At 49.4% G+C, this 55,169-nt stretch carries 64 protein-coding genes and 3 tRNA genes (2 of these 67 cut by a window edge); 25 read left to right on the forward strand and 42 right to left on the reverse strand.

The genetic code is table 11. The features are described 5' to 3' along the window. Together tsf and rpsB are read right to left on the reverse strand one after the other, a co-directional pair. On the reverse strand, positions 1 to 609 hold the 5' portion of the coding sequence (tsf, locus tag AGRI_RS06930; protein ID WP_008984264.1) for a translation elongation factor Ts. Its footprint begins 264 nt before the window's first position; 609 of the gene's 873 nt are visible here — the first part of the coding sequence; it begins with the start codon at positions 607 to 609; the stop codon falls past the left edge of the window. A 105-nt stretch (positions 610 to 714) separates the two neighbouring features. After that, positions 715 to 1,443 carry a 30S ribosomal protein S2 gene (rpsB, locus tag AGRI_RS06935; RefSeq protein ID WP_008984265.1) on the reverse strand — a complete coding sequence of 243 codons (729 nt, stop codon included), beginning with the start codon at positions 1,441 to 1,443 and terminating at the stop codon, positions 715 to 717. A gap of 309 nt (positions 1,444 to 1,752) precedes the next feature. Between rpsB and map the strand changes: the two genes are divergently transcribed. Genes map through AGRI_RS06955 form a run of 4 tightly spaced genes read left to right on the forward strand, consistent with a single transcriptional unit; the run spans position 1,753 to position 6,243 of the window. Beyond that, a complete protein-coding gene (map, locus tag AGRI_RS06940) occupies positions 1,753 to 2,541 on the forward strand; it encodes a type I methionyl aminopeptidase (RefSeq protein ID WP_008984266.1) in 789 nt (262 codons plus the stop codon). A gap of 27 nt (positions 2,542 to 2,568) precedes the next feature. Continuing rightward, a complete protein-coding gene (glnD, locus tag AGRI_RS06945; RefSeq protein ID WP_008984267.1) occupies positions 2,569 to 5,193 on the forward strand; it encodes a [protein-PII] uridylyltransferase in 2,625 nt (874 codons plus the stop codon). Between the two features lie 7 nt (positions 5,194 to 5,200). Further along, positions 5,201 to 6,028, forward strand: a complete 828-nt coding sequence (gene dapD / locus AGRI_RS06950; protein ID WP_008984268.1) for a 2,3,4,5-tetrahydropyridine-2,6-dicarboxylate N-succinyltransferase — start codon at positions 5,201 to 5,203, stop codon at positions 6,026 to 6,028. A 5-nt stretch (positions 6,029 to 6,033) separates the two neighbouring features. Beyond that, positions 6,034 to 6,243, forward strand: coding sequence for a hypothetical protein (locus AGRI_RS06955; RefSeq protein ID WP_008984269.1), 210 nt, complete (start codon positions 6,034 to 6,036; stop codon positions 6,241 to 6,243). A gap of 46 nt (positions 6,244 to 6,289) precedes the next feature. Here AGRI_RS06955 and AGRI_RS06960 read toward each other — a convergent pair whose 3' ends face one another. After that, positions 6,290 to 6,991, reverse strand: a complete 702-nt coding sequence (locus AGRI_RS06960) for a hypothetical protein (protein ID WP_008984270.1) — start codon at positions 6,989 to 6,991, stop codon at positions 6,290 to 6,292. 150 nt (positions 6,992 to 7,141) lie between these two features. Between AGRI_RS06960 and cysZ the strand changes: the two genes are divergently transcribed. Further along, positions 7,142 to 7,900, forward strand: a complete 759-nt coding sequence (gene cysZ / locus AGRI_RS06965) for a sulfate transporter CysZ (RefSeq protein WP_008984271.1) — start codon at positions 7,142 to 7,144, stop codon at positions 7,898 to 7,900. 9 nt (positions 7,901 to 7,909) lie between these two features. On the opposite strand, the gene AGRI_RS06970 is transcribed toward cysZ, so the two are convergent. The 3 genes from AGRI_RS06970 to AGRI_RS06980 are packed head-to-tail and all read right to left on the reverse strand — an operon-like array spanning position 7,910 to position 9,459. After that, on the reverse strand, positions 7,910 to 8,350 hold the full coding sequence (locus tag AGRI_RS06970) for a flavodoxin (protein ID WP_008984272.1): 441 nt from the start codon (positions 8,348 to 8,350) through the stop codon (positions 7,910 to 7,912). A 6-nt stretch (positions 8,351 to 8,356) separates the two neighbouring features. After that, complete coding sequence (truC, locus tag AGRI_RS06975; RefSeq protein ID WP_008984273.1) at positions 8,357 to 9,157, reverse strand: tRNA pseudouridine(65) synthase TruC; 801 nt, start codon at positions 9,155 to 9,157, stop codon at positions 8,357 to 8,359. Further along, positions 9,139 to 9,459 (reverse strand): YqcC family protein, encoded by a 321-nt coding sequence (locus AGRI_RS06980; protein WP_008984274.1) that lies wholly within the window; start codon positions 9,457 to 9,459, stop codon positions 9,139 to 9,141. The genes truC and AGRI_RS06980 overlap by 19 nt, the downstream gene beginning before the upstream one ends. A gap of 129 nt (positions 9,460 to 9,588) precedes the next feature. On the opposite strand from AGRI_RS06980, the gene AGRI_RS06985 reads away from it, so the two are divergent. After that, positions 9,589 to 9,891, forward strand: coding sequence for a DUF3301 domain-containing protein (locus tag AGRI_RS06985; RefSeq protein WP_008984275.1), 303 nt, complete (start codon positions 9,589 to 9,591; stop codon positions 9,889 to 9,891). Between the two features lie 13 nt (positions 9,892 to 9,904). On the opposite strand, the gene AGRI_RS06990 is transcribed toward AGRI_RS06985, so the two are convergent. Both AGRI_RS06990 and AGRI_RS06995 read right to left on the reverse strand, forming a co-directional pair. Next, positions 9,905 to 10,243 (reverse strand): Mpo1-like protein, encoded by a 339-nt coding sequence (locus AGRI_RS06990; RefSeq protein WP_040291620.1) that lies wholly within the window; start codon positions 10,241 to 10,243, stop codon positions 9,905 to 9,907. Between the two features lie 13 nt (positions 10,244 to 10,256). Then, entirely contained in the window at positions 10,257 to 10,901 is a 645-nt protein-coding gene (locus AGRI_RS06995; RefSeq protein ID WP_008984277.1) for a GNAT family N-acetyltransferase, read from the reverse strand. A 125-nt stretch (positions 10,902 to 11,026) separates the two neighbouring features. On the opposite strand from AGRI_RS06995, the gene AGRI_RS07000 reads away from it, so the two are divergent. Continuing rightward, a complete protein-coding gene (locus AGRI_RS07000; RefSeq protein WP_008984278.1) occupies positions 11,027 to 11,254 on the forward strand; it encodes a DUF2789 domain-containing protein in 228 nt (75 codons plus the stop codon). A gap of 24 nt (positions 11,255 to 11,278) precedes the next feature. Here AGRI_RS07000 and AGRI_RS07005 read toward each other — a convergent pair whose 3' ends face one another. Beyond that, positions 11,279 to 11,653: a DUF3192 domain-containing protein gene (locus AGRI_RS07005; protein WP_008984279.1), complete on the reverse strand. Its 375-nt coding sequence runs from the start codon at positions 11,651 to 11,653 to the stop codon at positions 11,279 to 11,281. 175 nt (positions 11,654 to 11,828) lie between these two features. On the opposite strand from AGRI_RS07005, the gene AGRI_RS07010 reads away from it, so the two are divergent. Together AGRI_RS07010 and AGRI_RS07015 are read left to right on the forward strand one after the other, a co-directional pair. Then, positions 11,829 to 12,134 carry a hypothetical protein gene (locus tag AGRI_RS07010; RefSeq protein ID WP_008984280.1) on the forward strand — a complete coding sequence of 102 codons (306 nt, stop codon included), beginning with the start codon at positions 11,829 to 11,831 and terminating at the stop codon, positions 12,132 to 12,134. Next, positions 12,121 to 12,903: a DUF2310 family Zn-ribbon-containing protein gene (locus AGRI_RS07015; protein ID WP_008984281.1), complete on the forward strand. Its 783-nt coding sequence runs from the start codon at positions 12,121 to 12,123 to the stop codon at positions 12,901 to 12,903. The genes AGRI_RS07010 and AGRI_RS07015 overlap by 14 nt, the downstream gene beginning before the upstream one ends. Here AGRI_RS07015 and syd read toward each other — a convergent pair. Then, a complete protein-coding gene (gene syd / locus AGRI_RS07020; RefSeq protein ID WP_008984282.1) occupies positions 12,882 to 13,439 on the reverse strand; it encodes a SecY-interacting protein in 558 nt (185 codons plus the stop codon). The two genes, AGRI_RS07015 and syd, sit on opposite strands and share 22 nt — an antisense overlap. Positions 13,440 to 13,528: 89 nt before the next feature. Between syd and queF the strand changes: the two genes are divergently transcribed. The 8 genes from queF to AGRI_RS07065 all read left to right on the forward strand — a co-directional run bounded on the left by queF (position 13,529) and on the right by AGRI_RS07065 (position 22,018). Next, positions 13,529 to 14,368, forward strand: coding sequence for an NADPH-dependent 7-cyano-7-deazaguanine reductase QueF (gene queF, locus AGRI_RS07025; RefSeq protein ID WP_008984283.1), 840 nt, complete (start codon positions 13,529 to 13,531; stop codon positions 14,366 to 14,368). Between the two features lie 411 nt (positions 14,369 to 14,779). Further along, positions 14,780 to 16,324, forward strand: coding sequence for a sensor domain-containing diguanylate cyclase (locus AGRI_RS07035; RefSeq protein WP_008984285.1), 1,545 nt, complete (start codon positions 14,780 to 14,782; stop codon positions 16,322 to 16,324). A gap of 29 nt (positions 16,325 to 16,353) precedes the next feature. Next, positions 16,354 to 17,712, forward strand: coding sequence for a nucleotide 5'-monophosphate nucleosidase PpnN (gene ppnN / locus AGRI_RS07040; protein WP_008984286.1), 1,359 nt, complete (start codon positions 16,354 to 16,356; stop codon positions 17,710 to 17,712). Then, on the forward strand, positions 17,713 to 18,522 hold the full coding sequence (gene xni / locus AGRI_RS07045; RefSeq protein WP_008984287.1) for a flap endonuclease Xni: 810 nt from the start codon (positions 17,713 to 17,715) through the stop codon (positions 18,520 to 18,522). It begins immediately after the preceding gene. Beyond that, positions 18,519 to 18,926 (forward strand): DUF3192 domain-containing protein, encoded by a 408-nt coding sequence (locus AGRI_RS07050; RefSeq protein ID WP_008984288.1) that lies wholly within the window; start codon positions 18,519 to 18,521, stop codon positions 18,924 to 18,926. The genes xni and AGRI_RS07050 overlap by 4 nt, the downstream gene beginning before the upstream one ends. Next, positions 18,907 to 20,547, forward strand: a complete 1,641-nt coding sequence (locus AGRI_RS07055) for a hypothetical protein (RefSeq protein ID WP_008984289.1) — start codon at positions 18,907 to 18,909, stop codon at positions 20,545 to 20,547. Before AGRI_RS07050 ends, AGRI_RS07055 begins: the two co-directional genes overlap by 20 nt. 169 nt (positions 20,548 to 20,716) lie before the next feature. Further along, positions 20,717 to 21,724: an isocitrate dehydrogenase gene (locus tag AGRI_RS07060; RefSeq protein ID WP_008984290.1), complete on the forward strand. Its 1,008-nt coding sequence runs from the start codon at positions 20,717 to 20,719 to the stop codon at positions 21,722 to 21,724. Between the two features lie 69 nt (positions 21,725 to 21,793). Continuing rightward, entirely contained in the window at positions 21,794 to 22,018 is a 225-nt protein-coding gene (locus tag AGRI_RS07065; protein ID WP_008984291.1) for a VF530 family protein, read from the forward strand. A gap of 79 nt (positions 22,019 to 22,097) precedes the next feature. Here the strand turns inward: AGRI_RS07065 and AGRI_RS07070 are convergent, their stop codons facing one another. Then, the gene (locus AGRI_RS07070) at positions 22,098 to 23,144 is read right to left on the reverse strand and encodes a serine hydrolase domain-containing protein (RefSeq protein ID WP_008984292.1); all 1,047 of its coding nucleotides are present in this window, start codon (positions 23,142 to 23,144) and stop codon (positions 22,098 to 22,100) included. Positions 23,145 to 23,348: 204 nt separating this feature from the next. On the opposite strand from AGRI_RS07070, the gene AGRI_RS16365 reads away from it, so the two are divergent. Next, complete coding sequence (locus tag AGRI_RS16365; protein WP_008984293.1) at positions 23,349 to 23,495, forward strand: type II toxin-antitoxin system YafQ family toxin; 147 nt, start codon at positions 23,349 to 23,351, stop codon at positions 23,493 to 23,495. A 149-nt stretch (positions 23,496 to 23,644) separates the two neighbouring features. Here the strand turns inward: AGRI_RS16365 and AGRI_RS07075 are convergent, their stop codons facing one another. The 16 genes from AGRI_RS07075 to AGRI_RS07145 all read right to left on the reverse strand — a co-directional run bounded on the left by AGRI_RS07075 (position 23,645) and on the right by AGRI_RS07145 (position 33,144). Beyond that, positions 23,645 to 23,929, reverse strand: coding sequence for a type II toxin-antitoxin system RelE family toxin (locus AGRI_RS07075; RefSeq protein WP_008984294.1), 285 nt, complete (start codon positions 23,927 to 23,929; stop codon positions 23,645 to 23,647). Beyond that, positions 23,919 to 24,170, reverse strand: a complete 252-nt coding sequence (locus tag AGRI_RS07080; protein WP_008984295.1) for a type II toxin-antitoxin system Phd/YefM family antitoxin — start codon at positions 24,168 to 24,170, stop codon at positions 23,919 to 23,921. The genes AGRI_RS07075 and AGRI_RS07080 overlap by 11 nt, the downstream gene beginning before the upstream one ends. Before the next feature lie 150 nt (positions 24,171 to 24,320). Beyond that, positions 24,321 to 24,785, reverse strand: coding sequence for a GNAT family N-acetyltransferase (locus AGRI_RS07085; protein ID WP_008984296.1), 465 nt, complete (start codon positions 24,783 to 24,785; stop codon positions 24,321 to 24,323). Between the two features lie 86 nt (positions 24,786 to 24,871). Further along, positions 24,872 to 25,702 (reverse strand): alpha/beta hydrolase, encoded by an 831-nt coding sequence (locus AGRI_RS07090; protein WP_008984297.1) that lies wholly within the window; start codon positions 25,700 to 25,702, stop codon positions 24,872 to 24,874. 215 nt (positions 25,703 to 25,917) lie between these two features. Continuing rightward, positions 25,918 to 26,298, reverse strand: a complete 381-nt coding sequence (locus AGRI_RS07095; protein WP_008984298.1) for a hypothetical protein — start codon at positions 26,296 to 26,298, stop codon at positions 25,918 to 25,920. A 121-nt stretch (positions 26,299 to 26,419) separates the two neighbouring features. After that, complete coding sequence (locus AGRI_RS07100) at positions 26,420 to 26,809, reverse strand: hypothetical protein (protein ID WP_008984299.1); 390 nt, start codon at positions 26,807 to 26,809, stop codon at positions 26,420 to 26,422. Positions 26,810 to 26,932: 123 nt separating this feature from the next. Then, positions 26,933 to 27,196 (reverse strand): hypothetical protein, encoded by a 264-nt coding sequence (locus tag AGRI_RS07105; RefSeq protein WP_008984300.1) that lies wholly within the window; start codon positions 27,194 to 27,196, stop codon positions 26,933 to 26,935. A gap of 139 nt (positions 27,197 to 27,335) precedes the next feature. Next, on the reverse strand, positions 27,336 to 28,466 hold the full coding sequence (locus AGRI_RS07110; protein ID WP_008984301.1) for an alpha/beta hydrolase: 1,131 nt from the start codon (positions 28,464 to 28,466) through the stop codon (positions 27,336 to 27,338). Between the two features lie 190 nt (positions 28,467 to 28,656). Beyond that, a complete protein-coding gene (locus AGRI_RS07115; RefSeq protein WP_156808366.1) occupies positions 28,657 to 29,394 on the reverse strand; it encodes a hypothetical protein in 738 nt (245 codons plus the stop codon). Positions 29,395 to 29,657: 263 nt separating this feature from the next. Beyond that, complete coding sequence (locus AGRI_RS16620) at positions 29,658 to 30,311, reverse strand: homing endonuclease associated repeat-containing protein (RefSeq protein ID WP_008984303.1); 654 nt, start codon at positions 30,309 to 30,311, stop codon at positions 29,658 to 29,660. 77 nt (positions 30,312 to 30,388) lie between these two features. After that, entirely contained in the window at positions 30,389 to 30,841 is a 453-nt protein-coding gene (locus AGRI_RS07125; RefSeq protein WP_008984304.1) for a hypothetical protein, read from the reverse strand. 106 nt (positions 30,842 to 30,947) lie between these two features. Continuing rightward, positions 30,948 to 31,265 (reverse strand): hypothetical protein, encoded by a 318-nt coding sequence (locus AGRI_RS07130; RefSeq protein WP_008984305.1) that lies wholly within the window; start codon positions 31,263 to 31,265, stop codon positions 30,948 to 30,950. Positions 31,266 to 31,378: 113 nt separating this feature from the next. After that, entirely contained in the window at positions 31,379 to 31,678 is a 300-nt protein-coding gene (locus tag AGRI_RS07135; protein ID WP_008984306.1) for a hypothetical protein, read from the reverse strand. A 211-nt stretch (positions 31,679 to 31,889) separates the two neighbouring features. Continuing rightward, complete coding sequence (locus AGRI_RS16510) at positions 31,890 to 32,033, reverse strand: hypothetical protein (RefSeq protein ID WP_156411314.1); 144 nt, start codon at positions 32,031 to 32,033, stop codon at positions 31,890 to 31,892. Positions 32,034 to 32,152: 119 nt separating this feature from the next. Beyond that, positions 32,153 to 32,494, reverse strand: a complete 342-nt coding sequence (locus AGRI_RS07140) for a hypothetical protein (protein ID WP_008984307.1) — start codon at positions 32,492 to 32,494, stop codon at positions 32,153 to 32,155. Between the two features lie 104 nt (positions 32,495 to 32,598). Next, a complete protein-coding gene (locus AGRI_RS07145) occupies positions 32,599 to 33,144 on the reverse strand; it encodes a PIN domain-containing protein (RefSeq protein ID WP_008608324.1) in 546 nt (181 codons plus the stop codon). 253 nt (positions 33,145 to 33,397) lie between these two features. Here AGRI_RS07145 and AGRI_RS07150 point away from each other — a divergent pair, with 253 nt between their 5' ends. Then, complete coding sequence (locus AGRI_RS07150; protein ID WP_008984308.1) at positions 33,398 to 34,363, forward strand: integron integrase; 966 nt, start codon at positions 33,398 to 33,400, stop codon at positions 34,361 to 34,363. A gap of 364 nt (positions 34,364 to 34,727) precedes the next feature. Here AGRI_RS07150 and AGRI_RS07155 read toward each other — a convergent pair whose 3' ends face one another. The 8 genes from AGRI_RS07155 to AGRI_RS07190 all read right to left on the reverse strand — a co-directional run bounded on the left by AGRI_RS07155 (position 34,728) and on the right by AGRI_RS07190 (position 40,871). Beyond that, positions 34,728 to 35,294 (reverse strand): nucleoside deaminase, encoded by a 567-nt coding sequence (locus AGRI_RS07155; protein ID WP_008984309.1) that lies wholly within the window; start codon positions 35,292 to 35,294, stop codon positions 34,728 to 34,730. After that, a complete protein-coding gene (gpt, locus tag AGRI_RS07160) occupies positions 35,291 to 35,764 on the reverse strand; it encodes a xanthine phosphoribosyltransferase (protein ID WP_008607347.1) in 474 nt (157 codons plus the stop codon). Before gpt ends, AGRI_RS07155 begins: the two co-directional genes overlap by 4 nt. Positions 35,765 to 35,783: 19 nt before the next feature. After that, on the reverse strand, positions 35,784 to 36,485 hold the full coding sequence (gene deoD / locus AGRI_RS07165; protein ID WP_008984310.1) for a purine-nucleoside phosphorylase: 702 nt from the start codon (positions 36,483 to 36,485) through the stop codon (positions 35,784 to 35,786). 8 nt (positions 36,486 to 36,493) lie between these two features. Next, positions 36,494 to 37,705, reverse strand: coding sequence for a phosphopentomutase (locus AGRI_RS07170; RefSeq protein WP_008984311.1), 1,212 nt, complete (start codon positions 37,703 to 37,705; stop codon positions 36,494 to 36,496). Positions 37,706 to 37,858: 153 nt separating this feature from the next. Further along, positions 37,859 to 40,018, reverse strand: a complete 2,160-nt coding sequence (locus AGRI_RS07175; RefSeq protein ID WP_008984312.1) for a prolyl oligopeptidase family serine peptidase — start codon at positions 40,016 to 40,018, stop codon at positions 37,859 to 37,861. Between the two features lie 572 nt (positions 40,019 to 40,590). Further along, positions 40,591 to 40,666 (reverse strand) — tRNA-Phe (locus AGRI_RS07180). A gap of 9 nt (positions 40,667 to 40,675) precedes the next feature. Beyond that, positions 40,676 to 40,751, reverse strand: a tRNA-Thr gene (locus AGRI_RS07185). Positions 40,752 to 40,795: 44 nt separating this feature from the next. After that, positions 40,796 to 40,871 (reverse strand) — tRNA-Phe (locus tag AGRI_RS07190). A 205-nt stretch (positions 40,872 to 41,076) separates the two neighbouring features. Here AGRI_RS07190 and AGRI_RS07195 point away from each other — a divergent pair. Beyond that, entirely contained in the window at positions 41,077 to 43,842 is a 2,766-nt protein-coding gene (locus AGRI_RS07195; RefSeq protein WP_008984313.1) for a hybrid sensor histidine kinase/response regulator, read from the forward strand. Positions 43,843 to 43,921: 79 nt separating this feature from the next. On the opposite strand, the gene kdsA is transcribed toward AGRI_RS07195, so the two are convergent. The 6 genes from kdsA to hemA all read right to left on the reverse strand — a co-directional run bounded on the left by kdsA (position 43,922) and on the right by hemA (position 50,065). Next, complete coding sequence (kdsA, locus tag AGRI_RS07200; protein WP_008984314.1) at positions 43,922 to 44,770, reverse strand: 3-deoxy-8-phosphooctulonate synthase; 849 nt, start codon at positions 44,768 to 44,770, stop codon at positions 43,922 to 43,924. Between the two features lie 24 nt (positions 44,771 to 44,794). Further along, positions 44,795 to 45,172 carry a SirB2 family protein gene (locus AGRI_RS07205; protein ID WP_008984315.1) on the reverse strand — a complete coding sequence of 126 codons (378 nt, stop codon included), beginning with the start codon at positions 45,170 to 45,172 and terminating at the stop codon, positions 44,795 to 44,797. Positions 45,173 to 45,206: 34 nt separating this feature from the next. Continuing rightward, complete coding sequence (locus AGRI_RS07210; RefSeq protein ID WP_008984316.1) at positions 45,207 to 46,769, reverse strand: DUF3369 domain-containing protein; 1,563 nt, start codon at positions 46,767 to 46,769, stop codon at positions 45,207 to 45,209. 72 nt (positions 46,770 to 46,841) lie between these two features. Beyond that, positions 46,842 to 47,696: a peptide chain release factor N(5)-glutamine methyltransferase gene (gene prmC, locus AGRI_RS07215; protein WP_008984317.1), complete on the reverse strand. Its 855-nt coding sequence runs from the start codon at positions 47,694 to 47,696 to the stop codon at positions 46,842 to 46,844. Continuing rightward, positions 47,696 to 48,787: a peptide chain release factor 1 gene (gene prfA, locus AGRI_RS07220; RefSeq protein ID WP_008984318.1), complete on the reverse strand. Its 1,092-nt coding sequence runs from the start codon at positions 48,785 to 48,787 to the stop codon at positions 47,696 to 47,698. The genes prmC and prfA overlap by 1 nt, the downstream gene beginning before the upstream one ends. Positions 48,788 to 48,805: 18 nt before the next feature. Then, positions 48,806 to 50,065, reverse strand: a complete 1,260-nt coding sequence (gene hemA, locus AGRI_RS07225; RefSeq protein WP_040291627.1) for a glutamyl-tRNA reductase — start codon at positions 50,063 to 50,065, stop codon at positions 48,806 to 48,808. 81 nt (positions 50,066 to 50,146) lie between these two features. Here hemA and lolB point away from each other — a divergent pair, with 81 nt between their 5' ends. The 3 genes from lolB (at position 50,147) to AGRI_RS07240 (ending at position 52,657) form a co-directional block, all read left to right on the forward strand. After that, positions 50,147 to 50,755 (forward strand): lipoprotein insertase outer membrane protein LolB, encoded by a 609-nt coding sequence (gene lolB, locus AGRI_RS07230; protein WP_008984320.1) that lies wholly within the window; start codon positions 50,147 to 50,149, stop codon positions 50,753 to 50,755. Beyond that, positions 50,752 to 51,621, forward strand: coding sequence for a 4-(cytidine 5'-diphospho)-2-C-methyl-D-erythritol kinase (gene ispE / locus AGRI_RS07235; protein WP_008984321.1), 870 nt, complete (start codon positions 50,752 to 50,754; stop codon positions 51,619 to 51,621). The genes lolB and ispE overlap by 4 nt, the downstream gene beginning before the upstream one ends. 91 nt (positions 51,622 to 51,712) lie before the next feature. Then, positions 51,713 to 52,657, forward strand: a complete 945-nt coding sequence (locus tag AGRI_RS07240; RefSeq protein WP_008984322.1) for a ribose-phosphate pyrophosphokinase — start codon at positions 51,713 to 51,715, stop codon at positions 52,655 to 52,657. A gap of 44 nt (positions 52,658 to 52,701) precedes the next feature. On the opposite strand, the gene AGRI_RS07245 is transcribed toward AGRI_RS07240, so the two are convergent. Further along, positions 52,702 to 54,030, reverse strand: coding sequence for an IS4 family transposase (locus AGRI_RS07245; protein WP_008983000.1), 1,329 nt, complete (start codon positions 54,028 to 54,030; stop codon positions 52,702 to 52,704). Between the two features lie 233 nt (positions 54,031 to 54,263). Here AGRI_RS07245 and AGRI_RS07250 point away from each other — a divergent pair, with 233 nt between their 5' ends. Continuing rightward, positions 54,264 to 54,869 carry a 50S ribosomal protein L25/general stress protein Ctc gene (locus AGRI_RS07250; RefSeq protein ID WP_008984323.1) on the forward strand — a complete coding sequence of 202 codons (606 nt, stop codon included), beginning with the start codon at positions 54,264 to 54,266 and terminating at the stop codon, positions 54,867 to 54,869. Next, positions 54,869 to 55,169 carry the start of an aminoacyl-tRNA hydrolase gene (gene pth / locus AGRI_RS07255; protein WP_008984324.1) on the forward strand. It continues 302 nt past the right edge of the window, so only the first 301 of its 603 coding nucleotides appear in the window; its start codon is at positions 54,869 to 54,871; its stop codon lies off the right edge, out of view. Before AGRI_RS07250 ends, pth begins: the two co-directional genes overlap by 1 nt.

Below are 55,169 nucleotides of genomic sequence, written 5' to 3' on the forward strand. Positions count from 1 at the left end.
CTGGATTTGACGCTCACGCTCAACCACTTCAGCAGAGACATCTTCCGGGTTAACATAACCTGGATTGTTTGCTGCAACGTGCATTGCTACGTCTTTGGCGATATCTTCGTTACCACCTTCCAGCACGGCTAATACACCGATACGGCCAGAGTGGATGTACTGACCGATCACTGCGCCAGTTACTTTAGCGATACGACGTACGTTGATGTTTTCACCGATTTTGGCAACCAGAGTAGCACGGGTATCTTCAACCGAAGTACCATTCAGATCAGCCGCTAACAGCGCTTCAACGGTGTCGATGTTCTGAGCTTGCGCCAGATCAGCAACGCTGTTGGCGAAGGCCAGGAAGCTGGCGTCACGGGCTACGAAGTCAGTTTCGCAGTTAAATTCAATGGCCAGACCTACACCGTTAGCAACGCGGGTTAATACCACGCCTTCAGCAGCGATACGGCCGGCTTTCTTGGCAGCCTTGGCTAAGCCGCTTTTACGCATGGCGTCGATTGCCGCTTCGATGTCACCACTGGTCTCTTCTAACGCTTTTTTACAATCCATCATGCCAGCGCCAGTGCGCTCGCGTAATTCTTTAACTAATGCGGCAGTTACAGCCATGGGAGCTTCCTCGTAATTTAGTTCAGACAAACAGGGGCGAGACGCCCCTGTTGCAAAGTGATCCTGCAGTTCAGCCGAGCTTAAACCCGGCTGATGACAGAATAATTATTCTGCTTCAACGAAGGCTTCAGCTTCAGCCTGGACTTCGATGTTTTTGTCACGACCTTCCTGGATGGCTTGACCAACAGCGCCCAGATATAACTGGATAGCGCGGATGGCGTCGTCGTTGCCAGGGATTACGTAGTCAACACCTTTAGGATCTGAGTTAGTATCTACAATAGCTACTACCGGGATACCCAGGTTGTTGGCTTCTTTGATCGCGATATGCTCGTGGTCAGCGTCGATAACGAATAATACGTCCGGTAAGCCGCCCATCTCTTTGATACCGCCTAAGCTCTTTTCCAGCTTGTCCATCTCACGGGTACGGTCTAAAGCTTCTTTCTTGGTCAGCTTGTCGAAAGTACCGTCCTGGCTTTGTGCTTCCAGGTCTTTTAAACGCTTGATTGACTGACGAACAGTTTTCCAGTTAGTCAGCATACCACCTAACCAGCGGTGGTTTACGTAGAACTGGTCGGCTTTCACTGCGGCTTCTTTGATTGCTTCTGAAGCTGCACGCTTAGTGCCTACGAACAGGATTTTGCCTTTTTTGGCAGCGACTTGCTGAATGAACGCCAGCGCATCATTCATCATTGGAACAGTTTGCTCCAGGTTGATGATGTGAACGCGGTTACGGGCGCCGAAAATGAACGGCTTCATTTTTGGGTTCCAGTAACGGGTTTGGTGACCGAAGTGTACGCCCGCCTGGAGCATGTCGCGCATTGAAACTTTTGCCATGATAATTTTCCTGTAAAGGGGTTAGGCCTCCATGCATCCCATATGCCGACCCGACTCTCGTCAGGCACCCCGGAATATGTGTCGATGCATGTGTGTTATTTAATTTAGGGTTTGTGCAGCGTCGCTGCCGACAAAAACCTTTAACTTATAACCAGAAATTCTGTAAAGCTACAGCAAACTGATGCCAAGTTAGGGTACAATGCCGTTTGCGAAATTGCGGCGCGCTTTATACCATAACGCCGTTCAGAATACAATCGAATCAGTTAATTTGCAGCCGTTTGCCCCACAGCGAAACAGAGAGAATCACCGATGACAGCACCGATTAAAACCCCGGCCGAAATTGAAAAAATGCGCATTGCAGGTCGCCTGGCCGCTGAAGTGCTGGAAATGATTGAACCCTATGTCAAAGCCGGGGTCACCACCGACGAGCTGAATACGATCTGTCACGACTATATTGTCAATGTCCAACAAGCAGTACCGGCACCACTGAATTACCACGGCTTTCCCAAATCGATCTGTACCTCAGTGAACCATGTGATCTGTCACGGTATCCCTGGCGACAAGGTGCTAAAAGACGGCGATATTATTAATATCGATATCACCGTGATTAAAGATGGCTACCACGGTGATACCTCGAAGATGTTTGTGGTTGGCAAACCGAGCATTCTGGCTGAGCGCTTAATTCGTATCACTCAGGAAGCCATGTACCTGGGGATCAAAAAAGTCAAAGACGGCGCCCGTCTGGGTGATATCGGCTATGTGATCCAGCAACATGCCGAAAAACATAGTTACTCGGTGGTACGTGAATATTGTGGCCATGGTATCGGCGCCGTGTTCCATGAAGAACCGCAGGTATTGCACTATGGCAAGCCCGGCACCGGTGAGGTATTAAAAAGCGGCATGTGTTTAACCATCGAGCCAATGATTAATGCCGGTGCCCGCCACAGCAAGCTATTAAAAGATGGCTGGACAGTCGTCACCAAAGACCGCAGTTTATCTGCCCAGTTTGAGCATACCATCCTGGTTACCGATACCGGCTGTGAGATTTTAACGCTGCGCAGCGATGACAGCATTGAGCGGATTGTTACTGCTGAGTAAAACTCAGCTAATAAGAAGGAGTGTGCCGTGAGTCAGGTCTTAAGTTTTAACCGCCCCCTGCCCGAGCGGTACTCTCTGGATGCCTATAAAAAGCATTTCGCTGAGTTTCAGGAATTTCAGGCCCGCGCCTTTCATAGCCAACCGATCAATGCACTGGTCAAAGCCCGTGCCCGCTTTGTCGATGAAGTGCTGCTGCAACTCTGGCAATACTGCGACCTGAGTAAAGACAAAAGCATCAGCCTGCTGGCCGTTGGCGGCTATGGTCGCGGCGAATTACATCCTTACTCGGATATCGACCTGTTGCTGCTGGTTGAGCGTCGTCCAGACAGTCAGCAACAGGAAGCCATCGCCCGCTTTATTACCTTGCTGTGGGATCTGCGGCTGGAAGTCGGCCACAGTGTGCGCACACTAAAAGAAACGCTCAGCCTGGGTAAAGAAGACATTACCATTGCCACCAACTTGCTGGAAATGCGGTTGTTAACCGGTAATAAAACGCTGTTTGCCGAGCTGCAAAACGCTACGATGAACGAGAGTTTCTGGAATAGTCAGGCGTTCTTTCAGGCGAAACGGCATGAACAACAACAACGCCACGCCCAGTATCATGGCACCGCTTATAACCTCGAACCAAATCTGAAAGCTAACCCGGGTGGTTTGCGCGATATTCAAACCATCGGCTGGGTCGCTAAAAAGCATTTTAATACCCGTACCATGCGCGAACTGGTGGCTTATCAGTACCTGACGGAAGATGAGTATCAGGAATTGATGGAGTGTGAGGCTTATCTTTGGCAAATGCGTTTTGCACTGCATCTGGATGCCGGCCGTAACGAAAACCGGATCCTGTTTGATTATCAGCCGGCCGCCGCCGAGCGGCTGGGCTTTGGCGCCGATGGTAAGGCCTCGGTCGAGCGAATGATGAAGCGGTTTTTCCGCACTGTACAACGGGTTAGCGAACTAAACGAAATGCTGTTGCAGTACTTTGAAGGCAGCATTCTGAATTCGCAGCAAAAACTGAAAATCACCCAGCTGGATGATTACTTCGAATTACATGGCCATCTGATTAAAGCCAGCGACAATGCGGTCTTTGCTAAACGCGATAATTTGCTACGGCTGTTCTGGCATATTGCCAATAACTCCAATATTACCGGCGTCCATTCGACCACCATCCGACTGATTCGCCAGGTGCGGCGGCGCTTAATGGGTGATTTGCAGGATTATGAAGCCTGCCGCCAACTGTTTCTGAGCCTGATGCGCCATCCGCGCGGTATGGACAAAGCTATCACCCTGATGCACCGTTACGGGATCCTCGCGGCTTACCTGCCACAATGGCGCAATATTGAAGGCCAGATGCAGTTTGATTTGTTCCACGCCTATACGGTGGACGAGCACACGCATCGTTTACTTAAAAATCTGTACAAATACAGTCTGCCGGAGCATGACAGCGAATTTCCACTCTGCTCCGATATCGTGCGTAAAATGGAGAAGCCCGAGCTGCTCTATTTAGCCGGCATTTTCCATGATATTGCCAAAGGCCGCGGCGGCGATCACTCCGAGCTGGGTGCTATGGATGCGCGCGAATTTGCCAAGCTGCATAAGCTCAGTGACTTTGACAGCAAGCTGATTGCCTGGCTGGTCGATAATCATTTATTAATGTCAGTTACCGCGCAGCGCCGCGATATCCATGATCCGCAGGTGGTCGCCGAATTTGCCGAAAAGGTCCGCGATGAAACCCGGCTTAATTATCTGTATTGTCTGACGCTGGCCGATATCCGCGCGACCAATGATAATTTGTGGAATGACTGGAAAGGCTCGCTGTTACGTGAGTTGTTTTTAGCGACCCAAAAAGCTTTTCGCCGCGGTCTGGAAAAACCGATGGACTTGCGCGATCTGATCCGCGAAAACCAAGCCGAAGCCCTGCCGCTGCTGATTAAACAAAGCTTTATCGAAAGTGAAATCCAGCAGCTGTGGAGCCGGATCAAAGCCGATTATTTTGCCCGCTATAGCCCAAAACAAATTGTCTGGCATACCGAACATATTTTGCGGCATAAAGATCCGAACGAACCGCTGGTGCTGGTCAGTAAGGCGCCGATTAAAGGCGGCACTCAGGTGTTTGTTTATACCCGCGACCAGGCTGGGCTGTTTGCGCGGATGGTGGCGGCCTTAGACAGTAAAAAGGTTAATATTTACGACGCCCAGATTATGACCAATAAAGATGGCTTCGCCATGGATACCTTTGTCATTCTGGAGCAAAACGGTGAAGCAGTGACCTCACCCAGTCGCCAACAAAGTATTAAGAAGGCGCTGGAGCAGTTTATTGCCGGCAAGCCGGATTTATCACGGCAAAAACCGCGGCTATCTCGCCAGATGCGCCAGTTTAGTGTGCCACCCAAGGTGGTGTTTTTACCTGGCAATACCAAACACCGCACCATGCTGGAAATCGCCGCGCTGGATACGCCGGGCCTGCTTTGCGATCTTGGCCAGGTGTTTCAACAATGCGGGGTCAATATTCACGCCGCAAAAATTACTACTATCGGCGAGCGTGCCGAAGACTTTTTCTTAATATCCAACGCAGCAGATGATGCATTAACCGCCGAGCAGCAAAGCGAGTTAAAACGCAGCCTGATTGCACAACTCTCACAGCAAACAGAAGGTTAAGTAACGAATGTCTGATTTAAAAAGCCTTATTGAAACCGCATTTGAACAGCGTGCCGACATTACGCCGAAAACAGTCAGCGCCGAAGTGAAACAGGCGGTGGAGCAGGTGCTAAGCATGCTGGACAACGGCAGCGCCCGTGTCGCCGAGAAAATTGCCGGCGAGTGGGTGGTCCATCAATGGCTGAAAAAGGCAGTGTTACTGTCATTCCGGATCAACGATAACGAAGTAATGGACGGTGCCGAAAACCGCTTCTTCGACAAAGTACCGATGAAATATGCCGGCTACACCGATGCGCAGTTCCGCGCTGATGGCGTAAGAATTGTACCGCCAGCCGCAGTGCGTCGCGGCAGCTATATCGGTAAAAATGTGGTGGTAATGCCTTCATACGTCAATATTGGCGCCTATGTCGGCGAAGGTTCCATGGTTGATACCTGGGCCACCGTCGGTAGCTGTGCACAAATTGGTAAAAATGTGCATCTCTCTGGTGGTGTCGGTATCGGTGGCGTATTAGAGCCACTGCAGGCGAATCCAACCATTATCGAAGATAACTGCTTTATCGGTGCCCGCTCTGAAGTGGTTGAAGGCGTGATTGTGGAAGAAGGCGCTGTGCTGTCAATGGGCGTTTATATCAGCCAGAGCACACGGATTTATGATCGCGAAACCGGCGAAATCAGCTATGGCCGGGTACCCGCCGGCGCCGTAGTGGTCCCAGGTACTATTCCGGCTAAAGATGGCAGCCACAGCCTGTATGCCGCCATTATCGTGAAAAAGGTCGATGCGCAAACCCGCGCCAAAGTTGGCATTAACGCCCTGCTGCGTAGTATTGAAGAGTAAGTAACATGGCCAATTTATTAGCAGTACTTTGCCCGGCACTGTGGTTTACGCTGCAGCTGCTGTTATTACTGGCCGCGCTGATTTGCGCGGTGTTAATCGTCTTTCCGTCGAGCAGCGAGGATGCGGAAAAGCGTTTTGAGCAGCGGCTGGAATACACTATTTTCACCATCGGCATGACCGTGCTTTGGCTGTTAGTGTCCTTTGCTCCGCGCTAGTAACCATCGGCTACAGATCAGGCCGGCATTATTGCCGGCCTTATTTTTACTTCGCAGCCCGGCTCGGTACCGAAATAGCCCCTATTGCATCGCTGTAGCTGAATATCAGGCGCAAGCTGCCGTTATCCTCTGCAGTCTGATAATTACTAAAGATCGCTCTCACTCGCTGCGTTTTAATCGCAGCCTTAAAGAATTCTTCCAGCTGTTGCTCGCTCTCTCCGCTTAATTCCAATAAACAAAAACCACCGCCGCAATTAAAGTGTCGCAGCTCATTGCGATATTGGCTCTCTGCCAGTTGCTGATACAGCGTCTGTTCGATTTCGTCTTTTAACGTCAAATCCAACTGATGCTCAGGGCTTAATGCCTCAACATAGGGCTGCCAGTCAGCCTGCTGCAGCAATTCCTCTGCAAGTTCGTAAGGGATAGCACCTGTATGCTGCGCCTGAGTAATAAAATGCTGAACGCGATCACCGGGTGTTATTAGCTCATCACTTTGCTCTTGCGGGGTATTGGCGTGGTTATCCGCTGGTATAGGTTGGGTCTGCAGCAATTGACTGGTGGCAGCAGTGGCTAAAACACCGCGGCTTGTCGCTGTGCTGTTGGCGATCGACACAGTCGTCATCCCCACAGCTGACGTAACAGTACTTTCAGGCACGGCTTCCGTAACGTCGGGTTCAGCATCACCGTACCACCAAAGCCCCACCCCAATTAGTAAAGTGATAGTAATAAAAACCATTTTACGAGACATCTTATATCCTTATGCTGGTCCGGAGTCTGATACCGTACTGGCTTTTTGTTACATCGGCAACACCTTGTTACCTTTTGCCAGCCGCTCTGCCTGTTCTCTGTTTGGTCGTGAGCGTTATACTGGCATCAGTTCAACATACCGGGAGCAGAAATGGGCTATTTTTTAAAAGGCTTGCTGTTATTAAAGCAAAAAGGCTTAAAGCGTTTTGTGCTGATCCCACTGTTAATTAATATCGTGCTGTTTAGCGTCGCTTTTTATTGGCTATGGCAGTTGCTGCGGCAACTGATCGAGGCGGTACAAAGCGCGCTGCCGGCCTGGTTACATTGGCTGGAGTATTTGTTGATCCCGCTGGGCGTGATGTCGTTGCTGCTCAGCTTTGCCTATACTTTTACCATGTTGGCCAACTTTATCGCTGCGCCCTTTAATGGCCTGCTCAGCGAAAAAACCGAGGCCTTATTAACGGGTAACACGCTGCATAATGGCTGGCGCGACTTTATGCAGGATATCCCGCGTTTACTGGGGCGGGAATGGCAAAAGTTTGTTTATGTGATGCCGCGCTTGCTGGTGCTGTTTGTGCTGTGCTGGTTTATTCCAGTGGTGGGTGCGCTGCTGTGGTTTTTCTGCAGTGCCTGGTTTTACAGCCTGCAATATCTGGACTATCCCTATGATAATCATAAGGTACCCTTAATTGCCCTGCGCCAGAATATGCGGCAGCAGCCAGTGCTGAGTTTGTCATTTGGCAGCGCAGTCGCCTTGTGCAGTATGGTGCCTTTGCTAAATTTGCTGGTGATGCCGGCAGCCGTCTGTGGCGCCACCGCGCTCTGGTGCGAACGCTTAAGCGAGCTGCACGACCCGGCATTACAAGCACCAGGCGCGCGCAGTTACCGCAAGCTGGATAAGTATTGCTAAAAAGAACTGCTAGAATTGTTCGGCTAACCAGGGTAAGGCGACATCTTCCGCTTGCAAGGTTTCACCGGCATCGATTTCTAACATATCCGCCTTGGGGTTGCCCTGCAGTTCAGTTAACAGCTCAAACCACTGGCGGCCAGCGGCACAGAAGGTATCGCCATAGCTGCTGTCACCCAGGCCAATCACCGCAAACTGTTTGCCAGTTAATAACGGAAAACGGTCACGGCAGTCAGCATAAAATGGAAACAGATTATCCGGAATATCGCCCTGCCCGGTGGTTGAGGTAATCACTAACCAGCAATCGGCAGCAAAGGCCTGCACGGCATCCAGCTCCGGGGGCTGAAACCACCTGGCCTGATAGCCTTTTTTCGACAACAACTCTACGGCCTGCTCGGCCACATACTCGGCGCCACCGTACACACTACCGACCATAATGGCGATCTTTTGCATGCTACCCTACTCCAAAAATTGCTGAAAAACCTGTTGATAATACGCGATGTCATCCGGCCAGCCAAATTGCCGGCACAGTTCACCCAGCTCAGCCAGGCTGGCCTGTAACTGCAGCGTTACGCCGCTGACCGGATGCGGCAACTGCAACATAACAGCACAAAGCAGTAAGCGGTCACTATCAAATTGCTGGCGGAAAAACGCATTATGCTTGCCATCGCCATGGCTGGTATCGCCGACAATCGGATGGCGCAAATGTGCCAGATGACGGCGCAGCTGATGCTTACGGCCGGTTAACGGCTGCAGTGCAACCAGACTGTAACGGCTGGTAGGATAACGACTCACCACAAACGGCAGCTCAACCTGCTGCAGCGGTAAATAGCGGGTTATGGCACTTTGCGCCGCTTTATCGCTACGAGCCTGTTTATCGGCAATGGCATCCAGCTGTTCTTTTAGCGGGTAATCCAGGGTACCAGCCGCTTTAACCACACCCCGAACTATTGCCAGATACCCTTTGCGCCATTGCCCGGCTGCAATCTGTTGACTAAGTAACCGTGCAATCTCCGGCGATAACGCAAACACCAGCACACCCGAGGTGGGACGATCCAGCCGGTGTACCGGATACACATGACACCCCAGCTGATCGCGCAGGCTTTGCAGCACAAAGCGGGTTTCGTGTTTATCTAAAAACGAGCGGTGTACCAGCATGCCACTGGGTTTATCCACCGCCACCAGGTATTGATCCTGATACAGAATCGTCAGTGGCGGCGCAGCGGCAGACGGAGCGCTACTCAGTTCTGATTCAGACACAGATCAATCTCCCGGATTGCACTCAGCAAAGCGCTTAGCTGCGCAGCGCGCTCAGCATAGACATATTCAGCCATCGGCAGGATCGCCACCTTCGTTGGCAGTGGCAGGTTACCCTCTAATAAGGCACTCAGCCTTGGGATCAAAATAAACTGCAACCACTGTTCCAGCGGCAGCGTGTCACAACAAAAAGGGGCGGTACTGCTAAGCGCATCCGGCGCCGGTGGCGCTGTCGACCACAGGGCCGCCGCTCTGAGTTCTGCTTCCAGTTGCTGTAGTAAAACAGGGAGTTGTTGCCGGGGCATAGCGCGTTTTTTTCACTAAGTTACAGAAAATTCGGCAGCCAGTTTAGCAAAAAAGCCCTGCAGCGTGTTGTAAAAAGCCAGGGGCGCCAGCATTATGCTTGGCTAAGAGCAGCGGTAAATTAGACTTTTATGGCCAGTATTGTACTTTTACTCCTCGTTATTACTATCGGCTACGGCTTTTGGTTACAGCGCAAACAAGATGAACGCGCCGTTTTATTAGCACGCCAATTATGCCGTCAGCATCAATTGCAATATCTGGAATGTGGCCGCAGCCATTATCGGCTGCGCAAAATCGGCCAACGGCGACGTTTTGTCACCTGCTATCAGGTCGATTTTAGTGCCGATGGTGAAAGCCGCTATCAGGCGGAGCTGGTATTAAGCGGTTTACATCTGGCGGCATTTGAGCTGCCGCCGCACCGCATTCCGTCTTAACAAGAGGTTCCCGCTACTGCTGCGCTAAAGCAGCATTTAGCTTGCGGCTGAGTTGCCCGGTCAGAAAGTCTTTATACATCACCCAATCGGCGGCCAAACTATAAAACGGGTATTTAAAGGTGGCTGGCCGGTTATGTTCAAAGCCAAAATGGCCAAGCCAGGCAAAGCCATAGCCGATGAGCGGTAAGGTCCACAGCCACAGCCATTGCTGGCTGAGCAGCACATAAGCCAATACCAGTAACACCAGACTGCTACCGATATAATGTAACGCCCGGCATACCGGGTTAGCGTGTTCACGCAGATAAAACGGGTAAAACTGCTCAAAACTCTGAAATTGTTGCATAGAAAACATCCAATCGGGTTAATCAGGCTGTTTGCCGTACCCGGAACATCAGGCTGCCTTGCACTGTACTAAAGCTAAGTTCCGCCACTTTCTGGTACTGATCGTCAGCAAAAAAAGCCTGATACTTCTGCAGCGTGACAAAGACGCCAATGCCAGCGGAAGATGGATCTTCATCCACCAGGCTATCCACCGCCTGCAGCAAATAGTGGCCTAAACCTGCGTGTTGATATTTCGGCGCGACGGCGATAAATGCCAGCATATGATAACGTTTTGCCGGCATTGCCGCATGAATTCTTTCTTCTTTATTGAGCATCTGTCGGGTAGAAACCAGACCGGCGGTCAGCAACATTTTCAGCCGCCAGTGCCAGAGCCGGCTACTGCCAATGCCGGAGTCAGGCCCAACCACACAGGCCACCCCTAACAGTTGTTCGCCCTGGAATAAACCAACGATTGGCTGTCCGGCTTGCCAAAAGGTACTGAGTTCTTCGCGAATGGCTGCTCGCAGCCGGGCTTCATATTCGCGCTCAGCACTGCGAAAAATCGCCATAAAAAGTGGGTCATCGTGATAAGACTGGTACAGCACCGAGGCGGCGAGTTTCAGATCTTCACCACCAAGTAAGGCGGCTTTTAACTGGCTGGGTTCAAAATGATTGACCTGGGCTAACATGGCTCACCTGTTATTGTTGTTTTTTTATTCACAATAGCAGCCGGCGGTTTGCTTGCCAAGCACGATTTTGTTACCCGAAACTCAGCTATACTTTTTAAACTAAATGTATAAAAAGGAGGACCACCATGGACACCAGTAAACACACTCTGAGCACCCTGTTTGCCCAGTTGGGTTTAGACAATAGTCCCGAGCAGATCCAGGCATTTGTGCGGCGGCATAAACTGAGTGCCGGCATGGAGTTAGCCGAGGCGCCATTCTGGAGTCGAGCTCAGGCCAGCTTTTTGCGCGAAGCCTGGCGCGCCGATTCGGATTGGTCTGATACCATTGATGAGCTAAATAAGCTGCTGCATTAACTGCAGCAGCCAGCAGCAACCCTGTTACAGGTATTGGTAAGCTTTATCACCCCAAGCTGTCAGTTGGTTATCTTTGAAAATTAACGGCGTGCATTCGTCTTTCGTGGTTTTACCATCGCTGTTGCGATGATGAGTGCGGTAAAACAACACTTGTACCTGCTGGCCATCTTTCTGGAACAGCTCGCTAAAATCCGGTGCGCCAAGTTGCTGGCGTACCTCTTCACTGCTCACGCCCAGTGACAGCTGATTAATACTTTGCAAGTTAAACTGCTGGGTTTTACGCCAGGTACTCTCTGATGCAGTCTCGGTTTTATCACCGATAGCAACCACACAGCCTGACAAGGCCAGGGTAGCAGCGCTGATAATAAGTAGTTTTTGCACGGCGGCATTAGCAAACATAATGAAACTCCTGATTTATTCTTGTTAAAGCGGTAGTTACCGACAGCTTTGGGGTAAGCAAAAGCGGGGCCAACTTAAAATATAGTTAAAATACAAAAGCTTAAAAATATGCCGCTATCAGCCGGCCCAAGATAATGCTAAATTAAGCGAAATTTTAGTGAAAATGGCTAAGTCAATGACCAATAAACTGCAACTGGTGCAACAAGCGGCCAAACAACTGCAACACGAAGGCAAAACGGTGAATCTGGCGCTACTGCGTGCCCGCCTGGCGGGCCAGTTAGCCGGCCCGGAATTGTTCAGCGCCTATCAGCAGTGGCGTAATCTGCCGGCGAGCAGTAGCGCTGAAAGCGGTATTGTTTCTGATACCGACATCCCGGCAGCGCCCATCGCCACAGAAACGCCAGATACCCGGCTGGCACGGATTGAGGCTAAGCTTGATCGTCTGCTGGCGCTGCTGGAGCAAACCGATGTACCTGGCTGAATTACGTTTTACGCTGATTGCGGATACCGAATTCAGCCTTGCCGAACAGGCGATTCGCCGCTACCTGGAGGCACTGATCTTTAATGGCCAGATGCTCGGTCGGGAGTTTCCCACGGCCTTTACCGGCGACGCCTTTTGTAGCAGGCTGGTGTTGCCGACAGCGGATGCCCTGAGCGGCCAGCATGCGAGTGCCAGAGTTAAGGCTGCAGAGCAACAACTGGCTGCAGCAGGTCTGGGCTACCCGCAATGCCAACTGCTGGGTCAGGATCTGATGTCGCAGCAAACGGTAACTGAACTACCGGCAGAACTGGTGCTCTTCACCACCTATGCCGATACCTGCTCGCCACTGCGCTGCGCCAATACACTGCAACCTGTACCCTTATTTTGGCTTAACCCTGCTGCGGCCGATTATGAAGCGCTGATCCGCTGGCAACTGCAGTTTCAGGCGTTGGATGAAATTCAGCTGCAGCAAGATCGGGTACTGCACAAAACCGCCGAAAACAGTCTGCAACACTACCAGAGTAAACTTAACCGCCAGGGCCGCAAGCTAGCAACACAACTGGCCAGACAAAACCAGCGGCCAGTATGGTATGCGCTGTACAGTGGCAGTGCTACAGATTGTCAGGCAGAAGCAGATAAATGCTGCCCCGGCTGTGGTGGCAACTGGCGCTTAGCCACGCCACAAGCCGGGATGTTCGATTTTCGCTGTGACAACTGTCTACTGTTGTCGAATATCGCCTGGGAATGTCAGTCAAATAGCGGCGAATAAGCCAGCGGCTTGAGTTCGGCCAGAAACTCAGCCAAATTGTCGGCCAGCTTAACCTTAACCTCCTGGCCGACACTCTCCTGAAACACCTCGCCACTGCGGTTCAATACCGACAGCATAATATTTTCATCATCGGTCACTGCAAAAAACACCGTCTCCTGCTGACGTAAACGGCGCTTCATCAGAATGTGGCCAATAATATTTTCCTGTAAGCGGGCAATATCAGCAGCATGCCATGGCATCAGCAACGCCAGTTTGCCTTTCGGGTGCTCGGCCGCCAGATTGGCACCAAACCAACTGCTGTAAAACGCCTTAATATCCGGATGTAACGTCAGCTCCAATGCGCGCTCCACGTTACTGAAATCGGCCGGCGGTTGTTGTGAAACCGGTTGCCAGCTTACCCGCTCGTCGCCTAATGACTGCACTTCACACGGCGATGACTGCGCTGCATCGCGCCAGGTTTGCATACTAATGCCCTCGGCCTGATGCCAGGCCAGACTCTGTTCGATAAAATTTGCGTAAGCTTGTTGGACAGACACCTCTACTCCCGGGGTCAGTTGTGCTAAGATCGGCTCATTGTAGCGAAAAACACTGCCTTGCGAAAAAAGTAGCGAAAAAAGATTACGACATGACAAAAAGCCATTCCGACGTTCTGGCCGAGCTCAGTCTTGGTAAAATCACTGACTATGTCGATCAATACGACGCCACCCTGTTACAGGCGGTGCCGCGCAGCCTCGGACGCGAAGCCATCGGTCTTGGTCAGCAACTGCCTTTTGTCGGGCAGGATATCTGGCATGGTTACGAGTTGTCCTGGCTTAACAGCAAAGGTAAGCCCCAGGTTGCACTGGCCACCTTTGTGGTGCCTTACGATTCGCCAAACCTGATTGAATCCAAGTCATTTAAGCTCTATTTAAACAGCTTTAACCAAAGCCGCTTTGCTGATGTCGGCCAGGTTTATCAAACCATGCAACGCGACCTGTCGGCCTGTGCCGGCGGCAATGTTAAGGTCAGCCTGCATAATGTCAGCGAAATTATGACCTTCCAGCCAACCTGGATCCCCGGCATTTGTCTGGATGAACTGGATATCGAAGTTGACCAATATCAGTATCAAGCCTCGTTACTGCAATTGGATCCGGCTCGTGGTCAGGTCGATGAGAAATTGCACTCGCATTTACTTAAATCGAACTGTCTGATCACCTCGCAACCAGACTGGGCCAGTGTCTTTATTCATTACCGCGGTACCGCCCTGTCACATGAAGCGCTATTGAAGTATCTGATTAGCTTTCGCAGCCATAACGAATTTCATGAGCAATGTGTAGAGCGCATTTATAACGATATCTGGCAACTGGCAAAACCGGATTTTCTGGCGGTGTATGCCCGTTACACCCGTCGCGGCGGCCTGGATATTAATCCGCTGCGTAGCAGTGAGCCTTACAGCCCGCCGAATATTCGCTTAAGCCGGCAATAAGACGTAACACACCTTGTAACCTTTCCAGACAAAGCACCTTTTGCAGGTGCTTTTTCGTTGCTTTAAGCAGAAAAGCCGCAAAACATACGGCAAATTCTGAAACAACAACAGTAAACTTTCAGCAGCACTTTCATTTTTGCGGTTTTTTTGGTCTAATAGCCGCGCCTGATCCCAACAGGCGCTGACTAACACGGAAGCCTAAAAATGTTACACCTGACCTCTGACGAAGAAACGAGCTGGTTACCCTACTATTTAACTAAATAAACCGGCTCCAACCCTACTACAAAAGTACTAAAGCGGGCTTAGGCCCGCTTTTTCTATCTGTATTTTTACTATTTCAACTATCTCCCCGGCGCTTTCTGGAGATATACTTGAAAAATAAGCAGATGCAGCAAAGCGCACAGCGGGGTGATGTTATTGCAACCAGATCTGAAACAACAACTCAGTGACGCCATCAGTGCCCGCAAAGCACTGGAGCATACCTACGAGCGGCAATTTAAGCTGCTGGGCCAGTTTGTACAGCGCTTATCCTTTCTGTGTAAGGGAGTGGATCTCGAACTCGACAACCGCCTGGCCAAGCTCAGAACCGAGTTGGCCAGAAGTACAGATTTGGAAAAACTGCTGCCATTTGTCGAAGAGACCTCAGAGCACATCCGGCTACTGGAGCAGCGTCAGCAGTATAATATCAAACAAGCGCAAAACGAGTTAACTCAGGCCGGCCGCCTGTTACAACGTCAGCGCGGGCTGCCCGATCAATTGCGGCGAGACCTGCGTGAGTTGCTGAGTCAGGTGGAGCAACCCGCTGGTACTTTGCAGGCCTTTCTGCCTCATTTGAGTCAACTCACTCAGTTGTATCAGTTGGCATTAAAAGCCGGTAAGCAACTAGAGCAGCCAGATAGCGATGATGAGCGCTACGCTCATATCTGCCGCCAGATTACGCTTGAACTCACCAATTTGCTGAGCGAATTATCCTTTAGTGGCAAAAGCGCCAGCGAAGTCGAGCAAATTAAGAGCAGTTTACTGGGTAATTTATCGATTGAAGCCCTGCTCGATGCCTGTTTAAGTACTATCAGTATTATTGTACGCGGTATTAATGAAGAGCGACTCTCGGCCGAGAGCTTTTTACTGCGTTTAAATGAAGCGTTGACCAGTGTGCAGCTGGCGGTAGAAAGTACCTTACATGACTCGGGCCGGCTGGCCAACAAACTGCTGTCGCTGAACAAAAAAATTGAGGCGCAAATCGATCATCTGGGACAGCAAAGTGAACAGGCCGAATCACTGGAGCAATTAAAACTGCTGGTGATTTCCAAGATGTCAGAGCTCACGCAAACCTTGCGTGAAAAAGATCAGGTTGAGCAACAACAACGTACGCAAATTAAACAGGTGTTGTCATCGCTGGAGAGTCAGGTCAAAGAATTAGAACTGGAAGCCAAAAGCTTTCGAGACCGTTTAGCCGAACAAAACTTCCGCAGCCTGCGTGATAGTTTAACCGAGATCCCCAACCGGGCAGCCTATGACGAGCGCTTGCAGCTGGAATTTAAACGCTGGCAACGTTTTAGCTCGCCGCTGTGTATCGTGCTGGCCGATGTCGATCACTTTAAAACCATCAATGATAACTATGGCCACAGCGCCGGCGATAAAACCTTGCGGATTATTGCTAAAACCTTGCAACAGTCACTGCGGCAAACCGACTTTATCGCCCGCTACGGCGGCGAAGAGTTTGTGATCCTGCTGCCAGACTCAGAACTGATGCAGCTGCTGGACCCGCTTAATCAGCTGCGGGAGAAGGTAAAAAATATCCCGTTCAAATTTAAAAACAAAAAGGTGACGATCACCATTTCGCTTGGCGCAACCCAGCTCAAGGCGGGCGACACCATCCAACAAGCCTTTGAACGGGCTGACGAAGCCCTTTATCAGGCGAAAAAAGCCGGCCGGGATCAGCTTGCAATCCGCTGAATCAGGCCACGCAAAACAGGAGTAGAGCGATGCAAGTGCATCTTAACCCTTTGGGTGCCATGGATTTACTGTCACAACTTGAAGTCGAGCGTCTGCAACAAAATACCGAGCAGGCCACCTTTCAGTTATTCCGCAATTGCGCGCTGGCCGTGCTCAACGTGGGCAGCCAGACCGATAGCTCAGCTGAAATTTATGAACAATATCAGGATTTCAGCATTAATCTGCTAAGCCGCGAACGCGGCATTAAAATAGAATTGAATAACCCACCGCAAAGCGCCTTTGTCGACGGCCAGATTATTAAAGGTATTCATGAACACTTATTCGCGGTACTGCGCGATATTCTGTTTTACCATACCCGTCACATTGCCTCGGCTAACCCGCTGGATTTAACCAACTCAACCCATCTGACGCATACGGTGTTTGATATTCTACGCAACGCCCGCGCTATCGATGCTACCTGCGAACCCAATATGATTGTGTGCTGGGGTGGGCATTCGATTAAAGAAGTCGAATACGACTACACCAAAGAGGTGGGTTACCAATTAGGTCTGCGCGGCCTGAATATCTGTACCGGCTGCGGCCCCGGCGCCATGAAAGGCCCGATGAAAGGCGCAACCATTGGCCACAGTAAGCAACGGATCCGAAATGGCCGCTATCTGGGTTTAACCGAGCCCAGCATTATTGCCGCTGAGCCACCGAACCCCATTGTCAATGAACTGGTGATCCTGCCAGATATTGAAAAGCGCTTAGAGGCGTTTGTCCGGGTGGCGCATGGCATTATTATTTTCCCGGGCGGCGTAGGCACTGCTGAAGAGTTGCTATACCTGCTGGGAATTATGCTGGACCAACAAAATAATGCGCAGCGCTTACCGGTTATCTTAACCGGCCCGGCCAGCAGCGCAGCCTACTTTACTGAAATTGCTCACTTTATTGAGCAAACCCTCGGCAAAGCGGCGCTGGACCTGTTTGAAATTGTTATCGATGATCCGGTTGCTGTTGCGCGCAAGCTGAAAGCCGGTTGTCAGGAAGTTCGCAGCTACCGCAAAACTGTCGGTGATGCTTATCACTTTAACTGGACCCTAACCATCCAGCCGGAATTTCAGCAGCCCTTTATCCCGAATCACCAGAATATGGCCGCACTGGACTTGCACCTGGATCAGGATAAAGCCAGACTGGCCGCTAACTTGCGACGCGCCTTCTCCGGTATCGTGGCGGGTAACGTCAAAGATGAAGGGATCCGAGCCATTCGCCAACATGGACCCTTTGTACTAAGTGGTGAACCGCGATTAATGCAAATGATGGATAAATTACTGCAGGCCTTCGTCGAGCAAGGCAGAATGAAGCTGCCGGGCAGCAAATACGAACCCTGTTACCGGATTGAACGCTAAATGGCACGGGTAGTTCTGATTGATGCGTTAAACCTGATCCGCCGCCTCTATGCGGTGCAGGAGCGGCCGTATCTGCCGCTGGCAGACGACATCGCAGAAACTACCCGGCAACAAATTATCAGTAATACCCGTCAGGTACTGGCACAGGCATTAAAACGCTTACAGCAGGAGCTGCAACCCAGCCATGCGTTGCTGGTCTTTGATGGTGGCCACAGTGTCTGGCGCCAACAGTTATGCCCGCTTTACAAAGCAAACCGCAAGCCGATGCCGGCGATCCTGGCCGAGGCTCTGCCAACGCTGATTACCGACACCGAGCAACTGGGGATCCGCTGTTTTATGCAGGCGGAATACGAAGCCGATGATGTCATTGCCACCATCGCCAATAAGGTCCGCATACATCAACAAGACGCCATTGTTGTCTCAACTGACAAAGGTTATCTGCCGCTGCTGCCGCAAGGGGTGCAAATTTATGATGCCTTTGCCCGGCATTTTCTTGACACTGACTATGTGAAACAGAAGTTTGGTGTCGCGCCGGAGCAACTGCTCAGCTGGTGGGCGCTGGTTGGGGATAGTACTAACAATATTCCCGGCGTAACCGGCGTTGGCCCGAAAAGTGCTGAAGAATTAATGCAACTGGGTGCCAGTTTAAATCAGGCGTTACAGCATCCGGATTGCCCGAAAAAATTACGCCAGAAAATTTTGGAACAAAAGCAAGATATTCTGGTTTATATTCAGGTATTAGCATTACAAACCAATCTGGAACTGGGGCTAAATTTGCAAGATATCCGACTGCCGGAGCAAGAGGCATGAACAAATACAAAATTCTGATCCTGTTTCTGGCTGGCATTGTTGCCTACTTCCTGATTACCTTTTTGGTGTTACGGTTTTACCCGGATGATCCGGCACAGATGGCCTGGATGGATCGCGAAGCCTTTAATGCCCGCTATATCGCCCGCCTGAATACCGACGGCAGCATTAAACAAGAATATCTGATCGGCCGGCTTGGCAGTCCCGACATTACAGAAGCCTTCCAGCATCAGGATCAGGTTTACCAACTACTCTACTACCGCACCCATCGCAAGGCCGCAGATGGCATTACCACGACCGATGAGTGTACCGCCCTGCTCTTTATCGACCGTCGGTTAACCGCCTCCGGCGATGACGCAGTGCAGCAATATCAGGCAGTACAGTCTGATGTCAGCCGTCTCCGTTAGCTGGTTAAGGTGCTATCAACAGCTGCAACGACTGGCCCAGCAGCTGCAACTCGCCCAGGATAGCGACCAACTGCACAGCTGTATTCGTTTAGCCAGCGAGTTGAATAATGAGCTACAACAAGTTTTTGAACTGCAGGCTGGCGCTGCCGTTGCCCAATTAGCCATTTTACCGGCCGATTTAGCACTGGGCCCGGCCCAAGCCCTGAAAAGCTGGGTATTACTGGCATTGTGGAGCCGACTTAAACATTGGCCGGCGGCAAGACGTGATGCCTTAGCGGTATCGGCCTTAATGGCAGCCTGTAGCGAAGAGAAAGACAAGGCGCCGGCGGCACTGCGTTTAGCCAGCAAACTAAAAAAACTCCAGGTTGGCGGCCTGACCACGAATTTGTTAGCGGGCAGTTTTCATCAGCTACAACAACGCCGTCCCTGGCAGGTGCATCACGATAGCCCGCTTCTGACATTAGCATTACAACTGGGTCAACAGCTGCAGCCGCAACGACAAAAAGCGCAGGCACTGGACCAGGTCATCAGCCAAACCCTGATCCAGACTACCGATGAAGCCGTGTTGGCCGAGCTGAATCAATTGGCACAACTCGCACCCCACCTCTACTGGTGCGGTCGGTTGGCACAGGACACCGTAGGACGCTGCTGGGTGATCTGTCAGTTGGAAGTCACGGACTGTTTGGTGCTGCAATACTGGCCGGAGCAGCAACGGTTCGCGACCGAAGCACATAAACTGGCGAAACAAGATTTACAACTACTGGCCCCCAGCGTAATGGTGCCGCAACATTGGCTGGATCGCATTCAAATACCGGTGCTGAGCTCCCGCCCGCTACCCACCCCTAAAGGGTTATTGGAGCATTCAGTATTACAAAAGCTGGATTATCAGGATCTGGATGCGCAGGTCAAGCTGCTGGAGAGACAACCGCTGCTGGCACAATACTTGTTAGATAACGCCAGCACCAGTAATCGTAAACAAACCCTGGTTAACCGCTTACGTCATGCGTTGGCAATGTTTGGCCAGGATCAATTACCGTTAGCGGTTGCCAGAGCAGAGTTACTGCAATATTTACAGCGGCAGGCCTTTAATCAACACGCTTTTTTACTGGCACTACAAGACCTTTTTCGCCACAGTCTGTTGCTGCTGGGCCGGTATCTTTCGCCAGCGCTCAGCCCGCAACAAGCCGGTGTCATTGCCGCTTGTTGTAGTGCCCCATTCTGGCATCACCCCAGCATTTCTGCTGTACCCATTAGCCGCAGCACTAACCAGGGCTGGTTGCTGCCCGAGCTGGCACAACAGTATTTACTTGAGCCGGTGCGCAGCCAGCGCCTGAGCGCCGCCTTGCTGCAACATTACCAATTAGCGCACTGGGCCGAAGCCGTGCTGTGTCAGTATGTGTCCATAGACCATAGAAACATTAGCTTACGGGAACAACATGGGCTTTGGTTGCGACTCTGCTGGCAACTGAGTTTTAGTATTTTGCGTTATCCTCAGGCTCAGGCCAGCAGTAGCAGCCTGTTGCAAAGCCTAAGCCCGGTTCTGAATTTACCACAACAGAGTCTGGAACTGTGGCAACAGCAGTTAATTGCTGCCGCCAGCCCCGTCTGCCCACTCGATTAAGCCCTTAAGCTGGCAGTACTATTCAGCGTATTTATATTGCTTATCACGCTAAGCTCTGGGATGCGGGAACGGCAAACTGGTCTGTACATCGCATTTTTGCTATACTCACACCGTTTTCAGGCGCCGCGCCTGAGTATAAATTTCAAAAATATTTCAGCTAAGGATCCCCATGAGCAAGCAAACGATTACCGTCATCAAAGGTGACGGCATTGGTCCGAGTATTGTCGAAGCAGCCATTCAGGTGCTGGAGAAAGCCGGCTGTGATTTTAATTACGAATATGTTGATGCAGGCTTAACCGCGTTAGAAAAAACCGGTGAGTTACTGCCACAGGCTACGCTGGATGCCATTGCCCGCAATAAGATCACCTTAAAAGGCCCGTTAACCACGCCAGTTGGCGAAGGTTTTACCTCAATCAACGTGACCTTACGCAAAAAATTTAACCTGTACGCCAACGTACGGCCGGTGATTTCCTTTAAAGGCACCAAAGCCCGCTACGAAAATATCGACATTATCACCATCCGTGAAAATACCGAGGGTATGTACTCAGGTCACGGCCAGACCGTCTCTGAAGATGGTCAAACCGCTATGGCCTCCAGTATCGTGACTAAAGAAGGGGCGCGGCGCATTGCCGAGTTTGCCTTTGAAACTGCGCGCCGTGAAAAACGCAAAAAAGTGACCATAGTGCACAAGGCGAATATCCTGAAATCGACTTCTGGTCTGTTCCTGAAAACCGCACGCGAAGTGGCACAGCAGTATCCGGATATCGAAGCTCAGGAAATGATTGTCGATAATACCTGTATGCAGCTGGTGATGAACCCACAGCAGTTTGATGTGATTGTTACCACTAACCTGTTCGGCGATATTTTATCGGATCTGTGTGCCGGTTTAGTCGGCGGTTTAGGTATGGCACCGGGTGCTAATATTGGTAAAGACTGCGCTATCTTCGAAGCGGTACATGGCAGTGCGCCGGATATTGCCGGTAAAAACCTGGCCAACCCCAGCTCAGTGATCCTGGCATCAATTCAAATGCTGGAATACCTGGAAATGAAAGATAAAGCCGAGAAAATTCTGACCGCACTGCGTGATGTAATTGCCTCTGGCGATCGCACTACCCGCGATCTGGGCGGCAGCTTCGGTACCACCGACTTTACCCAGGCTGTATTAGAGCGGCTGTAACAGCGCTTTGGCATTCAGACCTAAACTGCTAACATAGCCACCTCGAGTGGCTATTTTTTTGGAACCCAAATGACTCAGGCCAATAATCCGTTGCACGGCGTTACGCTGGAGCAAATTGTTACCGCGCTGGCCGCGCACTATGGCTGGGAGGGTTTAGCCCGGCAGATTGATATTAACTGCTTTAAAAAAGATCCGTCGGTAAAGAGCAGCCTGAAATTTTTACGTAAAACGCCCTGGGCACGCGAAAAAGTGGAAGCGTTGTTTATTGCCAGTAAACTGCCGCCTCGGGCTTAGCACAACGCGCTGCGGCGAAGAACTACGGTAGTTTACTGCTGCAAAGGTGAACTCACTGGCCTGCCACTGTTCTGCCAGGCTAGTCCGCACTGTCTGCAAGCAAAATCGGCAATATATGGTGTCGGCTTATCCGATGATGCGTGGCATTACCATATTTACTGTCATGTGCATTGAATAACAAAATGATCAACAGATCACGAGCCGGCACAAACTGCAGCAAAGCCGTATAACCATAATCTGTGCTACCGCCCATCTGTACTATAGCTTCACCGTTGACTTCAAGCTTAGCAAAACTGCCAAGTAACCATCGCTCGTTCGCGGCGGAAAAAACCAAATTTGGCTGCTCTGGCGGCAATATTGCACCACTGTGCAGTGCCGCAAACCAGACTGCGAGATCCTCAACAGAGGTAACCATGCCGCCGGCACCTAGCAGCGCCCAGGTTAAGGTTTTGTCATAAGTCGTCTGGCCTGCCTCATCGCCACCATAACCCCGTGCAAACTGCGCCCCGGCGAGCCGGCTATCCTGGTAAAAGCCGGTATGTTGCAGCTTTAAAGGTGTAAGTAAGTTGCTGTGGATATAATCCTGAAACGATTGTCCGCTGACTTTCTCAACGATCGCGGCCAACAACGTATAAGCGGCATTGGAATACGCAATGGTCTCGCCCGGCTTTGCAATCAGCGGCATCGCTAAAATACGGCGTTCCGCTTCGGCCTTATCCATCACTTCAAAGTCAGACTCGTTATGAAAATTATCCAGGCCGCTGTCATGTGCCAGCAATTGTTTAATAGTAATAGTCTGCAATTCAGCAGGGGCAGTCGGATAAAAATCGCCAAGCGTCGCAGAAAGTTGTAAGCGATGATTGGCCGCCAGTTGCAGTACGGCCGCCGCGGTAAAGGTTTTGGCAATTGACCCCATATCTGAGATCACCGTTGCCTGATTTAAAACGGTCTCGCTACGGTCTGCACAGCCATAGGCGCTTTGCAGCAGCACCTTATCGCCTTGCGCGACCCAAACCAGACCGTCAAAGGTGCCGGCAAGGTGTTCGCGCTGCAGCTCGGCGCCAAGCGCAGTAATAACGGGCTGGTTGGCATCAGCAATAGGCATGACATTGCGACAATCGGGCATGCTGCTACAGCCTGCTGACATAGCGACCAGCAGTAATGCTATGCTTCGGGATATGGCAACAACGCCAAGCCGGAGTGACAGAGTCTTATACTTGGCAAGCTCTATCCATTTACCCCAATACACTACCACCTATGTCCCCTTAACGTTTTGCATCGAAATTAGCTCTTTAGCACTTTCTTTGCAGGCTGAGTCACTATCAAATAAATGAGATACCCCAGTAGCGGAAAAAATACGACTGCTTGGTACGGCTTTCGCGATTGCCACATTAAACCAGACCTTGTTCTGATCTATAAAATCAACAACGACACACTACAACTTGCACGCATTGGCTCTCACTGCGAACTTTTCTAGCTGAGGCATAAATCACATAACGCCCAGTTCAGCCGCAGCGAAAATGAAGCGACCTTTGTGTTATTGTTTGAGCGACAGCGAGTAACACAAATGTTGCATAGTGCACGCTGTCGGTCTGGAGCTGATTGTTATGCCTGCACTGCACCATTTCAGGTTCGCTTTTTGAGAGACGAGTAGAGCTTGCCCTTTTCCCGCTTGCCTACGGCAAGTACATACACAAGCAGCTCATCGTCAACAACCTCATAGGCTAACCGGTAACCAGCGGAGCGAAGTTTGATTTTGTACACCGAGTCATAGCCGCTTAACTTGTCAGCAGGCACTCTGGGATTTTCCAATCGCTCTGCCAGTTTTTTCTTGAACTGGCTCCTGATCGGGGCGCCAAGCTTTTCCCATTCCTTCAGCGCAGCCGGAAGAAAGCGGAGCTTATAAGTCATCCAGCGACACCGTTATAGCCTGATCTTTGTCGCCACGACGTTCCTCAACAAGTTGGGCCAGCTCATAGTCGTCGATCATGTCCATCAGAGCCTCGTAAGTCTCCGCTGGAATCAGGTAGGCCGCTGGCTTGTTGTGATTTAACACAGCGATAGGCGAACCACTGGCCTGGGAAAGCAAGGCTGAAGGATTTTTCTTTAATTCTGAAATACTTACAGAAAAGTCTGCCAATACTTGACGCATAAAAACCTCTATATAGGCCTATATTTTGGTCATATATTAGCTCGTATAAGCGCCGAATGCTACCGCTTGTAGGCATGACGCCGCAAGCAGCGGCGAGCGTTAGCGAGTCCAGCACCGCAGGCTGCGTTGTTTAAGGCGCTTGTTAGCAATTTACCCTGCACTGGTAAATGCAGACCGATACTTAACAAAGCCACGCTTGACCGCCCCTTTAAAACCCTGCTTTTCAAAAAATGCGTGCGAATCTAACCGCTGCGAAGAGCTAAGAAGCATGATCTTAGAGCAGTTTGTACTAACACAAAAAATTTCTATTGCCTGAAATAAAGCAGTACCAACACCCAACCCGCGAGCAGCCACATCAACAATAACGTTTTCTACTACAGCAAACGGCTGTTTACGAAACATAACATCAGAACACAGTGAAACTAATGCGCTACCAACAACATTACCTTGGTAGTCGCAGACAAATAACTTTGAGCGCGCATCGTCATAAAGTGCCTGTATTTGTTCTGGCTCTACCTTTACCGCAGGATTATTAACCAATTGGTTATACAATTCAGACAAGCTTAAAGCATCTTCAGGCTTTGCTTCACGAACTATCAAATGAACACCTATCATCCTGGAATGCTAACGCGCCGCGCATGCGCACGAATTTGTGAGCGTCGCAGGGGCCACAGGCCCCGAATGACGCGGTTTGTTATACATCATTGCTTTTTATTCCCATAAATCCAATCCAGCCCTTGAATTGCAGCCGTCGGAAAAGCTGTCGCATGGGTCGCACCAGCTACAACTTCAAATTGAAGCTCTATATTGGCAGTATCCAGTTGCAAAATCTTGTCTTTTAGTTGGTTTGCACCAGCCAACATATCCTGCCCTTCGCCATAGGCAGGTGTTTCATACTCACCAACAGACAGGTACACCTTTGTTGTTACCTTTGGCTTTGCGGCTTGTAAAACAAGAATAACATTGTTATCAAACCAGACTGATGGACTGCCCAGTATGTAGTTTGAAAACAGATCCGGTTCAGAGAACAAAATATAGGCGCCAAACAAACCACCTAATGAGTTGCCGACAAAAGTCCTGTCTGTTTTACTTGCCCGGTAATTGTGTTCAATAAATGGCATCACTGCATCACGTAGAAAGGCCATATGTCCTTTAGCATTGCCCGTTTCCTGCTTCCAGGATTTAGCCACTGTCGGCGTGTAATCTCTGGTTCTGCTGCTTGTTCCTATCGAACCTTTTTCATAGGACACCGCCACGATAATGGCATGCTGCATCACTCCACTGTTCATCGGAAAACGCATTGCACCCGATACCATTGGAAAACTGTAGTGCGCATCAGTAAGGTAAATCACCGGGTAAACTTGATCAGTTCTCGTGCTGTAGGAAGGAGGTAGTTGAATAAATAAAGGGTAGATTCGCCCACTGGATTGTTCTTTTACCTCAATCACAGAACTTCTCGGTAACTCGTATGGCGTATTGGCACTTAACTCAAAGCAGATCAGCAGCAATATCGATAGATAAAATAATTTCATTTGATTAACCATGATGTATAACGTTTGGTTAAGGGGCGGCCTCTAGCCCGTCCCAGTTAGCGAAGCGAATGACTTGAACCAGTTGTTATGCCTTGTACTCAAATGTATTGCCGATGAAGTAGATAAATAATCTCCTTTATTCATCACGCTTGATTCACGGGTTTTAGTAAGGCCCAATGAATGGAGCAAAAAAATCGAATTATTTGAAGCTATTGTCAGGTCGCAATAAGCAGCTGATTGCGCCATTTCCATTCCATAGCAGCCAAACCGCCAACAAAAATAGCCTCGACAACCAGATGAGCGCAACCCAATAAAGTCATATTGCCAGAAAATTGGGTGACTAGGGCGATACAAATCAAAGCCCATATCCCATTTGCGCATACTAAAATTTTTATTAAACCTTCTTGCCGTCGTCTACGAGTGGCAAGACTAAATGAATACCACGCATACAATAAGTTTACAGTTCCTATAACCAATAAAAAACTTTGTGAGATCGAGTATAAATCGGTCAGCCAGCCGGAGAGTGAGATCACTAAAATTCCGGCGAGTGCACCAGCAGTGCAGTCTATCCATAGAAGGTTCTTGGCTATTTTCATACATCTATTGCCTGTTTACTAAAGCGGCTTAAGTAACGCCTAAACGGCATAACGCCCACCACACAGGCGAGCAACTTGCTGCGAGCCAAGCGGCCACAGGCCTCGATGTTTAAGGCGTTTGTTATGTGCCATGCTGCCGTTTCTCCTTACCGAATAGTGAAAGATATAGAAGAAAAAGACCGATGCCTACATTAAGTATGACCAAACAGTAAAACAAAAAAGCGTTGCCTTCCAGGGTTAATGTTCTATTGTTTTTTATAGCAATTTCACTATCAAATAGTGCGTCGATACCATAAAAAAGCAAAAGTAAACTCATAGCAAACAAGAAGATCCTACCTCCTATTCCTAGTTTCTTTTGCTGCACTGAGTGCAAAAATTTTGGATTAGCTACTTTTCTTTTTTCTATTTCCGTTTCTATTTCAGATACGCGCGAAGGGAACGCATCTTTGTCTATTGATGACAACGCTTCTTGTAGTTCGCTTAACGAATAATCTGAATAATTCGGTTGCATTAAAAACTTTCTCTATTGCACATAACGCGTTACTAATGGGCTGCCGCAGCGCAGCGTAGGCAGTCCCGTGGAGGCCACGCTTTTTGTGGCCGGAACGCAATTTAGTAATTTGTTATGTGACATTTAATGTTTAGCAATTGTTGAATGGTGCATAACCCAATAAGCTAAAGCAACAAATACACCACCAACTAAAACAGCCAAAGACCACAACCAAGAATTTACAAATGCTAGAGATCCATGCTCTCTTTGTAATTTGTTGGCGTCGTTAAATACTGCAGCACTGAAAGCAAGATGAACTAAGATGGCACCTATAATTGGCAATATATTCCACATTAAGCCAAACGCCATTACTTGGCCTGAGTTTAAACTATTAAAATATAAATCCATTTAGATACCTTTTTTTAAAGATCAGCTTGATGCTGAGAGTCACATAACGCCCGCCAAACACGCGAGCAACTTGTTGCGAGTCGAGCGCCGCAGGCGCGTTGTGCTGGCGTTTGTTAGCGCACCTGAACTCAAATACATATTAAGTGAACAAAGCCTCAAGCTGTGCTTTTTGTTCAGGACTAAGCTCATTTAACGTCTTTAATGCAACTTCAAGTGCTGCTCTAGCATCTTCCGCCAAACTAAAATGTAAATAAGCCCTTATCAAAGAGATGTGAGCGTTCAACGATTGAGGATAAGTTTCTCGATTCCACTGCAACAGCGCCAACGCATCAGCTTGCCGGTTTAAGAATTGTAACCACTGACCATAGCCAGCAGCTCTGTCCTCAGGAATAACCATGGGAATATTCAGTAGCTTCGAACGCCGCTCAAAGATAGCTTGCAAATCCGCTAGGGTTTGAGGCGTTTCAGGAATGCCCCAACCTGAAAACAGATGCTTTAGACCGAAGTACTGCCCTTGCAAAACGGTAGTATTGTGAGTTTCGTCGCTAAAAGTCTCGGACCCAACGACCAATCTGTCAGATGGATAACGAGCCAGTAATTCAACAAAGCGTTGATACGGCTCTGTCATGGTTGGTTCTTCATTAGCTATCGACACATACAAGCGCCCTTGCAACTGATCGCTTTTTAAAGCCTGCTCAGCTAATCCAAGCAATTGATGGTTATTCCAATATAAAGATGGGCTGATGGCGATAACATCATTAAACAAGCCAGGTCGTTTCACCAATGCATTAATAGCAAACTGACCACCATGAGACGTGCCTGACAGCATTTGATAGTCCAAAGTGCGGTAATTCTGTTTCACAAAAGGAATCACTTCTTTCTCGACAAAAGCTAGAAATCTATCTGCATTTTTCAGTTGATTAGGGTTTTGCTTCTCTGAAGGGGTTACAGTCAGGTCTCTAGCGCGTGTTTCAGGCGGGTTAACAATACCGACCACAATCATTGGCGGCATCTGATCGAATTTTGCTAAATAATCTACCGTACCGGCCGTATGTGGGCCCTGAATGTCGCCATCGGTCAGGTATAACACCGGATAACGCTCCTGACTATTTTGGTAACCCTCAGGCAGATAAATCACCAAGTCACGCTTTTCGCCAAGTAAAGCACTGTCAATCACCATTTCTTGTAATACCGGCAGGCGCGCAGCAGCCCAGCTATTCCAGTGACTTCCCAGTATCAGCAGCAATAATCCATATATTATTTTTTTCATTGTTTTTCCTTAATTTTATAACGCCACACGTAACTAGATTGCAGAACGATTTTAGCGCTAACGCCCGCCACAAACGCGAGCAACTTGTCGCGAGTCGAGCCGCAAGGCGGCGTTTTGCTGGCGTTTGTTAGCCAACGAAGATCAGTATTTACTTTAAAGATTAAAGCTACTCAATCCGGTTACCCGAAGTTTACTCATTCGATTGTTCATTACTCGCGACACGATTTTTACTCTGCAAGTGGGCTAGCATTTTGGCTATTCGAGATCTTTGCTGTAATAATTCCCCCGCAGTAGTATGAATACATCTAATTCGCTTAAGATCCGGCAGACACCAGCGTCCTCTTATAATGCTTAATCTTAGAACAAGACTGAGATAAACCAGCGCTAAATTTAATTTCACTTCAAAAGAACCACTGTTCAGGGTAAAGCCTAATTTTTCTACTGAACGATTACTAAAAAAATATGACGATGCGGTAATTTCATTTTGTGCACTTAATCTCCCTTCAGCTACTGCGTCGCAAATACTTAACAGCCCCTGTAAAACAAGTAGCATTGCGTGTCGTTGTGACTGGATGCCACGTTCGATCCACCGCAGCTGAGTTATATAGTCATACAAGGTACCCACGTGTAAGTCGATTCCTTGAGGCGACTTTGTGGCAAACAGTAATGGAGAGTAATATGTGAAGCGTCCGGCCAAAGCATAAGCTGGTGCTAATAAAAAGCTTTCAAGTATTGGAATCAATGGCAACAACAAGATCGCGGCAATTAGCCAATAGACACCTTTCGGTAGACACAAAAAGGGCAACCCTAGTAACAACAAGAACACACCAACAAGTAGTATTGGAAAACACCACTGAAGCAGTAACGTTTTACTTATGATGTAGCTATGCTCATTCATTTGCAGTAAATATTTAGTCACGGCACTCAAAAATCAAATGCCAGCACTTAGCTCGAAAAACTAAGCGATGTACCAAGCAACCAACATTACTACTACACCAAATAAAAATCCATAAACAAATGACTTGAAACGAAAATCTTGCGAAGGTTGTTTTTGGTCCATTTAAATGCTCCTTAAGAGTAACGGGATTAAATTGAAAATAAGGCTAACGCAAAGCACACGGGCGACCAGCCGCGCAGCGGGTTGGCGTCCCAGCGACCAACGGGAGCGAGTGATGCGCCTTGTTAGCCGTTTTAGACTTCAACATTACTCTTGCCTATATTGCACTTTTCACAAAGTATCTGAAGGTTTTCAAACACGGTTTCGCCACCATTTGCCCAAGGAACAATATGATCAACATGCAGTTTTGCACCATCTTGTGGTGTGGCACCGCAAAGCTTGCACCTAGCGCCATCTTTCATTAGCACCATTGCTCGTAGGCGCCAATTAATATTTCTTGGGGTTCTTTTTGAGCTTACCTTTTGCTGTTCTACGCCGCTCTGCTCTGGTAACTCACCTTCATTTACCCATGAAACAAAGGCTTCAAGAGACTTGCGCCACCCGCCAAATCGTTTTTCATATGTACCAGAAGAATATTTGGATACGTCTTTTGTCAAATCATTGTACTTTGGTTGACGACCCAAACTTGTCCAGACATCAACTAAATTCTCAAAGAGTTCGTCATTTGAGATATTTAGAGTTCTGGTTTTTTTAAGGCCTGCTTTTTCAAGTGCTTTAAACCAAGACCCAAATCGTCTATTTAGAGTAGTGCTGTGATAATTGCCACGTTCGTTGTATTCATCAATCGTGACTTTATCTTTTTCCAATTCGTCAGCAACCCTTTTGAGATCGTCGATTAAATCTTGATCAGGTACATTTCGATTATGGGATTCTAATTGGAACTTCATGATTTCCCTTTGACGGCTAACGCCAAGCGCACGGGCGACGAACCGCTTGCGGTTTGGCGTCCATTTGGCGCGTATTGTTATGTTTTTTCACAATATGATAGCAGCCTGTCGATGTTTTTCTTGAATACCTTTTGAGGATTTGGAGGCTCCTCATTATCAAAATATGCCCCTGTATATTGAAAATAATCTTGTTGCCCATTTGCTGTATCTTTATCACCAAATCTATAAAGATCCCAAGCGGATTGAAAACCCTTTTTGTCTTTTACAAAACGACTATATTCGCTTACGGCTTCACTTAATATCGGAAATTTTTGTCTCAAAACAGGAACAATATCGGAAGAATGCTCTGGCCAATTTGTTGGTATAGGATAAAGCCCTTTAAATTCTGTATGAATAATTTGGCTAAACTTGTCTGCCGCATTTAACCTGCGAGTTTTCTGAAAATGTCTCCAAAATAAATGCGCCGTGAAGCAAGCTAGCAAAATGCTACCGACTATAGTCCATATATTTTTAATAATCACATCAATCATTAAACTTACTCAATCCTTTAGGGAAACACCAAAAACATAACGCCCCGCGCATGCGCGCGAACTTGTGAGCGTCGCAGGGGCCGCAGGCCCCGAATGGCGCGGTTTGTTATACAACTTGCGAACCATCTACTACCCCTTTGAACTTTAAGGTTAAGTTTTGCTTAAACGAAAATAACCACAAACCCAAGATGCAGATCAGCCAGGTAAAAACTGTGAAGAACAAACTAAAGAAGAGCCATAAAACCCAAGAGAGCAGAAAACCAGAAAAACCATGAACAGGAACATCGTTCCATTTTACGGTATCCGCACCAAACAATGCTGCCACACCAAAAACGGTGAACACGACAAAAAAGCCCGTAAACAAACCTATTGCTAGAAGCTTAAACAAAGAGCCCTTTGAAATTTTCTTGAAAGTTACATCCATGCTTGATTCCATTTAGTTGTATAACGCCCAAATTTAGCGCGGAAAGCCGCGCAGCGGGTTGACGTCGCAGCCAGCACTTTTTGCTGGCGATAAAATTTGATTGTTATACGTTTTTAACGAATATCTCTCTGCTGACTCAAAGACAACCTTTTTGTTGAACTGAACACTGGTTGCCGCTTATCATAGCTTGCAAGGTAAACATCAATTTCTACAGTAAAGAAAGCTCTCGGCTCAATTTCCAATATACCCAATTCACCTAAGTTGGTAGAAAGCAACACCTCACCACCAAAAGCAAAAAAACTACGGTCATGATCTTTAAAATCACCATCGACATAAAGTTTCATGCCATGAAGCCAACTATTAACCACTTTAATGGAATGGCCTTTTACTTCAAAATTCCATGTTTTTCTCATTGATTACTCCGTAATTCAAAAAACGTATAACGCCGCCAGCACGCGCGGATTTGTAGTGAAGGCGAAGCCGCAACGAAAAAGACGTCGCCGTGCCTGGCCTTGTTATGGCTACATTGCTCGGTTGATGAGCCGCGTGCCTGAGCTAATGCCAATGTTGGCAGCCCTTTTTGACATAGGTGTTCAAATGTATCTGTTGCCGTGGGCAACAACATTAGACAACCTTGCCCAGAGATGAGCCAATAATCACTCCAAAGCTCATGATAACAACTGCCGCAATAAATGCCGCTAACACAATCAGGCCAGTTTTCTGGGCCTTTGGCACTGAATTCCACCAATTTTTTATTTCATTAATCATGAATCTTCCCTAACACATCGGAACTCGAAATTACTTAGCCATAACGCAAAGCACACGGGTGACAGACCGCGCAGCGGGTTGGCATCCCAGCGACCAGCGGGAGCGAGTGATGCGTATTGTTATGTTTTTTTGAGCAATACATCCACGACCTCTATTGCTTCTTTTAAATTTGCACCTGTGATTTTTCGATAAAGCCTAATGGCTTTTAATCTATGGCCTTCATCTAGCGCCTTACGCACTTCAGGAGGGATAAAAGTGGGGTCATTTAACTCAATACCAGAAAGCTTAATGAGTGCACCTAATGTGATCTCCAAGTAACGAATTCTTTTTTGGTACCGAAGAAATTGCGATAACAGTAGAAAAAAACATACAACCGTCAGTACTGGGACAAGAAAAATATCAAAATATATAGCCAAACCATCCATTAATGCTGTCCAAAACGATTCCAAATAAACAGCCAAGTCATCTACTCCTTAAAATACATAACGCCCAAATTTAGCGCGGAAAGCCGCGCAGCGGGTTGACGTCGCAGCCAGCGCTTTTTGCTGGCGATAAAATTTGTTTGTTAGCGCCGGTACTCAACGCTATCACCAGAAACCGAAATAACATTATCACTAACAAGCTGATTCAAATAGCCTTGTATTGCAAGTTCATTGCCTTTGATTCGCATGTGAGAGGCAATATGGTTACGTAGTGATGCGACTTTTTTAGGCCTTTTATCCTTGGGTTTTGATGTCAAACTTTGGAGCAGCTTGGCACTGATATTTTCCACCGTAGCAAGCTTGATATGCTTGCAGGTACGGCCATTAGCTTTTATGTGAGCAATGAGTGGAGTAAACCCGTTGTCATTTGAGATTATGTCGAAAGTTACGTCTTTACCGGCAGCGCTATCATACCGCCCAAGATAATAAGACAAATGAAAATCCAAGTTATTTGACTGCGTTGCCTTAAGCTGAACAATGACTATTTCCAATGGTATATCGTACTTTTTCTCACCAAAATCAATTTTGGGTTGTTTAGCTCCAAGAAATACAATGATTTTCTGATAAGCCGAAAGGTCAATTTTTTCTAAATTACCGATGTTTTCGTAATCAATAAATGCCCACTTCACTGTGATCTCTCCTTTTTAGCGCTAACAACTTTGTAGTTTGGAGCGTACACGCTTTCCAGCCATGTAAACTCCCTTCTATCTTTTGTAAATAAAATCACACTATCTAACAACATTCCGTAAATCAACAGATTTTTTCTGGACTGTTTTGAATTGATTGCTTAAAGCGAGGTGAAAACTCGCGATTCACTTGATCACAATAAATTTACCTACTACTGTATATAAACACACTTAAACTTATTTCAAGGAGCGGTAGATGTCATCGCCATTTATGCAATACATTGCCGAATTTATGTATACCCACCGCTATGCTAAAAGAACAATTGAGAGTTACCTGCACTGGATTAGGCTGTATATCCTTTATCACAAAAAGCAGCATCCCTCTAAGCTTGGCGATCAGGATGTTGAGAGATTTCTGTCTTATTTGAGTAATCAGCGTAACGTTGCACCGAGGACACAAGCTAGCGCACTTAACGCATTGAGCTTTCTGTATAACAAGGTGTTGCAGCAACCACTATCGTTAAACCTTAACTTTAACCGCTCGCAAATTTCACCGAAATTGCCAGTTGTACTAACCCGTACCGAGGTTACGGCGCTACTGCGCGTGATCGATCCGCGCTATAAATTATTAGCTCAATTGATGTATGGCAGTGGCTTACGGTTAATGGAAGCAGTACGGTTACGAGTGCAGGATATAGATTACGATTATTTGTCGGTTATGGTCTGGCAGGGCAAAGGCAATAAGAATCGCCGGGTTACCTTAGCACCAGAGTTGGTTCCAACACTCAAACAGCAAAGCCAGTTTGTCTTGCAGTATTTTCAGGCTGATTTGGCCAATCCCGAATATGCCGGTGTCTGGTTACCTCATGCATTAGCACGTAAAAATCCTGCAGCGCCCAAGCAATTTGGTTGGCAGTATCTGTTTCCCTCGTTGCAGCTGAGTATCGATCCGGACTCAAAACTCTTACGCCGTCATCATCTGGATGAAAGCTGTGTCCGGCGTGAAATTAAAATCGCCTCCCGCAAAGCTGCTATCCCCAAAAATGTAACTTGTCACACGCTTCGTCATTCGTTTGCCACGCATTTATTGGAGTCGGGTGCTGATATCCGCACGGTTCAGGAACAGCTTGGCCACGTTGATGTGCGAACTACCCAAATTTATACGCATGTCATTAATCGTGGCGCAGGTGGGGTGAAAAGCCCGTTATCGCAGCTGTTATAACGATACTAGCTTGGTGTGCTAATTGAGATCGCAGATCGCGTCTCCGGTACGGCAAGCATACCGGAGACGGGAGGCTGAGTGGTTCTGCGTTGCGTTTGCTGTTCTTTTGACTATCGCAGGTGGCGTCTCCGGTACGGCGAGCATACCGGAGACGGCGAGCTGAGTGGTTTAGACTTGGGTTTGGGTGTTCTTTTGGCTATCGCAGGTGGCGTCTCCGGTACGGCAAGCATACCGGAGACGGCGAGCTGAGTGGTTTAGGCTTGGGTTTGGTGTTCTTTTGGTTATCGCAGATGGCGTCTCCGGTACGGCGAGCGTACCGGAGACGGGGAGCTTATATGGGAAGCTGAGACGGGAAGCTGAGAGGTTAGCCGTTGTAGATGGTGCCGCCGTGGTTTAGGTAGTCTTTTAATACCTGGGCGGCGGCGCTGCGTTGTACCTGGCGCACGACTTCGACGCCGGCGTCGCGCAGATATTGGTAGCTGGGTTCAAATACCGGGCCTTCGTCAAAGCCTATCGCGCGGGCATCTTCGGCGGTGGCGGCGCAAACTAACCGTTTTACGCCGCTCCACAGGGTGCCGCCTAAGCACATGGCGCAGGGCTCGCAGGAGGTAAACAGCTCGCGTTTAACGCCGTCGGCGTTCAGGCTAAAGCTTTGCAGCGCCTGCTCGGCCAGCATAATGGCGACCATCTCGCCATGGGCGCTGGAGTTATGCAGCGGCATTACCCGGTTTACACCAACACTTAACAGCTTGCCACTGTCGCAATCAAAAATGGCGCTGCCAAAGGGGCCGCCGGTACCACGCAGTACGTTTTGCCGTGACAACTCAATGGCTAACGCCATTTTCTCGTCATCGTGCTGATAGCGGCGCTGCCAGTCGACCACGTCGTTAATCCAGTCGGGCAGCGTTAGCGTTACGCTTTGTCGGCTCATACTTCCTCTGCCAGCGGCTTGCTGTAAGCCAGTTCCATATCCCATGGCAGCTGGATCCAGGTATCCTGCTCGATATCGGTAACATAGTTATCCACCAGCGGCTTACCCTGTGGTTTGGCGTACACGGTAACAAAACGAGCTTTGGGGAAACGCTCGCGCAGCGCTTTGGCTGTTTCACCGGTATCGACCAGATCATCGACGATCAGCAGCTGCTCAGAGTCTGCCAGCGAAGCATCTTTTAGCACGCTCAGGCTACCCTGCTTGTCGTGCTGGTAGCTCGCCACACAGATGCTATCCAGCACCCGGATATTCAGCTCGCGGGCGATAATCGCCGCCGGTACCAGACCACCGCGGCTTACTGCCACTATAGCGGTAAAGTTCTGGCCCAGTAACTGGCGTGCCAGCTCTTTAGTGGCACGGTGAAAGGCTTCCCACGACACATAAAACATTTTATTGGTTGTCAGTGACATAACGCGTATTCCCAGTAAATTACAAACAGCCCAGTGCCACTTCAACCATCTCGTTAAAGCTGGTTTGGCGCAGCTCGGCGCTTAACGCTTCGCCGGTGCGGATATGGTCGCTTACCGTGAAAATCGCCAACGCATTAATGCCATATTCGGCGGCGACGCCATAAAGACCGGCGGCTTCCATTTCTACCGCCAGTACGCCGTATTTCTCCAGCGTATCAAACAGAGTTTCACTTGGGTTGTAAAACAGATCAGAGGTAAATACATTACCCACTTTCACATTAATATCTTTAGCGCGGGCGGCGGCAACGGCTTTTTCCAGCAGGCTGAAGCTGGCCATTGCTGCAAAGTCCAGGCCGCCGAGGCGGTTGCGGTTAACCATCGAATCAGTGCTGGCACCCATACCGATAACGACATCGCGCACTTTAACATCCAGCGGCAAAGCGCCACAGGAGCCGATGCGGATAATGTTTTTTACACCATAGAACTTCACTAACTCTGTGGCATAAATCGACATTGACGGCACGCCCATACCAGAGCCCAGCACGCTGACTTTTTTGCCCTTGTAGGTGCCGGTGTAACCGAACATATTGCGTACAGTATTCACGCATACCGCGTCTTCTAAAAAAGTATCGGCAATATGCTTAGCACGCAGCGGGTCGCCTGGCATTAACACGGTTTCAGCGAAGGCGCCTTCCGGCGCATTAATATGTGGAGTAGCCATAAGTTCTCTTACTGTAATTTTGCTAAAAAGGAATCGCCGTATGCCAGTGCATCCAGCCCAAAAAAGTCGGCCAGGGTCTGGCCCATGTCGGCAAAGCTTTGCCGCTCGCCTAAATCCACCTCGCCAATGCCCTTACGGAACAGCAGCACCGGAACATACTCACGGGTATGTTCCGTGCCCGGCCAGGTTGGATCACAACCATGATCGGCAGTCAGTAATACTAAGGTGTCGTCGTCACAGGCCTGCAAAATTTCCGGCAGGCGGCTGTCGAAATACTCTAAGGCTTCGCCATAACCCAGAGGATCGCGGCGATGGCCAAAGTTTTGGTCAAAATCGACCAGGTTGGTAAAAATAATACTCTGCGCACTTTGCGTTGCCATCTGGGCTAAGGTGGTATCCACTAAGGCTGGCAGGCCGGTGGCTTTCAGGCTTTTACTAATGCCCTGATGCGCGTAAATATCGGCAATTTTGCCAATGCTGATTACCTGGCCGCCGGCAGCAACCAGTTTATCCAGAACCGTCGGGGCCGGAGGTAATACCGAGTAGTCACGGCGATTACCGGTGCGGGCATAGGTTTGGGCGCTGTCACCGGTAAAGGGGCGGGCAATCACCCGGCCAATGTTGTAAGGGTCCAGCAGCTCACGCGCGACCTGGCAAAACTCCAGCAGGCGGGTTAAACCAAAATGCTCTTCATGGGCGGCAACCTGAAACACACTGTCAGCTGAGGTGTAGCAGATCGGCATGCCGGTTTTAATATGCTCATCACCGAGTTTGACCAGAATATCGGTCCCCGACGCATGGCAGTTACCCAGAATACCGCTAACGCCAGTGCGGCGGCATAACTCCTCGATAAGCTCCGGCGGGAAACTGTTAGTCTTCTCGGTAAAATAGCCCCAGTCGAATAACACCGGTACCCCGGCAATTTCCCAGTGGCCGCTTGGCGTATCTTTACCGCTACTCAGTTCCCGGGCATAACCAAAGGCACCGTTAATGCGGGTAGCTGGCGGTACTGCCAGGGATAAACCGGGTGTCGCGCTGGTAGCGGCCTTTGCCAGCCCCAGTGCCGTCAGGTTAGGAATAGCCAACGGGCGCTGTTTTTTTTCTGCAAACACCCGGGCAATACTGGCAAAGGTATTGGCGCCGCTATCGCCAAACTTATCTGCATCCGGCGCGCTGCCAATGCCGAAACTGTCGAGCACTAAAATCACTGCTTTTGCCATCTGGATACTCCCAAACCTGCTAGATTAACCTTAGAGGTGGTGGCGAAACCATAAATTAAAAAGGGCACGCAGCTTACTCTTTCTGCCGTTTTTTGGCAATTCTTTCGCCGCGAAAAAAGGCGCCCGCAGGCGCCCTTGTACTTTTACTGCCACTTATTGCGGCAGGCTGCTGTAACCCATATTAAACAGGGTAAAGCTGTAAATATCGGCGGCCTGATCAATCACCATCGATACCGGCATACCGGCACCGTGACCGGCTTTGACATCAATCCGGATCAACTGCGGCGTCGCTTTGCTGGCTTTGTCCTGCAGCTCGGCGGCAAACTTAAAGGAGTGCGCCGGTACTACGCGGTCGTCATGATCTGCTGTGGTGATCATGGTTGCCGGATAGGTGACACCCGCCTTAACATTATGCACCGGTGAATAACCCTGCAGATACTTAAACATCTCAGCAGACTGTTCAGAAGTACCGTAGTCGTAAGCCCAGCCAGCACCGGCAGTAAAGGTGTGATAACGCAGCATATCCAGTACACCTACCTGCGGAATGGCCACGCCAAACAGCTCTGGCCGCTGTGTCATAACCGCGCCGACCAGTAAGCCACCGTTCGAGCCACCCCGCACCGCCGTTTTGGCTGGTGAGGTGTATTTTTCAGTTTGCAGATATTCAGCCGCAGCAATAAAGTCATCAAACACATTTTGCTTTTGCAGCTGAGTACCGGCCGTGTGCCAGGCTTTACCGTATTCACCACCACCGCGGATATTGGCTACGGCATACACACCACCCAGCTCCATCCACACCGCATTCGCCACACTAAAAGACGGTGTTAAGCTGATATTAAAGCCACCATAACCGTACAGAATAGTCGGGTTGCTGCCATCGCGTTTTAAGTCTTTGCGATAGCTGATAATCATCGGTACCTTGGTGCCGTCTTTCGAGGTATAGAACACCTGCTCAGACACATAACGACTGGGGTCGAAGTTCACTTTTGGCTGGTTATACAGGCTGGAGGCACCGGCTTTAGGTTCAAAGGCATAAATAGAGCCTGGCGTAATATAGTTGGCAAAGCTGAAATACAGCGTTTCAGCATCTTTTTTACCGCCGAAACCACCGACACTGCCGACACCCGGCAGCTCGATATCGCGCACTAATTTGCCGTCGTAGTCATATTGTTTAACCTTGGCAATCGCATCGACAATATAGTTAGCAAAGATAAAGCCGGCACCGGTGCTGACCCGCAGCACGTTTTCGGTTTCCGGGATCACATCTTGCCAGTTCTCTGGCTGTGGTGCCTTGGCAGAGACCTTAACCACCTTGCGGTTAGGTGCATTGCGGTTAGTCGCCAGATACAGCGTTTCGCCCTGGTTATCCAGTAAGTCGATATCGGAAGTGGTGTCATCCACAATGGTGACAAAGCCGCTGTCTGGCTGGCTCAGGTCTTTGATAAACAGCTTATTACCCGAGGTTGAGACAGCCGCAGACACTAACAGATAGCGGTCATCTTCGGTAACGCTGGCGCCAACATAACGGTGTTTTTGCTCGTCAGTGGCACCGAAAATCACTTTATCTTCGCTTTGTGGCGTCCCCAGTTTATGGTAGTACAACTTGTGCTGATCGGTCATGGCCGACAGCTCACTGCCATCCGGCTTGTCGTAGCTGGAATAGAAGAAACCGTCGTTAGCGACCCAGGCAATACCCGAGAATTTGATATCGGTTAAGGTATCGCCGATTTGTTGCTTGGTTTCGGTGTCGATAATAATGATTTTACGCCAGTCGCTGCCGCCTTCGGAAATGGCGTAAGCGGCTAATTTGCCATCACGCGAAAAGCTGATATCGGCCATCGAGGTGGTGCCATCGGTGCTAAAGGTATTCGGATCCAGGAACACCTCGACCTCACCACCGTCTTTCTGGCGGTACAGTACAAACTGGTTCTGCAGACCGTCGTTTTTGTAGAAGTAGGTGTAATCGCCTTCTTTAAACGGCGCCCCTACCCGCTCGTAGTTCCAGGCTTGCTGCAGTTTGTCGCGGATCTGATCGCGGAATGGGATCTGCTTTAAATAGTCGAAAGTGGTTTGGTTTTGTGCTTTAACCCAGGCTTCGGTGTCGCTGCTGCGATCATCTTCCAGCCAGCGGTATGGGTCGGCTACCTGAGTTCCAAAATAAGTGTCTACGACATCGCCTTTGGCGGTAACAGGGTAATTTAACTGCTGTTGCTGTTGGGTAACAGTCACGGTTTGCTCCGGTTTCACTTCTTGCTTCGGGCCGCCGCAAGCGGTCAGTACCGCAGCAGCCAGCAGGGTAACGGCATATTTCATTAAGGTGGACTCCAGTGTTCTTGTGGTTATCGGATTAGCTGCCTGAGCTTAACAAATAAGTTACCGGTTGCCTATTTCACTGAACGGGAATTTTTGCTTGCTTATCTCTATTGGCTGCGTGGGTAGGTTGGGTAGTGGTTCAGGCCGCGTCTCCGGTACGGCTGGCGTACCGGAGACGATAGCGGAACCGGTTAGCGTCTGAATATCGTGTCTTTTTGCAATCGCAGATCGCGTCTCCGGTACGCAAGCACACCGGAGACGGGAAGCGGAACCGGTTAGCGTTTTGGTGCCGTGTTTTTTCGAGATCGCAGGTCGCGTCTCCGGTACGCAAGCATACCGGAGACGATGGTGCCCAGAGGCGGACAAAATCGCCGGCAGCGATTTTGAACAGCTGAAAGCTGGCCCGAAGGGCAAGTGGCATGGATAGCCACTTGTACAAAATCGCCGGGAGCGATTTTGAACAGCTGAAAGCTGGCCCGCAGGGCGAGGCACAGGATGTGCCGAGTAATCGAAGATGACGCCGTGGGCGATAAAAAGCAAAACGCCAGCTCCAGGCTGGCGTTTTACATTAGTGGTGCCCAGAGGCGGAATCGAACCACCGACACGCGGATTTTCAATCCGCTGCTCTACCGACTGAGCTATCTGGGCAAAACTGATTGGTGCCGCTTATCCGAGTCGAACGGATGACCTACTGATTACAAGTCAGTTGCTCTACCAACTGAGCTAAAGCGGCTGCGACACATTTTGAATTAAGGTTTACACCCTTATTCGGAATCATGGTGCCCAGAGGCGGAATCGAACCACCGACACGCGGATTTTCAATCCGCTGCTCTACCGACTGAGCTATCTGGGCAATGCCGCGTATTAAACGGATTTTGCGATCTCAAGTCAACAGATATTTTTGAAAAGCCCACTGACAGCTTATTCGTTAGCCAACCTGATAAATATTATCGAAAATTAATCATGCTTTTGTATTAGAAAACTTGTTAAGATAAAGCTATTCACTGTCATTCGGCATTAATCTAGCTGGCTGAAACATAAAGTTTTTCGGAATAACTATGGCGAAGAGTAACTTTACTAAACCCGTTTATCTACGCGTTGCTGGCACTTTAGTACTCTGTTTGCTGATTCAGGCGCTATTATTCAACTGGATCAGTGCGCCGGCACAGCAACAACACAGCCAGAAACTGCACCGGCTGGCAGCCGACACTCAGGTATTGGTACAAGCACTCACCCCAGTACTGGATAATGCCGGCAATCAGCGGGTACAACAGTTGCTGCTGCAAGCACGGAACAATGAACCCGAACGGGCACTATATTTATACCGCCAAACCGCACAAGGCTTCGAGCTGCTGGTCAACACCGACAATCTGCCGAATTTTGTGCCAACACCGGTGTTAAAAAACCAGGCGTTACAACAACAAAATATTCTTTTAGTAAGCCGGTTGCTGCCCGAGCATCCGGATCTAGTGTTGCTTAATATTCAACGTTTACCGGAGCCCGACCCGCTTCCGGTGATGTTTTCCTTTGTTGTCAGCCTGGTGGTGGGATTGTTGTTCAGTCTGGCCTTAAGTTATGCCGTGGCGAAAAATTTCCGGCGGCGGATTAAGCCCCTGCTGCACGGTACCGGGGAAGCTCTGGAACGCAATCAGTTTAGTGGCAGCATCGACAGCCATCAGCAAGATGACGTGGGTGAGCTGGCAAACAATCTGAATGGGCTGTTCCGCCGCTTACAACAATCACAGCAGGCGTTGCAAAGCTCAGAGCAGAATATCGAGCAACTAAAACAGGAAGTGGAACACCGGATTAAAGAACGTACCGACGCGCTGGAAACGGCTAAGCTGACTGCCGAGAAAGCCAATGAAGCCAAGTCGACCTTTCTGGCGACCATGAGCCATGAAATCCGTACACCGATGAATGGCATTATCGGTACTGTGGATTTACTGCGTAAAACCGAGCTGTCAACGTCACAATTCCGCATGACCGATACCATTCGTGAATCTTCGTTTTCGTTGCTGCGGATCCTGGATGATATCCTCGACTTCTCAAAAATCGAAGCCGGCAAACTGGAACTGGAAAAGTTGCCGGTTTCACTGGCTGAAATTATCGAAGCCGTCGGCCGGATCCTGGTCTCGGTGGCCTATCAGCGTCAGATTGATTTAAAACTCTATATTGACCCGCGCTTACCGGACGGCTTAATCGGCGATCCGGTGCGGCTGCGCCAGATCCTGTACAATTTGGCCGGTAATGCCATTAAGTTTACCGAAACCACGCCGGATACCACCGGCGTGGTCAGAATCAGCGCCGAATTACTGGAAGAGAATCTGGAATATACCCAGGTGCTGCTTAAGGTTTCTGATAATGGCCGTGGTATGACACAGCGGCAAATTAATTATGTCTTTCATCCGTTTAACCAGGCAGAAGGCTCTATTACCCGTAAGTTTGGTGGCACCGGGCTTGGCTTGTCTATTTGTCAACGCCTAACGGCGCTAATGTATGGCGATATTAATGTCGAAAGTGAGCCCGGCAAGGGTACCGAATTCGCGGTGCGCTTGCCGATGCGCCGCTCGGAAGAGGTCAGCTATTTACCTAAAGATGCATTAAATGGGCTCTTTATCTGTTTGTTCACCCAAGATAGCGATAACCAACAATTTATATCTGATTATCTGCTGTACAGTGGTGCAGAGCTGGATATCGCCAACAGCGTCGATGCCCTGCTTAACCGTGCCGAACAGCTGAAAGCCTTACCACCGAAACAACAAGCGGTGTGGGTGCTGGATGCCACTTATGAGCAGATTGCAGCGAAAGATATCAGCACCCTGATTACACATCCGAAGTTACAAGCGGTGAAATTTGTGGTCATTACGAATCAGGTGGAGTTATCGGATACCCATTTTGACAATGTGGTGTATCTGCATAGCGCCCCTTTATGTCGCAGTCAGCTGCTCGATGCCGTCTTAGTAATTAGTGGTCGTAAAGGTCGGGCTCAGCCACAAACCCATCATTACTTACTGAATCAGCAAAATGTGCCATCGGCGGCGGAAGCGAAACAACAACGTAAGCTGGTGTTGCTGGCCGAAGACAATATGATGAATCAGCGCGTTATCGTCGAGCAATTAAATGCGCTGGGTTATGCCGTTGATGTCGCGGACGATGGCATTATCGCGCTGGAAAAATGGCGGCAGTACCATTATCCGCTGGTATTAACCGATCTGCATATGCCGAATATGAGCGGCTATGATCTGGCAAAAGCTATTCGCAAAGAAGGTTTGCAGCGTGCCGATGACAGTGACTTCACCCGCATTATTGCCATTACAGCGAACGCCCTGAAAGGCGAAGAGCAAAAATGCCTGAGCATTGGTATGGATGCTTACATTACCAAGCCGTTGGAGTTAGTTACCTTACAAAGCGTGATGCAGCGCTGGTTACCGCTGACCGAACAAACCACGACACAGACGACAGGCAAAAAGGTCGTGCGCGACGAGCAGAAAAAAGCACCGGTATGTTTTACCACTTTAGCCAGCTTTCTTGGCGATAATCCGATAAAGCACGACGAGTACCTGAATTACTTTATCACTCAGGCCAGCCCGCTGCTCGAACAACTGGAACAACAGAGTATGGCGGCAAATCGCAGCGAATTGCGCACTATTGCCCACCAGTTAAAAGCCATGGCGAAAAGTATTGGCGCTAATCTGTTGGCTGACTATGCATTACAACTGGAAAAAGCGGCCGAAACTTCAGATTGGTCGGCGTTAAAGCAGCTGCTGAATAATGTCGAACAGGAATTTGCTAATGTGGTCCGTTTTATCAAACAGCGATATTAGGGCGTGATGCGCTGTATCACGCTTGACCTGAAAACGCCGACAAACAAGCCGCCCCTAAGGGCGGCTTTGTCGGGAGCGGTTAGTTCGCGGCAGTATCCAGCGCCGGAAAGCTTTTTACCAACTGATCAAGTGCCTGCATCTGTGCCAGATAAGGCTCCAGCTTAGCCAGTGGTAAGGCACAAGGCCCATCACATTTCGCCTGATTCGGGTCCGGATGCGCTTCAATAAACAGGCCGGCTAACCCTAATGCCATACCCGAACGCGCCAATTGCGCCGCCTGAGCACGGCGGCCATCGGCAGAATCTTCACGTCCACCGGGCTTTTGCAGCGCATGGGTGGCATCAAAAATTACCGGGGCATACTGCTTCATTTCATCCATGCCCAGCATATCAACCACCAGGTTGTTATAACCGAAACAAGAGCCTCGTTCACACAAGATAACCTTATCGTTACCGGCTTCCTGAAATTTTTTCAGAATATGCCGCATTTCATGCGGTGCCAGAAATTGCGGCTTCTTCACATTGATTACCGCACCGGTTTTCGCCATCGCAACCACCAGATCAGTCTGCCGCGCTAAAAAAGCCGGCAACTGAATCACATCAACCACTTCAGCCACCGGCGCCGCCTGATAGGGTTCATGTACATCGGTGATCAACGGCACCTTAAAGGTGTGTTTGATTTCTTCAAAGATCCGCAAGCCTTCTTCTAAGCCTGGGCCACGATAAGAATGTACTGAAGAGCGGTTTGCTTTGTCAAAAGACGCTTTAAACACATAAGGAATGTTCAGTTTTTCACATACCCGAACATAATGCTCGGCAATCTGCAGCGCCAGGTCGCGAGACTCCAGCACATTCATACCACCAAACAGCACAAAAGGTTGGTTATTGGCAACCGGGATACCGGCGACCTGTACTACTTTATTTTGCATCATAAATATTGTCGCTTAATTCTGTTAGAAAGGCAGGAACAATGGCTGCTTGCTCAGCGCAACCCGAATCATTAAACCCAGCCAGCCCAGCGCGCCTAAAAAAGACAACCAGCGAATGGCTACCGTGCGGCCTTTTAATGCTGAGAAGCCCAGCGCAATGTAAGCAAACAGTGCGATCACTTTTTCAGTTAACCAGGGATCAACAAAGGGATACTGGCGGATAGTCAGCATCAGCGCCACGGCAGATAATAATAAAAAGGTGTCTACCACATGGGGGGAAATCTTAAAAAACTTGCGCTGTAACAACGCTGAGTCTTTCAGGCGCAGCGCGAAACGGATAAAGAGTAGTGACACACTCAATGCCACCAGCAGCAGGTGTAAATGTTTAAAAGCCATATACATACGACGATATCCTTAAGAAAAATACGCTGCCCGATTATACCGCGTCAGCATCGCTATCGGGGTATTTTTGCAAAATTGCTTCCAGTTTCGGCACTATGGTTTTAAATACCGTTACCAGCTTTGGCTCAAACTGCTTGCCGGCCTGACTATCAATCTCCGCCAATACCTGCTCCAGTGTCCAGGCATCTTTGTAACACCGACGGTGGCGTAGCGCATCATACACATCCGCCAGCGCTGCAATCCGGGCATAAATATGAATTTGCTCGCCTTGTTTGCCATCCGGGTAGCCGCTACCGTCCCATTTTTCATGATGATCGCGAGCAATAATGGCACCAGCCTGCACAATGGCGCGCTTCGAACCTTTCAGAATATTAAAACCGATACTGGCATGAGTTTGCATTACCTGCCATTCTTGCTCATTCAGGCCTTCCGGTTTATTCAGAATATTATCCGGGATCCCGACTTTACCGACGTCATGCAGTGGCGCTGCAAACATCAATTTTTCTGCGTCCAGTTCGGATAAGCCATAGGCTTTGGCCAGCTCATAACAAATAAAGGCGATGCGCCGTACATGATTACCGGTTTCAACCGAACGCTGCTCGACCGCTTCGCTTAAGCGGTAGACAATTTCACGCTGGGTATCTTCGACCTCATGCTGTAATTGCACGTTTTCATAGGCCACCTGCACATTCTGGGCAAACAGCTCAATCAGCTTTTTCTGGTTTTCATTCATCGGTCCCGGTAAACCCGAGACATACAACAGTGAGCCTTGAGTAAACTTGCTGCAACAATAGGCCACCAGATAATTGTCGCGATAAACGATATCCTTAGTTTGCAGTGCGGCTTCAAAGGCTTCTAACAAAGCAGGATCAAGCACCTCTTTTATTGGCTTCCCTTCCTTGCGCTCAAACTCACCCTGCCCGGCAAACACCACCAGATCATGTGGATCGGTAGTTTGCATATTACCGGCTACCAGCGAAGAACTCACGATCAGGGCGTCTTCATCACACCCGAGTACGGATGTCAGTTGCTGCAGTACACCATCGATAAATTGCTCCATGGAGTGCGATGAGAACAGATCGACCGAAGCATTGATTATTTTTTCCAGGCCCTGACGGCTTTGCTCCAGTGAAATAATGTCACGGTAAGATCTGAGACTGGACATCATCACGGTAAAGAGTTTTTGCGCCGTCAGTTCAGTTTTGGATTTGTAGTCGTTGATATCGTAGTTAACGATAACTTGCCGTTCGGGTGCTTGCCCGGGCTGGCCGGTACGCAGAATAATCCGCACAAAATGGTTATGTAGCGTTTCCCGGATATAACTGGCAACTTTTAAGCCAGCATCGTCGGTTTCCATCACTACGTCCAGTAACACCACGGCGATATCAGGCTGGGTAGCGAGTATTTTTTGGGCTTCTTCGCCGGAATAAGCGCTGATAAATTCCAGTCTTTTTTGCTGAAAACTAAAGTCGTTTAACGCAAGACGGGTTACCGCATGGACCTCTGGCTCATCATCGACAATCAGCACTTTCCAGCTGCCGTTGCTAACCGAGTGCACGGGTTCGGGTTCAGCAGCAAACAAAAACTCATCAGACATCAGACACCTCCGGCGATTTTATCTCTCTGTTATATGCCGGATTTTTTACAAGGTCAAAGATTTTATAACCTTTTAACTCAGCGGGCGCTGACCACCACTAATGCGCCAGTTACCGCCATAATCCCGCACTGAGTCGACCTGACCAAACCCGGCCTGTTTTAACAACTGCTGTACCTGCTGCGCTTGATTATAGCCATGCTCCAGCCAAAGCCAGCCGCCTGGCGCCAGATAGGCCGGCGCCGCGGCAATAATGCTGGCAAGGTCAGCCAGGCCCTGCTGCTCGGCCACCAGCGCGGTTAGCGGCTCAAACCGCAAGGCGGTTAGATGCGGATCGGCCGCTTCAATATAGGGTGGGTTACTGACAATCAGATCATATTGCTGGTCCGCTAACGCGCTAAACCAGCTGCTAACTGTAAAGTGTACATTACTAAGCTGTAACGTCTGCGCATTGCGCTGTGCCAGGGCGACGGCCTCAGCTTGCAAATCTACAGCCGTCAGCTGCCAATGTGGCCGGTTGTGCGCCAGTGCCAGCGCAATAGCGCCGGTACCGGTGCCCAGATCTAACACCCTTGCCTGTGCCGGTAGCGTTAAGGCCAGGGCTTGCTCCACCAGAATTTCGGTATCGCTACGCGGAATAAGCGTGCAAGGCGCAACCGCAAGCTCTAGGCCATAAAATGGCCAGTGTCCGAAAATATACGCCAAAGGCTCCCCGGCCAGGCGCCGCTGCAATAAAGGCTGCAGCTGTTGTAGCTCGCTTGGCGTTAGCACACGTTCAGGATATGTATAAAGATAGCCCGGCTGGCAGCTTAACAGATGACAAAGTAGCAGCCGGGCTTCGTGAGCCGGATTATCGCAAATTGCGCTGAGTTGCTGACTCAATTGCTGCGTGCATTGCTGCAGCGTCGGCGCGGCCTGCGACATGGACATTAGCGGTTTTCATCAGCCAGCATGGCGAGCTGGTCAGCCTGATGTTCTTGTTTCAGCGGTTCAATAATTTGCTGTAACTCGCCTTCCATTACTTCATTTAAACGGTAAATGGTCAGGTTAATACGGTGATCGGTAAGTCGGCCCTGTGGGAAATTATAGGTACGGATCCGCTCGGAACGATCGCCGCTGCCAACCAGCGAGCGGCGGGTGCTTTGCTCTTCCAGCCGGCGTTTTTCATCTTCGGCGGCCTGGATCCGCGATTGCAGCACCGCCATCGCCCGGGCACGGTTTTTATGTTGTGAACGCTCGTCCTGACACTCCACCACTATGCCGGTGGGTAAGTGGGTAATACGAATGGCAGAGTCGGTACGGTTAACGTGCTGACCACCGGCACCAGAAGCGCGGTAAGTATCAACTTTCAAATCAGCCGGGTTAATTTCTATCGCTTCACTTTCCGGGATTTCCGGCATAATGGCCACAGTACAGGCCGAAGTGTGCACCCGCCCCTGCGATTCAGTAGCCGGTACCCGCTGCACCCGATGACCGCCCGATTCAAACTTCAGCGTACCGTAAACTCCCTCGCCCTGCACACTGGCAATCACTTCTTTAAAACCACCATGCTCGCCTTCGTTGGCGCTTAACACTTCAACCTTCCAGCGCTGGGTTTCGGCAAAACGGCTGTACATGCGGAATAAATCTCCGGCGAAGATTGCCGCTTCATCACCACCGGCACCGGCCCGGATCTCCAGGAAGCAACTGTTATTATCATTAGGATCCTTGGGCAGCAACAAGATTTGCAGTTCGGTATCCAGCTGTTCAATCCGGTTTTTTGCCAGTTTGTACTCATCCTGCGCCATTTCGCGCATCTCAGGATCGCTGTCTTTTTGCATTTCTTCCGCCATCAGCAAATCTTCCTGTGCTTGCTGATAACTCCGGAAAGCCTTGCTTAACTCTTCCAGCTGGCTGAATTCTTTGGATAGCTCGCGAAAACGTTTCTGATCGCTAATCACTGAGGCATCGCTTAACAGCGCCTGCACTTCCTCATAGCGTTCCACTAAAGCTTCCAGCTTACGGTATACCGAATCTTTCATGTTAGGATTAAAACCTATTTATAAATCAATAAGAAGTTTAACCAGCTCGTTTGCATCGGGCTGATCAGACTGTAATAACTGCCGGATGGTTCTGGTGGGGCTGTGCATTAACCTGTTGCTCAGTTTGGTTGCCAGCTCGGCCAACACCTTATCAGAATCCTGCCCGGCAGCCAGTTGCTTTTGTGCCCGCAGCACCAGTTCCTGTTTTATTTCTTCGCAGCGCTGCCGGTACTCGCGTAACCAATCGGCTTTATCCTGCAGCTGCAGCCATTGCATAAAGTCACTGGCACCATCTGCAATCATGACACCAGCTTGTTCAGCGGCCTGCTGGCGGTTATTCAGATTTTGCGCCACTATGCTCTGCAAGTCGTCTACCGTATACAGATAAGCGTCTTCCAGCTCGGTAACCTGCTCTTCAATATCCCGCGGTACCGCTAAGTCGACGAGAAACATCGGCTTATGCCTGCGTTGCTTCAGCGCATGTTCCACCATGCCTTTACCGACGATAGGCAAGGTACTGGCGGTAGAGGAAATCACGATATCGGCTTCATGCAGCCGCGCCGGTACCTGTGCCAGAGTAAGCACCTGGGCATTAAACTGTTTTGCCAGTGTCTCTGCCCGTTCATAAGTACGATTGGCAACACTGAGCTGCGTTGCGCCCTGTTCTGTCAGGTGGCGAGCTACCAGTTCAATGGTTTCGCCAGCACCAATCAGCAGCACCCGAACTTGTTCCAGCTTACCAAAGATTTGTTTCGCTAACGTCACCGCCGCAAAAGCAACAGATACGGCGTTGGCACCAATATCGGTCTCAGTACGCACCTCTTTTGCCACCGCAAAGGTTTTTTGAAACAGCCGTTCAAACTGCGGGTTGATAGTGCCGGCTTGCCGTGACTGGTTATAGGCCTGTTTCACCTGCCCCAGAATTTGCGGCTCGCCCAATACCAGGGAATCCAACCCAGCCGCAACCCGCATCAGATGCTTTACCGCTTCCTGCTCCTGATACAAGTACAAATGCTGTTGTAATTCCTGTAGCTTTAATTGGTGAAAGCCTGCCAGCCAGTGCAGCACCTGTTCAGCTTGCTCGGCAGCACCACTGAAATACAGCTCGGTGCGATTACAGGTCGACAAAATCACGGCGTCGTTAATCTGCAGCTGGGTTGCCAGCTGATGCAGCGCATCCGGCACCTGCTCCGGTGCAAAGGCCAGCTTTTCGCGCAGCGCCACCGGTGCCGTTTTGTGATTAATGCCTAGTGCAAAAATGGTGTTCACCTGTATCATTACCTGGTAGGGGGCGAATTGTACGAAAAAGCCCGAACTAAGAAAAGCAAAAGCAGAAAAGCAACCACAAAGGACGATAGCTTGAGTGTAATCTTCAGAAAGTTGGCTCTGCTGGCCATTTTTTTATTCGCCAGTGCCTGTAGCACGACCAAAAATTTACCCGGACAGACCGAAGTGCTGCCGCAACAACAGCGCCAACAGCAATTGGCCGCGCTGCATAACTTTACTGTGCAAGCTGCCGTTGGTATTAAATCACCGGCCGAATCGGTGAGCGGTAATTTACGCTGGCAACAACAGGATGCCAGCGCCTATCAGGCGCGGCTGGCTAATATGCTTGGCATCAGTTTATTCGAATTAACCGCCAACGCAGAACTTACCGAGCTGTTAGTGCGTGGTGAACGCTACCAGGCAGCCGACGCCAGTAACTTACTGTGGCAACTGGCGGGCTGGTCGATTCCGCTGCATGATATGGCACTGTGGTTACGCGGCTTACCCGGCGATTCAGCCACTGAGCTGCAGTATGATACGGCTGGCCGGCTGGTAAGTTTTAACCTGACCGACAGCACAGGTATTCGCTGGCAGTTGACCTATCGCAGCTTTTTCGACGATGCATTATCGTTACCAAAACAACTACAACTGCAAAGCGCTGATACGCAAGTCAGGTTAGTGATCCGGAGCTGGCAGTTATGACCCTGACCTTACCCGCGGTAGCGAAGCTGAATTTATTTTTGCATATCACCGGCAAGCGGCCTGATGGCTACCATAATCTGCAAACGCTGTTTCAAATGCTCGATACCGGCGATGTGCTGCACTTTACCCCGAACGAGAGTGGTGAAATCAACCTGAGCTGTGATATCGCCGAGCTGGCCGGGCAGGATAATCTGATTTACCGCGCAGCCATGTTATTAAAATCTTTGGCCAGTGCCAACGCCGGTTGTCAGATCCGGCTGGAAAAACACCTGCCGATGGGTGGCGGCCTGGGCGGTGGTTCGTCGGATGCAGCCACCACCTTACATGCACTTAACCTGTTATGGCAGCTGCAATTAACTACCGCAGAACTGGCGGCACTAGGCCTGAAACTGGGTGCAGACGTGCCGGTTTTTGTGCACGGCCAAACCGCCTTTGCCGAAGGGGTTGGTGAGCACTTACAGCCGGTTTCACTGCCGGAAAAGACTTATTTGGTCGTGACACCCGCTTGTCATATCAGTACGGCAGCAATATTCCAACACCCTGATTTAAAAAGAGATACACCTAAGATCAGCATGACAGAGCTACTTAGCAGCCCATGGCAGAATGACTGCCAGCCGCTGGTCGAACGGCTGTATCCGATTGTTGCAATAACCTTACAGTGGTTGCTAGAATATGCGCCGTGTCGAATGACGGGTACTGGCGCCAGTGTGTTCGCCGAATTTCCGGACGCGGCCAGTGCTCAGCATGCCCTAGCGAACCTGCCGGCAAACTGTCGGGGCTTTATCGCCAGAGGGGTTAATAGGTCGCCATTACTGGCGGCATTAACTGATACCGATTACAGCAACTTGAGCCGCCATTCAGTTTAGCCGTTGCCGGAGTATTTTTTCCGGCAGCAACTATACTCAACAGCGGCTTTTATGATTAAACCGGACTCACAACTGCCCTGAGGATCCTACCGTGCCCGACATGAAGGTTTTCGCTGGTAACGCCATACCAGATCTTGCCAACAAAATCGCCAGCCGTCTTTACATCAAACTGGGAGATGCCGCTGTCGGTCGCTTCAGTGATGGCGAAGTCAGTGTGCAAATCAACGAAAATGTACGCGGTTCAGACGTCTTTATTATCCAGTCTACCTGTGCCCCTACTAACGACAATCTGATGGAGCTGATTGTCATTGTTGACGCCTTACGTCGCGCGTCAGCCGGCCGGATCACAGCAGTGATTCCTTACTTCGGTTATGCCCGTCAGGATCGCCGGGTACGTTCTGCCCGGGTGCCGATTACTGCCAAAGTAGTGGCGGACTTTTTATCCAGCGTTGGCGTGGACCGGGTATTAACCGTCGACCTGCATGCCGAGCAAATTCAGGGGTTCTTTGATGTACCGGTAGATAACGTCTTTGCAACGCCGGTGCTGCTGGATGATATGCGTAAGAAAACACTGGAAGCCCCAGTGGTCGTATCGCCGGATATTGGCGGTGTAGTGCGTGCCCGTGCGGTAGCTAAACTGCTGAATGACGCCGACTTAGCGATTATCGATAAGCGCCGGCCAAAGGCCAACGTCTCTCAGGTAATGCATATTATCGGTGATGTAAAAGACCGCGACTGTATTATTGTTGACGATATGATTGATACCGGCGGCACCCTGTGTAAGGCGGCGGAAGCACTGAAAGAACAAGGCGCCAAGCGGGTATTTGCTTACGCTACCCACGCGGTCTTCTCTGGCCGGGCGCCGGAAATTATCAGTGACTCCGTCATTGATGAACTGATCGTCACCGATACGATTCCACTGTCTGCGGCAATGCGTGCCATTCCGAAAGTACGGCAGCTGACATTAAGTGATCTGATCGCAGAATGTATCCGTCGGATCAGTAACGAAGAATCCATTTCGGCAATGTTTGATTAAGCCGCGAGCTCAAGTCAGAAAAGGCAGGTTATCCTTAATGCCGGTCAGTTAAGCTGACCGGCATTTTTCTTTCTAACAGGGTATTTCTGCTTACTCGACTTTATACACCGTGGGTAACATCGCTCTCGTCGTCCAGGTAGTAAGAAGTAAGACGCCATTTCGGTAATATTCATCACTACCCGTGGGACTCTTCCTGGCGCAACATAGGGTAATGTCGCTAACTGGAATACGATGTAACTTGCTGATTCTTTGAAGCTCAGCTGACTTGGCGTGATATCTTTTCCTAACGAGGCAGCCATAAGTACCATCTGATACCGGATCAAGTTATAGGCCAGCAATACTCCCCACAGCTCTTGTTTCACCATATCTGGTTTTCTTGAGCGCAGTGTGTAGGTATTCTGCAACATTGACTGCTTTATTTCCCTGAAGCCCAGTTCGATTTCCCAGCGGGTCGAGTATAAATCAACAATGTCAGCGGCAGGAAAACGCATCGGGTCTACCAAAGAGCAGAGTATTTTGACTTCTTTGTCTTTAATGGTTTTAGTCAGCAATCTCGCTTCAATCGTATGCGGTAAGTCTGCGAATTTCTTGCGTGATTGGGGCGTCGTTGTCAGTCGTACCAGTTGATCCTGTTTGCCCAATGACCGAATGACTTCATACTGTGTATGCTTCTTCAATGGCAGTAACCAATGGCGTTGTTCACCTGTGCTTTGCCACTTATAAAGCAAACCCAGTGAGTAAAACCCCTTATCGAATATTGTCAGAGAGTTATCACTGGTATGAGGGATTAGGTCCTCAGCTAAAATCATCTCATTAGTATCAACACTGTCAAACCGGCTGGCGGTGAGCAAATGGCTCGTTAACTCCATCTGACATACCATTCGAATTTGTGGGTAGCAGGCTTCTCCCGTGTGCGACTTCGTTCTGGCGAATGCGGCACTATTCTCGGGTGTATCTTCGGTGCGAAACACGACACCATCCACACCTAATAGCGTTAATCCGCACCAATTGGGATGGTCAGCTTGCTGATTCCAATGTCCAGCGGTGAGATTAAATATATGCTCTATCGCTTCGTAGCCTAAACGCTGCCTGGCCTGTACGACGGCACTTGGCGCAACATAAGGTACTTTGCCTGGCAACAAGATATCCATCTGAGATACAAGCTGTTTTATAGACATATTACGAAACAGGGCCATACCCAGTACTGCCCATACCATTTGCTCCATGGGAAGACGGCGAGTTCTGATCGTGGATACACCGGCAATGCTAAGCCCTGTTTCAATAAGTCCAGGGTCTAAAACATCTGACAAACTATCAAAGTCAACGGTATGACTATTTACTAAAACGGTTTCCAGCGCTTGGCTAATATGCATAAAAAAAGCCTACAGAGTTCATTCTGTAGGCCTTTATATACCAACTACTGGATCGGTCAACCGATCTGAAAAGCTATTAACTGATCGGCATTAAGGTTATCCTGCCTTTTTTATTGGCAACAGCTTTTATTTGCAGCAACCAGACGCTGGTGGTAAGATGTCGCGCCTTTTAAAGGGGCAACAGGTTATGGCTGGTCGCAAGCCATAACAAATTCTAATTTTTGGAGTACATCATGTCTGATGCAATTTTTACCTTGAATGCAGAAGTCCGCAGTGACTTGGGGAAAGGTGCGAGCCGCCGCCTGCGTCACGCTGACAAAGTGCCAGCGATCATCTACGGTGGTCACCAGCCAGCACTGTCTATCACCTTAGATCACTCTAAGTTGTTAAAAGCACAAAGCTTCGAAGCTTTCTACTCACACATTCTGACTATCAATGTTGGCGGTGAAGAAGTTAAAGCTATCGTTAAAGCAATGCAACGTCACCCGTTCAAGCCAAAAGTACTGCACGTTGACTTCCAACGCGTAGAAGCTGGCCACGAGCTGCACACTACTGTTCCGGTTCACTTCCTGAACGAAGATGCTGCTGGTAAGAAAGGCGGTGTAGTAGTACACGGTCTGAACGAAGTTGAAATCACCTGTTTACCACAGGATCTGCCAGAGTTTATCGAAGTTGACCTGGCCGATGTCGCTGTAGGTGTTACTCTGCACCTGTCTGATATCAAAGCACCAAAAGGCGTTAAGTTTGTTCAGTTAACCAAAGGCGAAGGTCATGACCTGCCAGTAGTTTCTGTAAACAAACCAGCTGGTAAAGCTGAAGAAGAAACTGCCGCTGAGTAATGTCTGACTCTGTTCAGCCTGCTGTGCAGTTAATCGTGGGCCTGGGTAATCCAGGCCCCGAATATCAATACACCCGGCACAATGCCGGCGTCTGGTTTGTGGAACAACTCGCCCGCACCTACAACTGTAACCTGAAACCCGAAGCCAAATTTTTTGGCATGACTGGCAAATTTATGTTAGCCGGGCAGGAATACAAGCTGTTAGTGCCAACCACCTATATGAATTTAAGCGGCAAAGCCGTATTGGCCATGGCACAGTTTTATAAACTGGCACCAGAGCAAATTCTGGTGGTGCATGATG

The sequence above is a fragment of the Alishewanella agri BL06 genome (assembly GCF_000272005.1).
Taxonomy (GTDB): domain Bacteria; phylum Pseudomonadota; class Gammaproteobacteria; order Enterobacterales; family Alteromonadaceae; genus Alishewanella; species Alishewanella agri.

Excerpts from the sequence above, each read along its gene's own strand:
- AGRI_RS06985 (WP_008984275.1), top strand. The coding sequence starts at position 9,589 with ATGGCCAGTATTGTACTTTTACTCCTCGTTATTACTATCGGCTACGGC.
- ppnN (WP_008984286.1), top strand. The coding sequence starts at position 16,354 with ATGCAAGTGCATCTTAACCCTTTGGGTGCCATGGATTTACTGTCACAA.
- queF (WP_008984283.1), top strand. The coding sequence starts at position 13,529 with ATGACAAAAAGCCATTCCGACGTTCTGGCCGAGCTCAGTCTTGGTAAA.
- dapD (WP_008984268.1), top strand. The coding sequence starts at position 5,201 with ATGTCTGATTTAAAAAGCCTTATTGAAACCGCATTTGAACAGCGTGCC.
- xni (WP_008984287.1), top strand. The coding sequence starts at position 17,713 with ATGGCACGGGTAGTTCTGATTGATGCGTTAAACCTGATCCGCCGCCTC.
- AGRI_RS07130 (WP_008984305.1), bottom strand. The coding sequence starts at position 31,265 with ATGGATGTAACTTTCAAGAAAATTTCAAAGGGCTCTTTGTTTAAGCTT.
- cysZ (WP_008984271.1), top strand. The coding sequence starts at position 7,142 with ATGGGCTATTTTTTAAAAGGCTTGCTGTTATTAAAGCAAAAAGGCTTA.
- AGRI_RS07010 (WP_008984280.1), top strand. The coding sequence starts at position 11,829 with ATGACCAATAAACTGCAACTGGTGCAACAAGCGGCCAAACAACTGCAA.
- AGRI_RS07150 (WP_008984308.1), top strand. The coding sequence starts at position 33,398 with ATGTCATCGCCATTTATGCAATACATTGCCGAATTTATGTATACCCAC.
- AGRI_RS07050 (WP_008984288.1), top strand. The coding sequence starts at position 18,519 with ATGAACAAATACAAAATTCTGATCCTGTTTCTGGCTGGCATTGTTGCC.
- AGRI_RS07070 (WP_008984292.1), bottom strand. The coding sequence starts at position 23,144 with ATGCCCGATTGTCGCAATGTCATGCCTATTGCTGATGCCAACCAGCCC.
- gpt (WP_008607347.1), bottom strand. The coding sequence starts at position 35,764 with ATGTCACTGACAACCAATAAAATGTTTTATGTGTCGTGGGAAGCCTTT.
- AGRI_RS07000 (WP_008984278.1), top strand. The coding sequence starts at position 11,027 with ATGGACACCAGTAAACACACTCTGAGCACCCTGTTTGCCCAGTTGGGT.
- AGRI_RS07035 (WP_008984285.1), top strand. The coding sequence starts at position 14,780 with ATGTTATTGCAACCAGATCTGAAACAACAACTCAGTGACGCCATCAGT.
- AGRI_RS07085 (WP_008984296.1), bottom strand. The coding sequence starts at position 24,785 with ATGATAGGTGTTCATTTGATAGTTCGTGAAGCAAAGCCTGAAGATGCT.
- prmC (WP_008984317.1), bottom strand. The coding sequence starts at position 47,696 with ATGTCCATGTCGCAGGCCGCGCCGACGCTGCAGCAATGCACGCAGCAA.
- AGRI_RS07195 (WP_008984313.1), top strand. The coding sequence starts at position 41,077 with ATGGCGAAGAGTAACTTTACTAAACCCGTTTATCTACGCGTTGCTGGC.
- ispE (WP_008984321.1), top strand. The coding sequence starts at position 50,752 with ATGACCCTGACCTTACCCGCGGTAGCGAAGCTGAATTTATTTTTGCAT.
- AGRI_RS07245 (WP_008983000.1), bottom strand. The coding sequence starts at position 54,030 with ATGCATATTAGCCAAGCGCTGGAAACCGTTTTAGTAAATAGTCATACC.
- AGRI_RS07105 (WP_008984300.1), bottom strand. The coding sequence starts at position 27,196 with ATGGATTTATATTTTAATAGTTTAAACTCAGGCCAAGTAATGGCGTTT.
- AGRI_RS07080 (WP_008984295.1), bottom strand. The coding sequence starts at position 24,170 with ATGCGTCAAGTATTGGCAGACTTTTCTGTAAGTATTTCAGAATTAAAG.
- AGRI_RS07015 (WP_008984281.1), top strand. The coding sequence starts at position 12,121 with ATGTACCTGGCTGAATTACGTTTTACGCTGATTGCGGATACCGAATTC.
- AGRI_RS06980 (WP_008984274.1), bottom strand. The coding sequence starts at position 9,459 with ATGCCCCGGCAACAACTCCCTGTTTTACTACAGCAACTGGAAGCAGAA.
- AGRI_RS07090 (WP_008984297.1), bottom strand. The coding sequence starts at position 25,702 with ATGAAATTATTTTATCTATCGATATTGCTGCTGATCTGCTTTGAGTTA.
- hemA (WP_040291627.1), bottom strand. The coding sequence starts at position 50,065 with ATGATACAGGTGAACACCATTTTTGCACTAGGCATTAATCACAAAACG.
- AGRI_RS07075 (WP_008984294.1), bottom strand. The coding sequence starts at position 23,929 with ATGACTTATAAGCTCCGCTTTCTTCCGGCTGCGCTGAAGGAATGGGAA.
- deoD (WP_008984310.1), bottom strand. The coding sequence starts at position 36,485 with ATGGCTACTCCACATATTAATGCGCCGGAAGGCGCCTTCGCTGAAACC.
- AGRI_RS07210 (WP_008984316.1), bottom strand. The coding sequence starts at position 46,769 with ATGTCTGATGAGTTTTTGTTTGCTGCTGAACCCGAACCCGTGCACTCG.
- map (WP_008984266.1), top strand. The coding sequence starts at position 1,753 with ATGACAGCACCGATTAAAACCCCGGCCGAAATTGAAAAAATGCGCATT.
- AGRI_RS07005 (WP_008984279.1), bottom strand. The coding sequence starts at position 11,653 with ATGTTTGCTAATGCCGCCGTGCAAAAACTACTTATTATCAGCGCTGCT.
- AGRI_RS07175 (WP_008984312.1), bottom strand. The coding sequence starts at position 40,018 with ATGAAATATGCCGTTACCCTGCTGGCTGCTGCGGTACTGACCGCTTGC.
- AGRI_RS07205 (WP_008984315.1), bottom strand. The coding sequence starts at position 45,172 with ATGTATATGGCTTTTAAACATTTACACCTGCTGCTGGTGGCATTGAGT.
- rpsB (WP_008984265.1), bottom strand. The coding sequence starts at position 1,443 with ATGGCAAAAGTTTCAATGCGCGACATGCTCCAGGCGGGCGTACACTTC.
- AGRI_RS07110 (WP_008984301.1), bottom strand. The coding sequence starts at position 28,466 with ATGAAAAAAATAATATATGGATTATTGCTGCTGATACTGGGAAGTCAC.
- kdsA (WP_008984314.1), bottom strand. The coding sequence starts at position 44,770 with ATGCAAAATAAAGTAGTACAGGTCGCCGGTATCCCGGTTGCCAATAAC.
- AGRI_RS06970 (WP_008984272.1), bottom strand. The coding sequence starts at position 8,350 with ATGCAAAAGATCGCCATTATGGTCGGTAGTGTGTACGGTGGCGCCGAG.
- AGRI_RS07250 (WP_008984323.1), top strand. The coding sequence starts at position 54,264 with ATGTCTGATGCAATTTTTACCTTGAATGCAGAAGTCCGCAGTGACTTG.
- AGRI_RS07095 (WP_008984298.1), bottom strand. The coding sequence starts at position 26,298 with ATGAAAATAGCCAAGAACCTTCTATGGATAGACTGCACTGCTGGTGCA.
- AGRI_RS07155 (WP_008984309.1), bottom strand. The coding sequence starts at position 35,294 with ATGAGCCGACAAAGCGTAACGCTAACGCTGCCCGACTGGATTAACGAC.
- AGRI_RS06995 (WP_008984277.1), bottom strand. The coding sequence starts at position 10,901 with ATGTTAGCCCAGGTCAATCATTTTGAACCCAGCCAGTTAAAAGCCGCC.
- AGRI_RS07170 (WP_008984311.1), bottom strand. The coding sequence starts at position 37,705 with ATGGCAAAAGCAGTGATTTTAGTGCTCGACAGTTTCGGCATTGGCAGC.
- AGRI_RS07125 (WP_008984304.1), bottom strand. The coding sequence starts at position 30,841 with ATGATTGATGTGATTATTAAAAATATATGGACTATAGTCGGTAGCATT.
- AGRI_RS07055 (WP_008984289.1), top strand. The coding sequence starts at position 18,907 with ATGTCAGCCGTCTCCGTTAGCTGGTTAAGGTGCTATCAACAGCTGCAA.
- AGRI_RS07060 (WP_008984290.1), top strand. The coding sequence starts at position 20,717 with ATGAGCAAGCAAACGATTACCGTCATCAAAGGTGACGGCATTGGTCCG.
- AGRI_RS06955 (WP_008984269.1), top strand. The coding sequence starts at position 6,034 with ATGGCCAATTTATTAGCAGTACTTTGCCCGGCACTGTGGTTTACGCTG.
- AGRI_RS07065 (WP_008984291.1), top strand. The coding sequence starts at position 21,794 with ATGACTCAGGCCAATAATCCGTTGCACGGCGTTACGCTGGAGCAAATT.
- AGRI_RS16510 (WP_156411314.1), bottom strand. The coding sequence starts at position 32,033 with ATGATTAATGAAATAAAAAATTGGTGGAATTCAGTGCCAAAGGCCCAG.
- AGRI_RS16365 (WP_008984293.1), top strand. The coding sequence starts at position 23,349 with ATGAGATACCCCAGTAGCGGAAAAAATACGACTGCTTGGTACGGCTTT.
- AGRI_RS06960 (WP_008984270.1), bottom strand. The coding sequence starts at position 6,991 with ATGTCTCGTAAAATGGTTTTTATTACTATCACTTTACTAATTGGGGTG.
- prfA (WP_008984318.1), bottom strand. The coding sequence starts at position 48,787 with ATGAAAGATTCGGTATACCGTAAGCTGGAAGCTTTAGTGGAACGCTAT.
- AGRI_RS07100 (WP_008984299.1), bottom strand. The coding sequence starts at position 26,809 with ATGCAACCGAATTATTCAGATTATTCGTTAAGCGAACTACAAGAAGCG.
- AGRI_RS16620 (WP_008984303.1), bottom strand. The coding sequence starts at position 30,311 with ATGAAGTTCCAATTAGAATCCCATAATCGAAATGTACCTGATCAAGAT.
- AGRI_RS06990 (WP_040291620.1), bottom strand. The coding sequence starts at position 10,243 with ATGTTTTCTATGCAACAATTTCAGAGTTTTGAGCAGTTTTACCCGTTT.
- AGRI_RS07135 (WP_008984306.1), bottom strand. The coding sequence starts at position 31,678 with ATGAGAAAAACATGGAATTTTGAAGTAAAAGGCCATTCCATTAAAGTG.